The sequence below is a fragment of the Rudaea sp. genome (assembly GCF_036560865.1).
Taxonomy (GTDB): Bacteria; Pseudomonadota; Gammaproteobacteria; order Xanthomonadales; family Rhodanobacteraceae; genus Rudaea.
Genome location: NZ_DATBQK010000049.1, coordinates 1 through 46,913, shown reverse-complemented (window position 1 = coordinate 46,913; position 46,913 = coordinate 1). Strand labels below are relative to the sequence as shown.

General features: G+C 63.6%; 39 protein-coding genes. 25 read left to right on the top strand and 14 right to left on the bottom strand.

Annotated elements, in window-relative coordinates:
- Positions 1-934 (top strand): mitochondrial fission ELM1 family protein (locus VIE67_RS05820; RefSeq protein ID WP_332024194.1); only part of this gene is annotated, 934 nt, incomplete at its 5' end.
- On the opposite strand, the gene glnE is transcribed toward VIE67_RS05820, so the two are convergent.
- The 4 genes from glnE to groES all read right to left on the bottom strand — a co-directional run bounded on the left by glnE (position 906) and on the right by groES (position 7,891).
- Positions 906-3,764 carry a bifunctional [glutamate--ammonia ligase]-adenylyl-L-tyrosine phosphorylase/[glutamate--ammonia-ligase] adenylyltransferase gene (glnE, locus tag VIE67_RS05815; protein ID WP_332024192.1) on the bottom strand — a complete coding sequence of 953 codons (2,859 nt, stop codon included), beginning with the start codon at positions 3,762-3,764 and terminating at the stop codon, positions 906-908. The genes VIE67_RS05820 and glnE overlap by 29 nt on opposite strands.
- A gap of 161 nt (positions 3,765-3,925) precedes the next feature.
- Positions 3,926-5,404, bottom strand: a complete 1,479-nt coding sequence (locus VIE67_RS05810) for a S53 family peptidase (protein ID WP_332024190.1) — start codon at positions 5,402-5,404, stop codon at positions 3,926-3,928.
- Positions 5,405-5,786: 382 nt separating this feature from the next.
- Positions 5,787-7,436: a chaperonin GroEL gene (gene groL / locus VIE67_RS05805; RefSeq protein ID WP_332024188.1), complete on the bottom strand. Its 1,650-nt coding sequence runs from the start codon at positions 7,434-7,436 to the stop codon at positions 5,787-5,789.
- A gap of 164 nt (positions 7,437-7,600) precedes the next feature.
- Entirely contained in the window at positions 7,601-7,891 is a 291-nt protein-coding gene (groES, locus tag VIE67_RS05800) for a co-chaperone GroES (protein WP_332024186.1), read from the bottom strand.
- A gap of 233 nt (positions 7,892-8,124) precedes the next feature.
- Between groES and cutA the strand changes: the two genes are divergently transcribed.
- The 16 genes from cutA to purD all read left to right on the top strand — a co-directional run bounded on the left by cutA (position 8,125) and on the right by purD (position 25,037).
- A complete protein-coding gene (gene cutA, locus VIE67_RS05795; RefSeq protein WP_332024184.1) occupies positions 8,125-8,451 on the top strand; it encodes a divalent-cation tolerance protein CutA in 327 nt (108 codons plus the stop codon).
- A gap of 105 nt (positions 8,452-8,556) precedes the next feature.
- Positions 8,557-10,848, top strand: a complete 2,292-nt coding sequence (locus tag VIE67_RS05790) for a protein-disulfide reductase DsbD (protein ID WP_332024182.1) — start codon at positions 8,557-8,559, stop codon at positions 10,846-10,848.
- A 75-nt stretch (positions 10,849-10,923) separates the two neighbouring features.
- Complete coding sequence (locus VIE67_RS05785) at positions 10,924-11,682, top strand: helix-turn-helix domain-containing protein (protein ID WP_332024180.1); 759 nt, start codon at positions 10,924-10,926, stop codon at positions 11,680-11,682.
- A gap of 148 nt (positions 11,683-11,830) precedes the next feature.
- Entirely contained in the window at positions 11,831-13,087 is a 1,257-nt protein-coding gene (locus tag VIE67_RS05780) for an NnrS family protein (protein WP_414707295.1), read from the top strand.
- A gap of 122 nt (positions 13,088-13,209) precedes the next feature.
- Positions 13,210-14,712, top strand: a complete 1,503-nt coding sequence (gene nirK, locus VIE67_RS05775) for a copper-containing nitrite reductase (RefSeq protein ID WP_332024179.1) — start codon at positions 13,210-13,212, stop codon at positions 14,710-14,712.
- Positions 14,713-14,730: 18 nt separating this feature from the next.
- Positions 14,731-15,495: a formylglycine-generating enzyme family protein gene (locus VIE67_RS05770; protein WP_332024177.1), complete on the top strand. Its 765-nt coding sequence runs from the start codon at positions 14,731-14,733 to the stop codon at positions 15,493-15,495.
- A gap of 9 nt (positions 15,496-15,504) precedes the next feature.
- Complete coding sequence (locus tag VIE67_RS05765; protein WP_332024175.1) at positions 15,505-16,113, top strand: SCO family protein; 609 nt, start codon at positions 15,505-15,507, stop codon at positions 16,111-16,113.
- Positions 16,114-16,229: 116 nt separating this feature from the next.
- The gene (locus VIE67_RS05760) at positions 16,230-16,772 is read left to right on the top strand and encodes a TlpA family protein disulfide reductase (protein WP_332024173.1); all 543 of its coding nucleotides are present in this window, start codon (positions 16,230-16,232) and stop codon (positions 16,770-16,772) included.
- 137 nt (positions 16,773-16,909) lie between these two features.
- On the top strand, positions 16,910-17,392 hold the full coding sequence (gene aroQ / locus VIE67_RS05755; RefSeq protein WP_332024171.1) for a type II 3-dehydroquinate dehydratase: 483 nt from the start codon (positions 16,910-16,912) through the stop codon (positions 17,390-17,392).
- Positions 17,393-17,440: 48 nt separating this feature from the next.
- Positions 17,441-17,908 carry an acetyl-CoA carboxylase biotin carboxyl carrier protein gene (accB, locus tag VIE67_RS05750; protein ID WP_332024169.1) on the top strand — a complete coding sequence of 156 codons (468 nt, stop codon included), beginning with the start codon at positions 17,441-17,443 and terminating at the stop codon, positions 17,906-17,908.
- 12 nt (positions 17,909-17,920) lie between these two features.
- Positions 17,921-19,288, top strand: coding sequence for an acetyl-CoA carboxylase biotin carboxylase subunit (gene accC / locus VIE67_RS05745; protein WP_332024167.1), 1,368 nt, complete (start codon positions 17,921-17,923; stop codon positions 19,286-19,288).
- Positions 19,289-19,521: 233 nt separating this feature from the next.
- Positions 19,522-20,532, top strand: a complete 1,011-nt coding sequence (locus tag VIE67_RS05740; protein ID WP_332024165.1) for a ribosomal protein L11 methyltransferase — start codon at positions 19,522-19,524, stop codon at positions 20,530-20,532.
- Positions 20,533-20,622: 90 nt separating this feature from the next.
- Positions 20,623-21,411 (top strand): zinc-ribbon and DUF3426 domain-containing protein, encoded by a 789-nt coding sequence (locus VIE67_RS05735; protein ID WP_332024163.1) that lies wholly within the window; start codon positions 20,623-20,625, stop codon positions 21,409-21,411.
- 227 nt (positions 21,412-21,638) lie between these two features.
- The gene (locus VIE67_RS05730; protein WP_332024161.1) at positions 21,639-21,929 is read left to right on the top strand and encodes a helix-turn-helix domain-containing protein; all 291 of its coding nucleotides are present in this window, start codon (positions 21,639-21,641) and stop codon (positions 21,927-21,929) included.
- Positions 21,930-22,041: 112 nt separating this feature from the next.
- Complete coding sequence (purH, locus tag VIE67_RS05725; RefSeq protein WP_332024159.1) at positions 22,042-23,619, top strand: bifunctional phosphoribosylaminoimidazolecarboxamide formyltransferase/IMP cyclohydrolase; 1,578 nt, start codon at positions 22,042-22,044, stop codon at positions 23,617-23,619.
- Positions 23,620-23,744: 125 nt separating this feature from the next.
- Positions 23,745-25,037 (top strand): phosphoribosylamine--glycine ligase, encoded by a 1,293-nt coding sequence (gene purD / locus VIE67_RS05720; protein ID WP_332024157.1) that lies wholly within the window; start codon positions 23,745-23,747, stop codon positions 25,035-25,037.
- A 25-nt stretch (positions 25,038-25,062) separates the two neighbouring features.
- Here purD and VIE67_RS05715 read toward each other — a convergent pair whose 3' ends face one another.
- On the bottom strand, positions 25,063-25,509 hold the full coding sequence (locus VIE67_RS05715) for an ATP-binding protein (protein WP_332024156.1): 447 nt from the start codon (positions 25,507-25,509) through the stop codon (positions 25,063-25,065).
- Between the two features lie 91 nt (positions 25,510-25,600).
- Positions 25,601-27,268, bottom strand: coding sequence for a tetratricopeptide repeat protein (locus VIE67_RS05710; protein ID WP_332024154.1), 1,668 nt, complete (start codon positions 27,266-27,268; stop codon positions 25,601-25,603).
- A gap of 196 nt (positions 27,269-27,464) precedes the next feature.
- Here VIE67_RS05710 and VIE67_RS05705 point away from each other — a divergent pair, with 196 nt between their 5' ends.
- A complete protein-coding gene (locus tag VIE67_RS05705) occupies positions 27,465-29,381 on the top strand; it encodes an MFS transporter (RefSeq protein WP_332024151.1) in 1,917 nt (638 codons plus the stop codon).
- A gap of 218 nt (positions 29,382-29,599) precedes the next feature.
- Here VIE67_RS05705 and VIE67_RS05700 read toward each other — a convergent pair whose 3' ends face one another.
- Both VIE67_RS05700 and VIE67_RS05695 read right to left on the bottom strand, forming a co-directional pair.
- Positions 29,600-30,646: an efflux RND transporter periplasmic adaptor subunit gene (locus VIE67_RS05700; RefSeq protein WP_332024149.1), complete on the bottom strand. Its 1,047-nt coding sequence runs from the start codon at positions 30,644-30,646 to the stop codon at positions 29,600-29,602.
- Positions 30,647-30,709: 63 nt separating this feature from the next.
- Complete coding sequence (locus tag VIE67_RS05695; protein WP_332024147.1) at positions 30,710-33,823, bottom strand: efflux RND transporter permease subunit; 3,114 nt, start codon at positions 33,821-33,823, stop codon at positions 30,710-30,712.
- A gap of 886 nt (positions 33,824-34,709) precedes the next feature.
- Between VIE67_RS05695 and VIE67_RS05690 the strand changes: the two genes are divergently transcribed.
- Together VIE67_RS05690 and VIE67_RS05685 are read left to right on the top strand one after the other, a co-directional pair.
- On the top strand, positions 34,710-35,135 hold the full coding sequence (locus VIE67_RS05690; RefSeq protein ID WP_332024145.1) for a hypothetical protein: 426 nt from the start codon (positions 34,710-34,712) through the stop codon (positions 35,133-35,135).
- Between the two features lie 93 nt (positions 35,136-35,228).
- The gene (locus tag VIE67_RS05685; RefSeq protein WP_332024143.1) at positions 35,229-35,663 is read left to right on the top strand and encodes a hypothetical protein; all 435 of its coding nucleotides are present in this window, start codon (positions 35,229-35,231) and stop codon (positions 35,661-35,663) included.
- A 148-nt stretch (positions 35,664-35,811) separates the two neighbouring features.
- On the opposite strand, the gene VIE67_RS05680 is transcribed toward VIE67_RS05685, so the two are convergent.
- The 6 genes from VIE67_RS05680 to VIE67_RS05655 form a co-directional block, all read right to left on the bottom strand.
- Positions 35,812-36,675 (bottom strand): 2OG-Fe(II) oxygenase, encoded by an 864-nt coding sequence (locus VIE67_RS05680; protein ID WP_332024141.1) that lies wholly within the window; start codon positions 36,673-36,675, stop codon positions 35,812-35,814.
- Between the two features lie 41 nt (positions 36,676-36,716).
- Positions 36,717-37,835 (bottom strand): rod shape-determining protein RodA, encoded by a 1,119-nt coding sequence (rodA, locus tag VIE67_RS05675; protein WP_332024139.1) that lies wholly within the window; start codon positions 37,833-37,835, stop codon positions 36,717-36,719.
- Entirely contained in the window at positions 37,832-39,709 is a 1,878-nt protein-coding gene (gene mrdA / locus VIE67_RS05670) for a penicillin-binding protein 2 (RefSeq protein WP_332024138.1), read from the bottom strand. The genes rodA and mrdA overlap by 4 nt, the downstream gene beginning before the upstream one ends.
- A 10-nt stretch (positions 39,710-39,719) precedes the next feature.
- On the bottom strand, positions 39,720-40,211 hold the full coding sequence (gene mreD / locus VIE67_RS05665; RefSeq protein ID WP_332024136.1) for a rod shape-determining protein MreD: 492 nt from the start codon (positions 40,209-40,211) through the stop codon (positions 39,720-39,722).
- Positions 40,208-41,152, bottom strand: a complete 945-nt coding sequence (mreC, locus tag VIE67_RS05660) for a rod shape-determining protein MreC (RefSeq protein ID WP_332024134.1) — start codon at positions 41,150-41,152, stop codon at positions 40,208-40,210. Before mreC ends, mreD begins: the two co-directional genes overlap by 4 nt.
- A gap of 139 nt (positions 41,153-41,291) precedes the next feature.
- Positions 41,292-42,338, bottom strand: a complete 1,047-nt coding sequence (locus tag VIE67_RS05655; RefSeq protein WP_332024132.1) for a rod shape-determining protein — start codon at positions 42,336-42,338, stop codon at positions 41,292-41,294.
- Between the two features lie 232 nt (positions 42,339-42,570).
- Here VIE67_RS05655 and gatC point away from each other — a divergent pair, with 232 nt between their 5' ends.
- The 5 genes from gatC to VIE67_RS05630 all read left to right on the top strand — a co-directional run.
- On the top strand, positions 42,571-42,858 hold the full coding sequence (gene gatC, locus VIE67_RS05650; RefSeq protein WP_332024130.1) for an Asp-tRNA(Asn)/Glu-tRNA(Gln) amidotransferase subunit GatC: 288 nt from the start codon (positions 42,571-42,573) through the stop codon (positions 42,856-42,858).
- 2 nt (positions 42,859-42,860) lie between these two features.
- Entirely contained in the window at positions 42,861-44,315 is a 1,455-nt protein-coding gene (gene gatA / locus VIE67_RS05645) for an Asp-tRNA(Asn)/Glu-tRNA(Gln) amidotransferase subunit GatA (protein ID WP_332024128.1), read from the top strand.
- On the top strand, positions 44,312-45,823 hold the full coding sequence (gene gatB, locus VIE67_RS05640) for an Asp-tRNA(Asn)/Glu-tRNA(Gln) amidotransferase subunit GatB (protein ID WP_332024126.1): 1,512 nt from the start codon (positions 44,312-44,314) through the stop codon (positions 45,821-45,823). Before gatA ends, gatB begins: the two co-directional genes overlap by 4 nt.
- A gap of 58 nt (positions 45,824-45,881) precedes the next feature.
- A complete protein-coding gene (locus VIE67_RS05635) occupies positions 45,882-46,265 on the top strand; it encodes an endonuclease domain-containing protein (RefSeq protein WP_332024125.1) in 384 nt (127 codons plus the stop codon).
- 30 nt (positions 46,266-46,295) lie between these two features.
- Positions 46,296-46,913: carbohydrate kinase family protein (locus VIE67_RS05630; protein WP_332024123.1), on the top strand; the 618-nt coding region annotated here is incomplete at its 3' end.

Sequence of the window (46,913 nt, the reverse complement as noted above, 5' to 3'; positions counted from 1 at the left end):
TCTGACGCCGGCGGTGCATCGAATCCGCTTGCGCCCGCCATGGCGCTGGTTTGCGCCAAGTCTCGCCGCAGGCGCGCAACTGGCGCTGTCCGGCCGGCAACGGCGTACGCTGACTCAGCCTTGGCCGGCACTCGCGATCGGTTGCGGCCGTCATGCGGCGCTGGTCACGCGCGCACTGCGCCGCTGGAGCGGCGGCGCCACGTACACCGTGCAGATTCTCGATCCGCGCATCGACCCGGGTCACTTCGATCTGGTCGTCGCGCCGCGCCACGATGGACTGCAAGCGGCAAACGTGATCCAGACGCTCGGCGCGCTCAATCCGATCGACGACGCCTGGCTCGATCGCGCCGCGGAACAATTCGCCACCCTGTGCCAGTTGCCGCGACCGCGCACCGCGCTGCTGGTCGGCGGACCACGCCGCGGCCTCGCGCTCGATGACGCCTGGTTCAATGCGCTGATCGGCGAGATCGAGCGTCAGCGCGAACGCGATGGCGGCAGTCTCCTGATCACCGCGTCGCGGCGCACGCCGCAGGCATGGCGTACGCGTCTGCGCGCGGCGTTCCGCAACGGCTGTACCTGCGTCTGGGACGGCAGCGAGGATGGCACCAACCCGTATGCCGGCTATCTCGCCGTCGCCGACCGCATCGTGGTCACGCCCGATTCGGTGAACATGCTCAGCGAAGCCTGCGCGACCGGCGTACCGGTGTTCACTTCGCTGCCGCCGGCCGCACCGGCCAAACTCGCGGCGTTCCACGCCGAGCTCGTCGATCAGGGCTGGCTGCACGATATACATGTGGCCGATGTCGATATGAATCGGTCCACATTGCATCAGGTACCGCCGCTGCGCGAGATCGCCGCGGTCGCGAGCAAGGTCTGGCACCGCATCGAGGCGACGCGGCCTGACGTCAGCGTCGCGCTGGATCCGCCAGATTGAGGCCGAGCGACGCGGCGACATCGAGTACCGCTTGCGTGTGCTGCAGCAGCTGCGCATCGCGCTCGACCAGGCGTGGGCGCGCGTCGAGTGTGCAGGCGAGCCCGCGCGCGAGCAGCAGCGCGTGTGCATCGACCAAGTTGCGTGCCTGAGGCGCGTCGAGCACGCCGGCGCGCCGCGCTGCCGCGATCAGGCTCACGCTGTTGCCGCTGGCGAGCAGACCCGGATGCGCATGCGCATGGATCAGCACCAGCGCCTGCAGCAGGAACTCGATATCCAGCAGCGCGCCCTGGCCCTGCTTCAAATCCAGCAGCAGCGCGGTTGAGCGGTCGCGCTCGGCGCGCCAGCGCGCGCGCATTGCGCCAACCTGTTCGAACACCTCCGACGCGGCGCGTGGCTGTGCCAGTGTGGCGGCGCGCAGCGCGTTGAAGCGCGCCAGCGTGGCCGCATCGCCGGCGATCGGCCGCGCGCGCACCAGCGCCTGCTGCTCCCACACCCAGGCGCGCGCGCGCTGATACTCGGCGAACGCCTTCATGCTGACCACGAGCAGACCCTTGCCGCCGTCGGGACGCAGGCGCACGTCGACCTCGTACAAGCGCCCGGCCTGGGTCTGCGCACCGAGCCAGTGCACCACGCGCTGCGCGATGCGCGCGTAGTAGCGCATGCCGTCGAGCGGGCGTGCGCCGTCGCTCTCGTGCTGGGTGTATGCCTCATTGTATACAAATACCAGATCGAGGTCGGAAGCGAAGCCGAGTTCGGCACCGCCGAGGCTGCCGTAACCGATCACCGCCAGACCGGCATCGGCCGCATCGCCGGCGAGCTTGCCGTGCTGGCGCTGCGCGTCGCGCGCTGCGAGCGTGAGGATTGCCGCGACGATGAAGTCGGCGCAGACGCTGAGGCCGCGCGCCGTCGTCGTCGCATCGAGATGGCCGCTGCGATAGGCCAGGCCGACACGGAACGCGACGCTATTCTTCTCCTCCTGCAACACCACCAGGTGCGCTTCGGCATCGTCCGCAGGCGCGTTGGCCAGCCGCCGCCGCGTCTGCGCGAGCAGGGCCGCGCGATCGGGGGCGTCGGTATCCAGGCGCGCATCGAGCAGATCGTCGAGCAGCAGCGGATGCGCGATCACGCGCTCGGCGAGCAGGGCGCTGTCGGCGAACAGTGCGACCAAGCGCGCGCGTGCGGCGGGCTGCTCCTCGAGCAAGGCCAGGTAGGCCGAGCGCCGCACGACACTGTGGATCAGGCGCAGCAGGCGATCCAGGCACAGATCCGGCGCCGCGCTGCGCGCGGCTTCGTCGAGCAACGCGGGCAGCAGCGCATCGAGGCGCGCGCGGCCGCGTGCCGACATCGCGCGCACACCGGCGCTGCCGAGCAGGCCCACAACCTTGGCGTGCAAACCCGCCACGTCGGTATAACCCAACGCACCGAGCGTTTGCGCATCGCCACCGCCCGCGGCGACGCGCTGACAATACTCGACGGCCGCGCGCGTATCGCCGCGATCGGCCGACTGCAGCGGCGCCATGACCTCGGCGAAAATCGCGCTGACCTCGTCACGCGCGTGCGCGATGCCGGCTTCCAGCGCCGACGTGTCGGCATAGTCCAGGGTCGCCGCGAGGCGCGCGCGCGACAAGGCATCATCGGGTAATTCGTGCGTCTGTTCGTCGCGCAACATCTGCAGACGATTTTCCACGCGGCGCAGCAGACGGTAGGCCGCGCGCAGGCGCTTCGCATTCGCCGCGCCGATCACGCCCAATTGTTCGCACGCGGCCAGCGAAGGCAACAGGCCGAGCGCACGCAACGACGGCTCGCGGCCGCCGCGAATCAGTTGCAGCAACTGCACGATGAATTCGATTTCGCGGATGCCGCCGGCGCCGAGTTTCAAATTCTGCGCCAGATCCTTGCGTGCGACTTCGGCATCGATCAGCGTCTTCATCTCGCGCAGTCCGGCAAACGCGGTGTAATCGAGATAGCGCCGGTAGACAAACGGACGCAGCGCTTCGATCAGGCGTTTGCCGGCCACGAGATCGCCGGCAACCGGGCGCGCCTTGATCAAGGCATAGCGCTCCCAGTCGCGGCCCTCGCGCTGGTAGTACTGCTCCATTGCCGCGAACGACAACGCCACGCGCCCGGCGCTGCCAAATGGCCGCAGGCGCAGGTCGACGCGGTAGACATAACCGTCGGCGGTGATCTCGGCGAGCAGCTTGACCAGCAACTGGCCGAGGCGCGCAAAAAACGTTTCATTGGCGAGTGAACGCGCGCCGTCGCTCGCACCATTTTCCGGATAGGCGAAAATCAAGTCGATATCCGAGGAAAAATTGAGATCCGCGCCACCGAGCTTGCCCATGCCAAGCACGACCAAGCGCTGGGCGGCGCCCTCCGGCGCGCGCGGGGTGCCGAAGCGCTGCACCAGCAGTCGTTCGCCGAAATCCAGCGCGGCGACGAGACAGGATTCGGCCAGTGCGGTCGAACCGGCGAGCGTCTGCTCGACTGTGTCGAGACCGTTGACGTCGCGCCAGATCAGACGCACCGCTTCGCGCCGGCGATAGACGCGCAGCGCGCGCAATGCCGCGCCTTCGTCGGCGTTGAATCCAAGCACGAGTGCGCGGGCATCGGCATGCTGCGGATTGGCCATCAGGACCAGCCCTGCGGGAGCCAGAAGCTCGGGCTCGCGCTGGAAACTGTCCCAAGCGAAATCGCTGGCAAGCAGCACGCGCTGCACGTGCTCGGCGACACCCGCGTCGTCGTGCAAGGCGACACCCGCTTCGCGGCAGCGCTCGATCAGACGCGCGTAGCGGGCTGAGTCGAATCCAGTAAGGGCGGACGATGCAGGCATGCCGCATTTAACGACGAAACCGCGGGATAAAGGAATCTTTCCGCTTTCAACCGGGTTCGATACGGTAACGCGCAGCGGTTGATAGAAATGCACGTTCCGGAAAAAAATGAACCCCGCGCGAGGCGGGGTTCAGGTGTTGCGATGAACTACTGACTATCGACTTAGTGGGCCTGCTTGGTACCGGCAAATCCCTTCTTGCCGTTACCGTGCGGCTGGGAGGTCGCGATCGCCGACACGCCGTCGCCCGGCGAGGTGAGCGCGATCAGGCGACCGACGATGCCATCGACCTTGGGCGAACCCAGGCCCGTGGTTGCATCCCAGCCCAAGCCGGCGGCATAGCCGTCCACTTCAACGTCGGTGTTGGACGCATCGACTTCGAGCACCGAATTGTTGCCGCTGGTGATGTCGTGGAACGACGGCGCGTAGTTCGGCGGGGTTTGCCCGATCTGATAGAAGGCCTTGTTCAGATAACCTAGGCGATGACCCGCGACCTGATCGGCAATGGCCGTGATCGCGGCCCACTGCGGCGATCCGGCGCTGGTGCCGCCGAACAGATTCCACTGGCCCTGAAAGCGCGTGAGCACACCGTGGTAGATGGCGGCGTTATAGGCCACATCGGGAACTGCGCGCCCCTTGGTCTTCTTCACTTGGCTCTTCTGAAACGGCGGCGCATCGAATACGACGCTGAAACCACCGCCAGTCGATTCGCTCTCGACCAGATCGCAGGCGGCATCGGCACACAGCAGCTCGTTCCAGGCAATTTCATCCGAATAGGTTCCAGCGGCGGGGCTGGTGGCTGGATTGCAACCCAACGATGCAAGGCAGTAGTGAGCCGCGTGCAACTCCGTGCCACCGACGCCCGAAACCAGCGGATCGCTCGCCGGGTGCGAAGGTGCCAGCGTCCAGGAATTGCCGTCACAGGTTTGCTGCGAGGCGCCTTGATCGCCCGACGAGGCGAACAGGGTCATGCCCTTCTGCGTCGCCTGCGCGAACACGTTGTGCCAGGCGGTTACCGTAGCGGGGTCGAGGCAGCCCTCGTTCTCGCCGAAGCTCATCGAGATCACATCGCCGAGATTGTTGTCCACCGCATACTGAATTGCGCTGAGGATGTCGTTATCGGAACTGGACTTCGCCAGCACCAGCGCGACCTTGGCGCCCGGCGCGATGGCGTGCGCCCATTCGACATCGAGCGTGATCTCGCCCGCCCAGCCGCTATTCTGCGGCGGCACGCCGTCCGGCGTGTACTGGGTTAGGAACGCAGAGCTGGGAGGCAAACCGTAGAAATTCGAAAAATAATCGACCTGGGTGGTCAGCGCCGCATAGCGAAATGCGTCGATGATCACGATTGTCTGCCCGGTGCCGTCATAACCGGCGCTGATCAGATTGTCGACGCCATACGCGTGACGCATCTGATAGGGGTCGTAGCAAGCCTCGTCCGGCTCGAACAAGCCGACGTTGCACTGAAACAGACCGTAGGCCGGGGAGCCCGCGGCCATCGGCACCGCCTGCGGACCGATCAGGATCTGCGGGGAGACTCCGTGTGCTGGCGCGGCAGGCGTAGTGTTCCAGTTGACCGCCAGCGCACCGAGCGCGACGAGACCGACACAAGACGAAATTTTTGCGACCTTTCGTAGAAGCATATCGATAGTTCCCTGTTGAAGTTTGATGAGGTTGCTGAGCTCGGGAAGCGGAGCGCACACCGGAGTACGCCGCGAACCGTGTGGTTCACCGCTGGCCGTTTACAAAAACTTACCCACTTTCCAATTAAAAAACCCGTCGCGATTGCTCGCGACGGGCTACCCTCCCCCACAAGCCCTAGGGCTGTGTGGCGCGCATTAAATTACAACCACCGGATATTCGCACGTCGCGCCGCAGCAATTCATCGGCGTATGCCACAAAAAAGCCCCGCCGAAGCGGGGCTTTTTTTGATCTCACTCGGCAGAGGCCGGGGCGGCCTCCGCCTTCGCGTAGCCTGGGTTGAGCGGCGGCCGCGAAACCCAGGTTGATCGATCAGAAGATCGATCAAAAATCCATACCGCCGCCCATGCCGCCCATGCCACCGCCGCCGCCGCCGTGGTTGTGGCCGTCATCTTTCTTCGGCGCTTCGGCAACCATCGCTTCGGTCGTGATCATCAGGCCGGCGATCGACGCGGCGTTCTGCAGCGCGGTACGCGTGACCTTGGTCGGATCCAGAATGCCGAGCTCGACCATGTCGCCGTACTCACCGGTCTGCGCGTTGTAGCCATAATTGCCCTTGCCAGCGGCAACCTTGTTCAACACCACGCTGGGCTCTTCGCCCGCGTTGGCGACGATTTCGCGCAGCGGCGCTTCCATCGCGCGCTTGGCGATCAGGATGCCGTGGTTCTGGTCTTCGTTGTCGCCCTTGAGCTTCTTGATCGCCTCAAGCGCGCGCACGAGCGCAACACCGCCGCCCGGGACCACGCCTTCTTCCACCGCCGCACGCGTGGCGTGCAGGGCGTCTTCGACGCGCGCCTTCTTTTCCTTCATCTCGATCTCGGTCGATGCGCCGACCTTGATCACCGCAACGCCGCCGGCCAGCTTGGCCACGCGTTCCTGCAGTTTCTCGCGGTCGTAGTCGGACGAGGTTTCCTCGATCTGCGCCTTGACCTGGGCGATGCGCGATTCGATGTTCTTCGATTCGCCGGCGCCGTCGATGATGGTCGAATTTTCCTTGGTGATGACGATCTTCTTCGCACGGCCCAGATCCTTGATCGTGGCCTTCTCGAGCGACAGACCGACTTCCTCGGAAATCACCTGACCGCCGGTGAGAATCGCCATGTCTTCGAGCATCGCCTTGCGCCGATCGCCGAAGCCCGGCGCCTTGACCGCGCACACTTTGACGATGCCGCGGATCGTGTTGACGACGAGGGTCGCCAGCGCTTCGCCTTCGACTTCCTCGGCGACGAGGAGCAATGGCTTGCCAGCCTTGGCCACGGCTTCGAGTACAGGCAGCAACTCGCGTACGTTGGAGATTTTCTTGTCGTGCAGCAGGATGTACGGGTCTTCGAGTTCGACCTGCTGGCTCTGCTGGTTGTTGATGAAGTACGGCGACAGATAGCCGCGGTCGAACTGCATGCCTTCGACGACATCGAGCTCGTTGTCCAGACCCGAACCTTCCTCGACCGTGATCACGCCTTCCTTGCCGACCTTGTTCATCGCTTCGGCAATGATGTCGCCGATGTTGGCGTCGCCATTGGCGGAGATCGTGCCGACCTGGGCGATCGACTTGTTGTCGGCCGACGGCTTGGACAGGTTCTTCAGCTCGGCCACCGCGCCGATCACGGCCTTGTCGATGCCGCGCTTCAGATCCATCGGGTTCATGCCGGCCGCAACGGCCTTCATGCCTTCTCGGATCAGCGCCTGCGCGAGGACCGTGGCGGTGGTGGTGCCGTCGCCGGCGACGTCGGAGGTCTTGGAAGCGACTTCCTTGACCATCTGCGCGCCCATGTTCTCAAACTTGTCGGCCAGTTCGATCTCCTTGGCGACGGACACGCCGTCCTTGGTGATCGTCGGCGCGCCGAAGCTCTTTTCGAGCACGACATTGCGGCCTTTCGGACCCAGCGTCGCCTTGACGGCGTTCGCCAGCACATTCACGCCACGCAACATGCGTGCGCGCGCGTCTTCGGAAAAACGAATCTCTTTAGCTGCCATGATCTTGATTCCTCGAATTCTGTGTTTTGCTTTTTGATCGTCATCCCGGCGAAGGCCGGGATCCATTTTGACTTTGAGAGCCGAAGACCAAGATGGATTCCGGCTTGACCCGCTTCGCTGTTGAGAAGCGCTTCGCCGGTATGACGCCCGTATGGTTTGTTCAATTAGCCGTCGATAATCGCGACGAGGTCCTCTTCGCGCATGACGAGCAATTCCTCGCCATCGACCTTGACCTCGGTGCCGGAATACTTGCCGAACAGCACCTTGTCGCCGGCCTTGACTGCCAGCGCGCGTACGTTGCCGTTCTCGAGAATCTTGCCGGCGCCGACGGCGACGACTTCGCCCTTGATCGGCTTTTCGGTTGCGGTGTCGGGGATGACGATGCCGCCGGCCGACTTGGTTTCGGCCTCCAGGCGCTTGATGATCACGCGATCATGTAAGGGACGAAGCTTCATAGCGAATCCTCAAGTGATTGAAAAATAGGTAATTATCCGGATTGTTAGCACTCCGGTATGCTGAGTGCCAAGTTTAGCGACGAAACAAACCCAATGCAAAGGGCAGCGCCGACTGCGTTCTAGATGGGCGCGCCAACCCGGCTTTCAAGACAGATCACTCCTGGACTCACCGCAGCATTGCGCAAGATCGCTACAGCCAACTACGCTTGGGCGATTGCACGAGCGAGAACGTCGTGACCGTCCTGATCGTACTGTGCACCTGCCCCGACGACACTGTTGGTGAACGAATCGCCACGGCCTTGGTCGAAGAGCGTCTGGCTGCGTGCGTGAATCGTTTGCCCGGCGTGGCATCGACCTATCGCTGGCAAGGCAAGGTCTGCCGAGATAGCGAGCAACTGCTGCTGATCAAGACGACGTGCGAGCGCTTCGATGCGCTGCGCGAGCGCATCGTCGAGCTGCATCCCTACGAGTTGCCCGAGGTGATCGCGCTCGATATCACGACGGGGCTCGACCGTTATCTGGCCTGGGTAGTAGCGGAAACGCGACCGACGCCGGATTGAACCAATGATCGCGCTTTGCGAATCAACAACGCTGTGCCGGTAAGCAAACGCGGCCAGCGCCGGTCTTGATGCCACGGTCCCACCCAACTCTGCGACAATTCATCCATGAAATTTTTCTCCACCATCGCGCTCGCCCTGGCTGCCGGCTTTGCCTGCAACGTCGCCCACGCTGCCGAAGCGGATGATCTGCTCGCGGTAGACAAGGCCTTCGTCGTCGAAGCCCAGGCCGTGGATCGCAGCACCATCCGGCTCGACTGGAAGCTCGCCGAGCACTACTACCTGTATCGTGACCGCATCAAGGTGACGACGACCGATGCCGGTGTCACCCTCGCCGCGCACGATCTGCCCGCAGGCGAAAAGAAGCACGACGAGTATCTGGGCGATGTCGAGGTCTACCACAAGGATTTCTCCTCGACGCAGGCATTGACGGCACCGGCCGATCTTGCGCAGATCAATCTCGCCGTGCGCTTTCAGGGCTGCCATGAGGTCGATCCGAAGATCTGTTTCCCGCCGCATACGACGAAACTGACCGTTGCGCTGGGTGGCGCGGCAGCGACGGCGAAAACCGATGACAATCCCGTCGCGCAGGCACTCGCTGGGGGTGCTTCGACCTCGATCGCGGCCGCAGGCAATTCCGAGCCGCTGCCCGTCGAAAAGGCCTTTGTGTACGAGGCGATCGCGACGGGCCCGAACGAAATCCTCGCGCGCTTCACGATGCCGAAGGGTTATTACCTGTATCGCGACAAGACCCGGTTCAGCGCGACCGATGCGACGCTCGGCACGCCGCGCTGGCCGCCCGGCACGCTGCACAAGGACGAAAATTTCGGCGCCACGACAGTGTATTTCGATCAGGTCGAAATTCCGATTCCGGTCATGCGCAAAAACACGGCGGCGCAAACGCTGAGCCTCACCGCACATTTCCAGGGCTGCCTCGAGGGCAGCGTGTGCTATCCGTTGACGACGCGCGCGCTCGATGTGGCGCTGCCAGCGGGCGGCACGATCGACAGCGGTACGGCGAACGCCGCGCCGAGCGTGGGCGCAACATCGAATACTGCCGCGACGACCACCACCGCGAGCGCCGCATCCGAATCCGACGACAGCCAGTTCGCGCGCGCGCTCAACGGCTCGTTGTGGTTCACCTTCACCGTGTTCTTCCTCGCCGGCGTCGGTCTTGCGTTTACGCCCTGCGTGTTTCCGATGATTCCGATTCTTTCCGGCATCATCGCCGGCGCGGGCGAAAACCTCTCTACCCGGCGCGCAATCGTGCTTTCGCTCGTCTATGTGCTCGCGAGCGCGGTGATTTTCACCCTCGCCGGCGTCGTTGCGGGGCTGGCCGGCAAGAATCTGCAGGCCGCCTTTCAGACGCCATGGGTGCTGTGGTGTTTCGCCGGGCTGTTCGTGCTGCTCGCGCTGTCGATGTTCGGCTTCTATGAACTGCAATTGCCCAGTTCCTGGCAGAACAAACTCGCCGGCGTAAGCAACAAGCAGGCGAGCGGATCGCTGACCGGCGTTGCGGTGATGGGCGCGCTGTCGGCCTTGATTGTCGGGCCTTGCGTGACACCGCCGCTCGCCGTCGCGGTGCTCTATATCGCTCAGAAACACGATGCACTGCTCGGCGGCTTCGCACTGTTCACGCTCGCGCTCGGCATGGGTGCGCCGCTGGTTGTGTTCGGCGCCTCGGCCGGCCGCTTCCTGCCGCGCGCCGGCGCCTGGATGGATGCTGTCAAGGCCGTGTTCGGCGTGACCTTTCTCGGGCTCGCGATCTGGATGCTCTCGCGTATCCTCGACAGCGTCTGGATCATGCTGATGGTCGGCGCGCTCGCCGTCGCCAGTGCGGTGTATCTGGGTGCGCTGGAGCGACTGCCCGACGGATCGAGCGGCTGGCGCAAGCTGGCGAAGGCGCTCGGCGTCCTGCTGCTGATTCTCGGCGCGGCCGAACTGATCGGCACGGTTGCGGGATCGAACGATGTACTGCAGCCGCTGCGCGGCTTCGGCGCCGGCGTGGGGACGACGGCCGGCGCGCAGGCTCCGGCGCTGCCTTTTCGCCGGGTCAAATCGATCGCCGATGTCGAGCGCGAGGTCGCGGCGGCAAAAGCCGCGAACAAGCCGGCGATGTTCGACTTCTACGCCGACTGGTGCGTGTCGTGCAAGGAAATGGAGAAGTACACTTTTTCCAAAACCGAGGTGCACCACGCCCTCGCCGATTTCGTCCTGCTGCAGGCGGACGTGACTGCCAACGACGATGTCGATCAGGCGCTGATGCAGCACTACAACATCGTCGCGCCGCCGGATACCCTGTTCTTCGGCACGGATGGCAGCGAAAGACGCGCGCTGCGTCTGACCGGCCAGGAAGATGCGGACAAATTCCTGCGCCGCATTGCCACGGCCGTGAAATAGTTCAGGAGTTCGGCAATCGCGGTTGATCTTCGCATCAAGACAAACCCGCCGCTCCGCGTCGGGCGGAGCAAGACGATGAACGAGCCCGTGTTTTTCGGCAAGCTGCCGTCTGCAAACCCGATCGCCGACGACGGTGACGATTTGCATTTCTGCTCCACTTGCGCGTTCGCCCCGGTGTGTCTGCCGGAGGGGGTCGACAAGCATGCATTGCGCGAGTTGCACATGCTGGTGGAGCATGTCGGGCCATTCCGCACTGGCGAGGCGATTTTCCGCACCGGAGATCGGTTCGCGGCGATTTACGCCGTGCGCGGCGGAACGGTGCAGACGCGCCTCGTCGATGACGCAGGACGTGAGCAAGTGCTCGGATTTCACCTGCCGGGTGAGGTAATCGGTCTGAACGCGATACATCCGGAAATATATCCCTGCGATGCGATCGCAATCGAATCGACCTATGTCTGCCGTTTTTCGTTTCCGGCGCTGGCTATCCTCGCAGCGAAGGTTCCGCGCGTTCAACAACAATTGTTCAGGCTGCTCAGCGCGGATATCGGCAAAGCCACGCAATTGGCTGGCGATCATTCGGCGGACGAACGTCTGGCAGCCTTTCTGCTTGATCTCGCCGACCGCTATGCCGCACGCGGTTTCTCCGACCGGCGTTTCCACCTGACAATGACCCGCGTCGACATCGCAAATTACCTGCGTTTCGCGGCTGAAACCGTCAGCCGCGTGTTGCGCCGCTTTCAGGATCGGCAACTGGTGCTGATCACGGGCCGCGAGGTGGAACTCCTCGACTTGTCTGCGCTGCGCCGACTCGCGCGCAACATTTCGCGGCGGTAAGCGCTGCTGCTCACTTGACCTGGGTCAGGGCGCAAACCGCTCACCTCCGCTACCATCCGACCATCCGAAGGCTGGGAGTGGATTATGTGCGGGTTCGTATTGTTGCGGGGACCGCGAGGCGGTGCCGATGCAGAGGGGGCGCCGGTTAGTGGCTGAGTATGTGATTCCGGCACCGCGAATCGCAGACAAGCCGGGTTTGGCGGATTTGCCGAAAATCCTCGCGGCTGCGCCGCACCGCATGATGTTCTTCGCCGGCGCATCGGCCGTCTTGCTATCGATGTTGTGGTGGGCATGCTTTCTCGGCGCCGGCTATTTCGGCCACGCGTTTCCCGCTGCACCGGTGCCGGCGGGCTGGGCGCACGCGGTGCTGACCCAGTACGGCATGTTGCCGTTGTTTATTTTTGGATTTCTGCTCACCGTGTTTCCGCGCTGGATGGGTCAGCCGGCGTTGACGAAACGTCATTATGTCCCCGTGTTCGCCGGCATGTTCGGTGGCTATCTGCTGGCACATATCGGCCTGCTCGATTTGAAACCGCTGCTGATCGTCGGGCTTGCAATGATGTGCGCCGGCTGGATTTACGCATTGACCGCACTCGGCGGAATACTGCTGCGCAATGGCGCGAAGGATCGGCATGCATTGTCGTGCTATGTCGCGTTGTTGCTTGGCGTCTGCGGCCTCGCCGCGTTTCTCGCCTTCGTGCTCGGCGCGCCGCCGCAACTGGCGACCGTTGCGATCAAGCTCGGCACGTTCGGGCTGCTCTTGCCGGTCTACTTCACCGTCGGCCATCGCATGATTCCTTTTTTCAGCGCAAGCGTCCTCGGCGCGGGCTATCGCCCGTTCAAACCCAGTTGGAGCCTGCCCCTGCTGTGGGCGCTGCTGCTCGGCCATCTGGTTCTGGAATTGACGCACAACCTGGATTGGCTGTGGCTCACCGATACGTCGCTGGCCCTGCTGTTCCTGCGCCACTGGCTGGCTTGGCAGCCGTGGAAATGCATGCGGCCGGGCCTGCTGGCGGCCTTGTACCTCGCGTTCGCGTGGCTGCCGGTCGCATTCGCACTGTTCGCGGTGCAAAGTTTGATTCTGCATTTCAGCGGCGAATTCGTCCTCGGCCGCGCGCCGGTGCATGCGCTCACGATCGGTTTCTTCGGCTCGATGCTCGTGGCAATGGTCACGCGCGTGACCCAGGGCCACTCCGGCCGACCGCTGCAGATGGGCGCCATCCCATGGTTGACGTTCGCGTTGCTGCAACTCGTCGCGCTGACGCGCATTTACTCCGAGGTCGCGACCAACATGGCGTTGTGGCAGGTCATTGCCGCCTTCGGCTGGCTGATCGCGTTCACCCCGTGGGTACTGCGCTCGCTCTGGATCTACCTCACGCCGCGTATTGACAGGCAGCCGGGCTAGGTGTCGCCACTGGCAAGGCTGGTTCGCGATGCTCAAGTTCTTGATCTGGATCATTGCGAGCGTCATTTGATTATTCGAGAATCATTGCTCTGTCATCGAATCAAGCCGCTCGAGGAAGTGCCATGAACCGACTGCTGCTTGCGCTAACCGTCCTCGTGTTGGCAAGCATGGATTGTCCCAATGCGAGCGCTGCCGGCACATCGGCGGCCTCCATGGAGAAAAACAATTACGTCCATGGCGACTTCGGCCGCCCACGCGGCGAAACGATCCACGCGGTGCTGACGAGCCCACCGAACGTACCGCCACCAACCCATCGCAACTATCCGGCCAAGGTCATCATGGAACTGGAAGTGATCGAGAAGGAACTGCCGATCTCCGAAGGCGTTACGTATACATTCTGGACGTTCGGAGGTACGGTGCCCGGAAAATTCATCCGCGTGCGCCAAGGCGACACGGTGGAGGTGCACCTCAGAAACAACCCGCACAACAAGATGCCGCATAACATCGATATGCATGGCGTCACGGGTCCCGGAGGCGGCGCGGCATCGAGCTTCACCGCGCCGGGCCATGAGTCGCAGTTCACCTTCAAGGCCCTGAATGAGGGCATCTACGTCTACCACTGCGCAACCGCGCCGGTCGGCATGCACATCGCAAATGGCATGTATGGACTGATGCTCGTCGAACCACCGGCGGGACTGCCGCAAGTCGATCGCGAGTACTACGTGATGCAGGGCGATTTTTACACGACGGGGAAATACCGCGAGAAGGGTCTGCAACCGTTCGACATGGAAAAAGCGATCGACGAGCGTCCGACCTACGTACTGTTCAACGGCGCCGAAGGCGCATTGACAGGCGACAAGGCACTGGCCGCCAAGGTCGGAGAGATCGTGCGTATCTACGTCGGCAACGGCGGACCAAATCTGGTATCGAGTTTCCATATCATCGGAGAAATCTTCGACCGCGTGCAGCAGGAAGGCGGCACGCATCCGCAGGAAAATGTGCAGACCACCCTGATTCCCGCGGGCGGGGCTGCGATCGTGCAATTCCATACCGAAGTACCGGGCAGCTATGTCATGGTCGACCACTCGATCTTCCGCGCCTTCAACAAAGGCGCATTGGCGATCCTGAAAGTCGATGGGCCGGAAAAAAAGACGATCTATTCCGGCAAGGAAATCGACTCGGTGTATCTGGGCGATCGCTCGGAGGCGAATCTGGCCGCGGTGACGCACGCAACGAACGCCGCCACCGCCGGCAATCTGAGCAAGGAAGACCAGATCAAGGCTGGCCAGCAATTGTTCACCGGCACCTGCTCGGTCTGTCATCAGACCACCGGCGAGGGTCTGCCTGGAGTATTTCCGCCACTGGCCAAGTCCAGCGTTATCGCCGCGGACCCGAAACGGGCGATCCAGATCCTGCTGCACGGACTCACCGGCAAAATCGTTGTCAACGACAAGGAATACAACTCGGTCATGCCGCCGATGGCCCAGCTCAACGATGACGAGATTGCCAACATCATCACTTTCGTACTCAATAGTTGGGGCAACCCCGGTGGTCGCGTGTCGACAGATGAGGTAAGCAAAGCGCGCGCCGCGCCAGTTCCATCGCCCACGCCTGCAGAACATTGAACTTGCGGCAGTAGATACATGTTGCGTTTTCTCATCGCGCATGCCTTCGCCGCGGCCGCCGCATCGGCGTTCGCAGCCGACTACGTCGCGCTGCCCGGTGGTTCGTTCGCCAGTGTGCTGCCGGCCGACGCCAAGGACGCGGATGTCGTCGTCGCGCCGTTCCGCTTGCGTCGCGAACCGGTGACCAATGCGGAGTTTCTTGCCTTCACAACGACACATCCCGATTGGCGCCGCGACGGGATCGCACGCGTTTTTGCCGAGCCGCGTTATCTTTCGCAGTGGCAATCCGCCGATACGCCGGGCGCAAACGCGCCACCCAGCCAGCCGGTCACCCAGGTGAGTTGGTTCGCCGCCCAGGCATTCTGCGAGAGTGAGAGCGCGCGCCTGCCGACGTGGAGCGAATGGGAGTTTGCCGCAGCCGCCGATGCGACACGCGCCGACGCACGCAACGATCCGGCCTGGCGCGAATCCATTCTGTCGTGGTACGCGCGGCCGTCCAACGGCGCCCTGGGGAATATCGGCGGCGCAGCGAATGTCTACGGCGTCCGCGATCTGCACGGCCTGGTCTGGGAATGGGTCGACGACTTCAACGCCCTTATGGTGGCCAGCGACAGTCGCGATCAGAACGATCCGGACCGGCTCAAATTCTGTGGTGCGGGTGCCTTGAATCTGCGTGATCGGGACAACTACGCGGTCCTGATGCGGGTAGCAATGCTCAGCTCGCTCAAGGCCGCCGACACGACCATCAATCTGGGCTTCCGCTGTGCCAAGCCCGCCGACTGAGGAAGCATAGTGAACCCATTGTTCAAATGTGCGCGTGGGTTGCTGCCTGCACTGCTGTTGATCCTGCCAGCCGCGATATCGGCGAGGGCGGCCGAACTGCCTGGCGAATCGATCTATCGATTGCCGGTCACACTGGTGGATCAGGATGGCCGCGAATTCCGGCTCGGTGATCGCCGCGGCGGCCCGCAACTCGTGAGCATGTTCTACACGTCTTGCCAGTACGCATGCCCGCTAATCATCGAGACGTTGAAGAAGACCCAGCGCGCGTTGAGGTCAACCAACAGCTCGCCGCCTCAGGTATTGCTCGTCAGCCTGGATCCGGAGCGCGATACGCCTGCGCGATTAAAGCAGGTGTATGCCGAACGCAAGCTTGATTCCTCCAGTTGGACCCTCGCCCGCACGGACCCAGCAAATGTGCGCAAACTGGCGGCGGTGCTCGACATTCAATATCGCGTGCTCGCCAACCACGACATCAATCACTCCACCGCCCTGGTGCTGCTCGATGCCGACGGGCGCATGGTTGCGCGCACGGATAAAATTGGCGACGTCGACCCCGGCTTTGTGGCAGCCGTGCGCCAGGTACTGGTGTCGCGGACGATTCAAAAAGGATCACGTTAACGCGCGAAATTGGTCGAGGAAGTTTGCCGTGCGCGCATAGCCCGGCTGCGCGTTGGAAAAATAGCGGTGTTTGGCCACTTTTTTGACAGCAAAGCCTTGAGGCCTAAACTAGCCTCATGTTCACCCGCAGCAACCTTCTGATCGTGCTGGTCGCCATCGTCGGCGCCATGCTCGGTCTTCTCGCCTCGAGCCGCATGGACAACTTCGCCGTACCCGTGCCACCCGGCGTCGAGGTGCTCAAGCTCGGCGACACGCGCCTCGATCTCGAACTCACCGACGTCAGCGGCAAACCGCGGCACCTGAGTGAATTTGACGGCAAACTCGTGCTGGTGAATTTCTGGGCGAGCTGGTGCGGTCCCTGCCGCGAGGAGATGCCCCTGCTCGACGCGACGCGCGCGAAACTGGCCGGCAAGGACCTCGAAGTCGTCGGCATCGCGATCGACGACACCCGCGCCGTGCAGGATTTTCTCAAGGACAGCCCGGTGCACTACCCGATCCTGATCAGCAATGAAGACGACGATGCGTCGCTGCGCTTCGGCGACACGCGCAGCGTGCTGCCTTACAGCGTGCTGATCGGCCGCGACGGCAAACTGCTCGCCCAACGCGCCGGCAATTTCAGCCAAAGCAGTCTGGCGCGCTGGCTTGAGCCGTATTTGTAGCGGATTCTGGCAAACATCGGCCAACTCCGGCGATTGTGCAAATAACTCTCCAGATAGCGCCGGGCTGGACAAAGCCACGCTGCACGCGCAAACTTCCGCGCCTTGACCGGGCTTGATGCCCGCTTGGCCTTCGTTCCGTGGCGAAAATCCTTGTCCTGCATGGCCCGAATCTGAACCTGCTCGGCACGCGCGAGCCGGAGATCTACGGCACGGCGACTCTGCCCGGCATCGAAGCGGAGCTGGTCAAGCTCGCAATAGCCGCCGGGCACGAGCTGAGTGGATTCCAGTCCAACGCCGAACATGCGCTGATCGATCGCGTCCACAAGGCGCGCGACGACGGTACGGCCTTCATCCTGATCAATCCCGGTGCGTTCACGCACACCAGCATCGCGCTGCGCGACGCGCTGGCTGCGGTCAAGATTTCGTTCATCGAACTGCACCTGTCGAACGTGCATGCACGCGAACCGTTCCGCCGTCATTCGTATCTTTCCGATATCGCGGTCGGCGTGATTGCGGGGTTCGGCCCGGCCAGCTATCGCCTTGCGCTGACCGCGGCGATCGAACGCCTCGGTCGCGGCGCAAGTGCCGTGCGCTCCAAAGCCAAGCAGCGCACGCGCTGATACCGATTTTGCATTGCGATCCGGCGACTTGCCGGGCGAAGGAAAGTTATGGACTTGCGCAAAATAAAAAAACTGATCGATATCCTCGAAGAATCCAATCTCGCCGAGCTTGAAATCAAGGAAGGCGAGGAATCGGTGCGCTTGAGCCGTATCCCGAAAGGTCTGGCCAGCCCTGCTGCTGCGCCTGCGCCGACGACGCATGTCCAGGTTCCGGCGCACGCGGCGCACGCCGCTGCGTTGACCAGCGCGCCCGCGCCCGCAGCCGGCAAGGAGCAGCCCCCGGGGCATGTTCTGCGCTCACCGATGGTGGGCACGTTCTACGCCTCCTCGACTCCGGAAAATCCGCCGTTCGTGAAAGTGGGTCAGAGCGTCAAGGTCGGCGATACGCTCGGCATCATCGAAGCGATGAAGATGTTCAACCAGATCGAAGCCGACGTCGCCGGCACCATCGTCGCCGTGCTCGCCACCAGCGGTCAACCGGTCGAGTTCGACGAACCGCTGTTCGTGATCGGCTGACGCTGCGTGCCGATGCTCGATAAAGTCGTCATCGCCAACCGCGGCGAAATCGCATTGCGCGTGCTGCGTGCTTGCCACACGCTCGGCATCAAGACCGTCGCCGTGCACTCCACCGTCGACCGCAACCTCAAGCATGTCGGCATGGCCGATGAATCGGTGTGCATCGGCCCGGCGGCGGCGGCGGAAAGTTATCTGTCGACGCCGGCGATCATCGCTGCGGCCGAGGTCACCGACGCGCAGGCGATTCATCCCGGTTACGGCTTTCTCTCGGAGAACGCGGATTTCGCCGAGCGTGTCGAGCAATCCGGTTTCATCTTCATCGGCCCGACCCCGAGCGTGATTCGCCTGATGGGCGACAAGGTCGAGGCGATCAAGGCGATGAAAGCCGCGGGCGTGCCCTGCGTGCCGGGTTCGGGCGGTCCCTTGCGCGACGATCCGGTCGAGAACGGCCGCATTGCACGCGAGATCGGCTACCCCGTCATCATCAAAGCCTCCGGCGGCGGTGGTGGGCGCGGCATGCGCGTGGTGCACACCGAGGCGCATCTGGCCAACGCGGTGACGATGACCCGCTCCGAAGCCAAGGCCGCGTTCAACAACGATCAGGTGTACATGGAGAAGTACCTAGAAAATCCGCGCCACGTGGAAATCCAGGTGCTGGCCGACGGCCAAGGCAGCGCGATCCATCTGGGCGAACGCGATTGCTCGATGCAGCGCCGCCATCAGAAAGTCGTCGAGGAAGCGCCCGCTCCAGGCATCACCGACGAACAGCGCGCACAGATCGGCGCCGTGTGCGTCGAGGCTTGCCTGCGCATCGGCTATCGCGGCGCGGGCACGTTCGAGTTCCTCTACGAGAACGGCAAGTTCTACTTCATCGAAATGAATACGCGCATCCAGGTCGAACATCCGGTGACCGAGATGATCACCGGCGTCGATCTGGTGCGCGAGCAGCTGCTGATCGCCGGCGGCGAAAAGCTTTCGATCCGCCAGGAGGACGTGAAGATCTCGGGACATGCGATCGAATGCCGCATCAATGCCGAGGATCCGGACACGTTCATGCCCTCGCCCGGTACGGTCAAACGTTTTCTCGCGGCGGGCGGTCCCGGCGTGCGCGTGGACACGCATATCTACGACGGCTACCGCATTCCGCCGAACTACGATTCGATGATCGGCAAACTCATCGTGCACGGCCGCGACCGCGACACCGCGATCGCGCGCATGCGCATCGCGCTCGGCGAACTGGTGATCGACGGCGTGAAGACGAATATCCCGCTGCAGCAGCGCATCCTCGCCGACGGCGGCTTCCATCTTGGCGGGCAGAATATTCATTATCTGGAAAAGCGCATCGCCGAGACGAAGGACAAGGCAATCGGGCTGGCTTAAGAAACGGGCAGACGGGGAGACGGACAGACGAGCAGACGGAGACGCAGGCTATTCTTCAGTTCGCATGCCCATTACGCAGCCCGGCCCTTCTGACTTGACCTCCCGTCTTTCGTCTTCCCGTCTTCCCGTCTTCCCGTCTTCCCGTCTTCCCGTCTTCCCGTCTTCCCGTCTTCCCGTCTTCCCGTCTTCCCGTCTATCCGTCTCCCCGTCTCCCCGTCTTCCCATCTCCCATCATGTCCTGGCTAGAACTCTCGCTGACCCTGCACGCCGGACAGCAGGCGCTCGTCGAATCCGCGCTCGAAGACTTGGGTGCGCTGTCGATCACCTTGCGCGATGCCGATGCGGACACGCCCGACGAGCGTGCGATCTTCGAGCCCGGCGTCGGCGAACTGCCGCTGTGGAACGAGATCGTCGTGCAGGCGCTGTTCGCGAGCGACGCCGACCGCGCTGGCCTCGTGCATGCGCTGCACGATTTCGTGCCCGAACTCGCGCCTGAGCGTATCGCCTTCCGCGAAGTCGAGGATCAGGACTGGACGCGGGTCTGGATGGATCAGTTCCGGCCGATGCGCTTCGGCGAACGTCTGTGGATCTATCCGAGCAGCGCATGGACGCCATCAAATGATGCGGTCGCGCGCGACGATCACTCTCCCTCCTCTGCGCCAGCGGGGGAGGGCAAGGGCTGGGGGCAGGCGGATGATGTCGGCGACACAGACAAGATCATCGTGCGCCTCGATCCCGGTCTCGCGTTCGGCACCGGCACGCATCCGACAACGGCACTTTGTCTTGAATGGCTCGACGCGATTTCCCGCTTCGACAAGGCTGCATTCGCCCGCCAGACGGTAATCGACTTCGGCTGCGGCTCGGGTGTGCTCGCGATCGCCGCGTTGAAGCTGGGCGCCGCGCGTGCGATCGGCGTGGACAACGACGCGCAGGCGCTCGACGCGAGCCGGGTCAATGCCGAGCGCAACGGCGTAAGCGAAAAAGTGGATTTGTATCTTCCCGAGCACTTTCCGCCGATGCAGGAAGACATCCTGATTGCGAATATTCTGGCCGGCCCACTTGCCGATCTCGCCGCGCTATTCGCCGGGTGCGTGCGCGGCGGCGGCTCGCTTGCGCTATCGGGCATCCTGCAAGGCCAGGAAACCGAACTGCTTGCATGCTACGCGCAATGGTTTGACGATCTGCGAGTTGCCGTGCGCGACGGTTGGGTGCGCGTCACGGGAAAAAGAAGGGCTGAGGGCTGAGGGCCAGGAGCAAGGCGCGATGCTGCAGAGACACCGCTGTTGATCCTCGGCCCTCAGCCCTCAGCCCTCGCTCTTAAGTACAATTGCCGCATGTACACCCAATGCCCCGAGTGTCTGACGATCTACAAGATCTCGCCGCAGGTGCTCGCGCACGGGCGCGGCAGCGTGGCCTGCGGTCACTGCACGGCCGTGTTCGACGCGCTGCGCACCTTGACCGGACACCAGCCGCACGAAGCCACGGAGCAACTCGCCGTACAGTCCGCCAGCGCCGAGCTGCCGCTGCTGTCAACGCCGATATTGCGTCCGCAGATGCAAGGCGATTTGCTGGGCGATGACGCGTCCGTAATGGCGCTTGCGCCGCGCGCAGTGCCCGCGCCGGAATTTGCGCGCGCGCGCAAGATCGCACCGGGATCGCGAACCTGGCCGTGGCTGACCGCGATCGCCGCACTGGTCACCCTGCTGCTCGCGCAGATCGCTTACGCCGAGCGCCACGAACTGCTGCGCAGCGCATCCGTGCGGCCGTGGCTGGAACGCGTCTGCGCCGGTCTCGGCTGCACCCTGCCGCTGGCGCACGATACCGAAGCGCTGTCGTTGCTTTCGCGCGACGTGCGCCAGCATCCGTCGGTACCCAACGCGCTGATCATCTCGGCGATGCTGCGCAACGACGCCCGCGTTACGCAGGCGTTTCCGGTCGTCGAGATCACCCTGGCCGATGTGGACGAACGGCGCATTGCGATGCGCCGTTTCGTGCCGACCGAATATGTCGGCGACACGCGCACGATCGCCGGCGGTCTGCCACCGGGTGCGACCACCGCCCTGGTGTTCGAAGTCGCCGACCCGGGCAAGAACGCGGTGGCGTTCGAATTCAAATTCCTCTGAGCGTTGGACAACGCCTACGCCTGCATCACAGTCACGCGCTGATCGGCAGTTTTCGTGCCAAGCGTCGATGCCGCGCGTGCAATTTCCGCCGGCGTGCGTTGCATTGTCGAATCATGCAAAAAAAATACTTATCAAGCGCGGCGCGCAGCGCTAGACTACAAGGCCGCTTTGTCGTTGCCAGAGCCGCGGGCTCACAGGGAAGCAATATCCAAGGGGTCGTCCGCATCATGAACGCCGCACTCGCCGCGCGCGCCATCGAATCATCCGAATCTGCCATGCAGCCCGCGGTGCGCGAGTGCGTCGCGCGGGCGGTACGCCGCTATCTGCACGACATGAACGGCGAGACGCCAGAAGGCCTGTACGATCTGGTGCTGCAGGAAGTCGAAGCGCCGCTGTTGCGCGAAGTGCTGCACTGGGCGGGCGGCAACCAGAGCAAGGCCGCAGTCGCGCTCGGCATCAATCGAGCGACCTTGCGCAAGAAGCTCGCCGCGCATCCGCAGCTTTGCGATCATCCCTGATCGCGAGAGTCAAAAAGCGGCCGTCCTTGGCCGCACTTCTCAATTTTTTGCAAGCGACGCCTCACTTCGCACCAAGCCGATATAATTCCGGCCTGCATCCGCGGGAATTTCCATGTCCGATCCATCCCTCGTACCGATCCGGCGCGCGCTGCTCAGCGTCTCCGACAAGACCGGTTTGATCGAGCTGGCGCGCGCCTTGCGCGCGCGCGGCGCCGAGCTGATTTCCACCGGCGGCACGGCGAAGGCGTTGCGCGACGCGGGTCTCGATGTGACCGAGGTGAGCCAGATCACCGGCTTTCCGGAAATCATGGACGGCCGCGTCAAGACTTTGCATCCGAAAATCCACGGCGGCCTGCTCGGCCGCGCGGGCGTCGATGCAGCGGTGATGGCCCAACATGACATCGCGCCGATCGATCTACTGGTGATCAATCTGTATCCGTTTGAGAAAGTCATCGCGGATGCGCGGCATACGTTGAGCGAAGCGATCGAGAATATCGATATCGGCGGCCCGGCGATGCTGCGTTCGGCGGCAAAGAATTATGCGCGCGTCGCGGTGCTGACCGATCCGGCGCAATACGCAGCCGCACTCGCCGAGTTTGAAGCGCATGCAGGCGCCTTGTCGGCGGCAACGCGTTTCGCGCTGGCCGTCGCCGCGTTCAATCGCGTCGCGCAATACGCTGCATGTATCAGCAATTATCTGTCGTCCGTCCAGGCCGACGGCACCCACGCCGCGTTCCCCGCGCAGCAGAACAGCAACTTCATCAAGGTGATGGATCTACGCTACGGCGAAAACCCGCATCAGCAGGCCGCGTTCTATCGCGACCTGTGGCCCGTGCCGGGTACGCTGGCGACATTCACGCAATTGCAGGGCAAGGAACTGTCGTACAACAATCTTGCCGATGCCGACGCCGCCTGGGAATGCGTGCGCCAGTTCGGCGACAGCGCGGCCTGCGTAATCGTCAAACACGCCAATCCCTGCGGCGTGGCGGTCGCCGCCGATATCCACGCGGCTTACGAGGCCGCTTACGCGACCGACCCGACATCGGCCTTCGGCGGCATCATCGCCTTCAACCGGGCGCTCGATGCGACCACAGCAAAAAGCATACTCGAACGCCAGTTCGTCGAAGTGCTGATCGCGCCGGACTTCGCCGGCGATGCGCTTGCGGCGTGCGCGAAAAAAGCGAACGTGCGCGTGCTGAAAATTCCGCATGGCGATGGGCGCAACAATATCGATGTCAAGCGCGTCGGCTCGGGCCTGCTGATGCAAACCGCCGATATGCGCGAGGTGACGCGTGAGGAATTGAAGGTTGTCAGCAAGCGCGAGCCGGGCGGCGCCGAACTCGACGACCTGCTGTTCGCCTGGCGCGTGGCCAAGTTCGTCAAATCCAATGCGATCGTTTACGCGAAGGATAAGCGCACGCTCGGCATCGGTGCCGGTCAGATGAGCCGTGTGATCAGCGCGCGGATCGCCGCGCTCAAAGCCGAGGAGGCAAAACTCGTCGTGCGCGACAGCGTGATGGCGTCGGATGCGTTTTTCCCGTTCCGCGACGGTATCGATGCGGCCGTCGCGGTGGGCATTCGCGCGGTGATCCAGCCGGGTGGTTCGATGCGCGACAGCGAGGTGATAGCGGCTGCGGACGAGCATGATATCGCGATGGTGTTTACCGGCATCCGGCATTTTCGTCATTGAGGTATGAAGATCAGGGCTGAGGGCCCAGGGCTGAGGGCTGAAGATCAAGAGCGATGCTGTGACAGCGTCGCCGCTCTTTCTCTCAGCCCTCAGCCCTCAGCCCTGTTGCCCAAGGCGCGACATCCATGAAAATCCTGGTTATCGGTTCAGGCGGTCGCGAGCACGCACTCGCCTGGAAGCTCAAGCAGTCGCCGCGCGTCAGCGAGGTGATTGTTGCGTCGGGCAACGCGGGTACGGCGCTGGAACTTGGCGTGCGCAATGCCACGGTCGCCGCGACCGACATCGACGGCCTGCTGAATCTGGCAAAAGTGGAAAATGTTGCATTGACCGTGGTCGGTCCGGAGGCGCCGCTGGTCGCGGGACTGGTCGACTGCTTTGCCGCAGCGGGATTGCGCTGCTTCGGGCCAAGCGCCAAGGCGGCGCAGCTGGAAGGCTCGAAGGCGTTCGCCAAGGCGTTTCTCGCCCGCCACCGCATTCCGACCGCGCACTACGCGGTGTTCACCGAACTCGAACCCGCGTTGGCGCATGTGCGCGCGCATGCGGCAGGCAATGCGGACCAACGCATCGTGATCAAGGCCGATGGCTTGGCCGCCGGCAAGGGCGTCGTCGTCGCCACGACGCTGGCCGAGGCGGAGCAGGCGCTGCACGCGATGCTCGGTGCGCAATCGCTGGGCGCGGCCGGCGCACGCGTCGTGATCGAGGAATTTCTCGACGGCGAGGAAGCCAGCTACATCGTGATCGCCGACGGCAGGCAGGCGCTGCCGATGGCCACGAGTCAGGATCACAAGCGCGTCGGCGACGGCGACACCGGTCCGAACACCGGCGGCATGGGCGCGTACTCGCCCGCGCCCGTGGTCACGCCCGCCGTCGAGCGGCGCATTCTCGCCGAGGTGATCGAACCGACGCTGGCCGGCATGGTCGCCGACGGCATGCCGTTCACCGGCTTTCTGTATGCCGGCCTGATGATCGATCGCGACGGCGCGCCCAAGGTGATTGAGTTCAACGTGCGCTTCGGCGATCCGGAAACGCAGCCGATCCTGTTGCGCCTCGAATCGGACCTGGTCGAATTGATCGAGGCCGCACTCGACGGCAAGCTGGACACGATGCGCACGCGCTGGGATGCGCGCCCGGCGATCGGCGTCGTGCTCGCCGCACACGGCTATCCGGGCACGGTGCGCAGCGGCGATGCGATCGACGGCCACGCGACGGATTTCGGCACAGACGTAAAGACCTTCCATTCCGGTACAAAAATAGAGAATGGGAAAACCATAACGTCCGGCGGACGCGTGTTGACGGTCTGTGCGCGCGGCGACGATCTGCAGGCGGCGCGGCGGCGTGCCTATGCGGCGGCGGAACGGATTCGTTTCGACGGCATGTTCTATCGCAGCGATATCGGGTTTCGAGGGCTGAGGGGCTAAAGCTGAGGCTGGAGCCGCGTGCTTCTCAACACCGCTTGACCAGAATCAGCACATTGCGCCCATCGACGTATTCGTAACGGAATTCGTCGAGCAACGTGCGTACAAGCTTGATGCCGAGACCACCGATGCGCGAGCCCGCGATTGTCGCTCCGACCGCCGGCGCACGCCAAGTCGTCGGGTCGAACTCGACGGCGAGGTAGCTGACCCTGGCCTGGACCGCGCGCATGTCGTAGCGCAGCTCGACCTCGATCGGCCCCGCAGCCTGCTCGGCATGCATGACGACGTTGGTCATCAGTTCGTCGAGCGCGACCAGCATGTCGTGCACGACCTTCTCCGGCATTTCAGTCTGCAGTCTGCGCTGCACTTCGTCGTTGAAGCGGCCGATCGCGCTGCGCTCGCGCTCGACGCGCAACTGCCAGACCGTTGCCGGCCGGCGCCACCAGAATCGCCATCGGTCAATGAGGCTCCCCATTGGGGGAATGGTGGCCAAAACACCGCCGCTTGGCAACGCCGGTGGCGAGCGCCGGGATTGCCCGCGCCAGCAGCCGCCGGCGCCCGACGCGTCAGGACTTCGGCGCTGGCGCGGGTACGGCGGCCGCCGGCGCAGCCCGCGCGGGGCTCAGCAATGGCGCGGTGAAATACGCATGCTGTGCCGGCCAGGGTCGATCCGGCACCTGCTTCTTGTCGAAGAACTGCTGGTTCGTCGTCTTGTACAGCGCCGCGGAGGCCATGTCGCCGGCGCGCACCGCGTCGAAGATCGCCTCGGCCTGGTACTCCTGCGCTTCCTTGAATTTGCCGTGCGCGGCCATGGCCAGCGCCAGCGCCGAGGAATTGCCCGCCCCGGAGGACTGCTTGTACAGCACCTGCCCATAGTCCAGCGCAACGTCGCGTTCCTGCGGGCTCGCCGCCGGGCAGGTGCTGGCCAGACGCACGAAGATCTGCATCAGATCGCCATCCTTCGCGCGCCTGGTGAGCGCGCCATTGATCGACTGCAGCGCATCCGCGCATTTGCCCTGCGCGACCTGCGCCGCGACCAGGTGCGCATAGGCAATCGCGTTGTCCGGCTGCAGTACGGTGAACTGACGGTATTGCTCGACTGCTTGCGCGTAGTGGCTGCGCCGCATCTCGGCGTTGCCGAGCAATAGATACGAATCGGCGTACTTCGCATCCAGACGCTGCGCGCGCCGGTAGGCGTCGTAGGCTTTTGCGTCGTCGCCCATGTGCTCGGCGACGATGCCGCTGGAAATATTCACGATCGCACTGTCCGGCTTGGCCTTCAACGCGGTTTCGATTTCCGACTGCGCGATCACGATATTGCCCATCGACGCCTCGATGCGTGCGCTGAGCGCAAGCGCATCGGCATCCTTGGGATTGGCTTTGAGAATGTCCGCGAGTTTCTCCCGCGCCGCGCCGATCCGCCCCTGACGCGCGAGCGTCTGCGCCTGCTCGATCGGCGTGCCGCTGACCTGCGGCGGCGCAACCGCGTACAGACCCGTGACCAGCGGGTCGTCCAGCGTCACCGTGACATCGCCGGCTTTAGCACGCGCTTCGTCGGCGGCCTTGGTGTTGCCTTGTCCGGCATAGGCGTCGGCGAGGTGCTTGTAGAGCTCGTTCGCTTTCGGGTCCAGCTTCAACGCGCTATTGAGGCTGTCGACCGCGTCGGCATAGCGCTTCTGGCGCAGCGCGAGCTGACCCAGCATCGCAAACGCCACGGGTTGTTGCGCATGCTCGCGTGCGGTGTCTTCGAGCAGCTTGCGTGCGCCGGCGACATCGCCCAGATCGATCAGCGTGTTGGCCAGGCGGTAACGGATCGGCAAGTATACTTTGTCGCGATCCAGCGCCGCCTGGAAATCCGCGCGCGCCTCGTCGTTGCGCTTGAGCTCGCGCGCAATCACGCCACGCAGATAGAACCAGCGTCCGTCGTTCGGACTGACTTGCGAGGCATCGTAGAGCGCAACCGCGGCCGCCTCGCTGAAACCATTGCGCACATACAGCGCGCCGAGGTCGGCATAGATGCGTGCGAGTGGCGGTCCGACGATGCCAGCCCTGAGCTTTTCGAACTCGGCACGCTCCGTGGCTAGCTGCTTGGCCGCGTCGGGTGCGAGTTTTGAAGTATCCGGCGTCGGCACGGTTTGCAGCAGGCTGTCGGCGTGCGCATCGAACACCACGGCCAGTGCCAAGAGGCCAAACAGAGGTGCGGAAAAAGACTTGAATATCTTGCGAGTCGACATGAAAAGGTTCCGATGGCGCCGCGCAAATCGCGCCGGCGATGAGTGTAGGGTCGATGTGGGCGGCATGACGCGACGCGGGAATCACGCATTTTAGCAGGCTGCCGCGCCAACGTTCGCATAGCCTGCCTGACCGGGGCTGAACGATTGGTTCGGTGTTTTGCTACGCTGCGCGCAACAATCAGGACTGGCAACGACAATGCCCGAGCAAACTGCGTCGAATCCGACCGCTGGCGAGCACAGCCAGTTCCGCTTGCTGAGCGAGCGCCGCTTCCTGCCGTTTTTCCTCACCCAGGCGCTCGGCGCGTTCAACGACAACGTGTTCCGCAACGCGACCCTGCTCCTGATCGGTTTCCAGATGGGCCTGAGCACCGAGCAGATCACCACGTATTCCAATATCGCGCCGGCACTGTTCATCCTGCCGTTTTTCCTGTTCTCGGCTTCGGCCGGGCAGATCGCGGAAAAGTTCGAGAAGACGCGCGTGATCCGCTTCGTCAAATTGTTCGAGATCGCAGCCATGTCGATCGCCGCGTGGGGCTTCATCACGCGCAGTGCCGCCATTCTGCTCAGCGTGCTGTTCCTGATGGGCCTGCATTCGACCCTGTTTGGACCGATCAAGTATGCGATCCTGCCGCAGGCGCTGAAGGACAAGGAACTCGTCGGCGGCAACGCCCTCGTCGAAACCGGCACCTCGCTCGCGATCCTGATCGGCATGATGCTCGGCGGTACGCTGATCGCCGCGGCCGGGCCGAATGGACCGCTGTACGCATCGATCGCCGTCATCGCGATCGCCGTGACCGGTTACGTCGTCTGCCGCGCGATTCCGCCCGCGCCTGCGACCGCGCCCGAGTTGCGCTTCAACTGGAATTTCCTGACCGAGACCTGGCGCGCGGTCGGTTTCGTCAGGCAGGACCGCACCGTGTTCAACGCGGTACTCGGCATTTCCTGGTTCTGGTTTTTCGGCCTCGTCTTCACCGCGCAGTTGCCCAACTACACCACGCTGTATCTGGGCGGCACGGAAGGCGTGTCGATACTCGTGCTCACCCTGTTCTCGGTCGGCACCGGCATCGGTTCGCTGCTGTGCGAGCGCCTGTCCGGACACAAGGTCGAAATCGGTCTGGTGCCGTTCGGTTCGATCGGCCTCACTGCGTTCGGCATCGATCTGTATTTCGCGCGACCGGACCTTGCCCATGTCACCGGCCTCGGCCCGCTCGCCTTTCTCGCCGCGCCGGGCAACTGGCGCGTCGCGCTCGACCTCGCCCTGATCGGCCTGTTCGCGGGTTTCTATATCGTGCCGTTGTTCGCGCTGGTGCAGAGCCGCGCCGAACGCAGCCAGCTCTCGCGCATCATCGCCGGCAACAATATCTTGAATGCGCTGTTCATGGTGGTCGCCTCGATCGTCTCGGGCCTGCTGCTGAACGCAGCGCATTTCAGCATTCCGGCGCTGCTGCTCGCGACCGCGCTGATGAACGCGGTCGTCGCGGTATACATCTACACTCTGGTGCCGGAATTCCTGCTGCGCTTCGTCGACTGGATCCTGATCAACGCGCTTTACCGCATCCACAGGCACGGCTTGGAAAACATTCCCGAGAAAGGCGCGGCCTTGCTGGTGTGCAATCACGTCAGCTTCATGGATCCGCTGATCATTCTCGGCAACGTGCGCCGGCCGGTGCGCTTCGTCATGTACTACAAGATCTTCAACACGCCGTTGCGTCCGCTGTTCCGCGCAGCCAAGGCGATCCCGATCGCCGGTGCGAAGGAGGATCCGGCCCTGTTGCAGCGCGCGTTCGACGAGGTCGACAAGGAGCTCGCCGCGGGCCATCTCGTGTGCATCTTCCCCGAAGGTGGCATCACGCGCGACGGCACGCTGCAGCCGTTTCGCCCCGGCATCGAACGCATCCTCGCCGCGCGCCCGGTGCCGGTGGTTCCGCTGGCGCTGCGCGGACTGTGGGGCAGCATTTTCAGCCGCCGCGATTCGATGCTCGGTCGCTCGCGCCTGCCGCGCCGATTCTGGTCGGCGATCGAACTCGTCGCCGGTGCGCCCGTGCCGCCGGAGCAGGCGACTGCGGCGCTGCTGCAGGAAAAAGTCGCCGCGCTGCGTGGCGACCTTGCATAACCAGCGTCTAGTGTCGCGTTTCATTTGTAGCTTGCCATTGTCACACCTCTCCCGCTGGCGGGAGAGGTCGGCGCGCATAGCGCGCCGGGTGAGGGTGGCGCAACATGGAGCGGTGTGCGCTGCACCTGCGCCACCCTCATCCGCCTTCGGCACCTTCTCCCGCCAGCGGGAGAAGGGAATGAGAGCGTCGCATGTAATGTTATTTGCAGAACGGCACACTAGCCGTCCGATTGCACCTTGACCGCCTGGCCCGAACTCAGGCGTTCCGCGCCGCGCACGACCAGCCGGTCGCCGGCATTGAGCGCGCCGCGGACTTCGACCAGATCGCCATTGCTCGCGCCCGTCGTCACCACCACTTGCTCGGCCTTGTTCTCGGCGGACACGCGCATCACATAGGTGCGATCCGCGCGCAGCACCAGCGCATCGCGCGGCACGGTCAGACCGGCGTCGGCGCGCGTTTCGGGTAGCGCGACTTCGACCGCGCTGCCGACCAGGGCCAGCGCCGGTTCGATCGTCACACGCAACTCGAACTGACGCGCACGCTCGTCGCCGACCGGCACCACGGCGCGCACGCTCGCAGGTTTTTCCTGGCCGGCATAGCGCACATTGACCTGCATGCCGGCGCGGATCTTGTCGGCCATCGCCAGCGGCGCCTGCACACGCGCTTCGATGCGCTCGGTGTCGACCAGATGCACGATGCTCGCGCCCACCTGCAGATATTCGCCGCGCTGCGCGAAGCGCTCGCTGACCACGCCGGCAAATGGCGCGCGCACGTCGGCCTGATCGATATCGTGTTCGATCTGGTGCAACTGCGCGCGGGCGTGCGCCAAGGTCTGCACATTGGTTTCCAGCGTCGCGCGGCCTTCGTCGATCTGCGTCTTGGCGATGCTGTTGCTCGATTCGAGTTTCTGCAAACGCTGCAATTGCGTATCCGACAACGCACGCTGCGCCTCGGCGCGGCGCACGTCGGCGACGATTTCCTCGTGGCGCAGGCGCAGCGCCTGATCGTCGAGCTTGGCGACGCGCTCGCCGGCCTTCACCCGTGTGCCGACTTCGGCGACGAATTCGAGGCGCCCGGCTTCGGCGCTTGCGATCTTCGCATCGTCACGGCTGACTACGCTGCCCGGCACCCAGCGCTGCGGCGCGAGTTTCGACTCGGTCGCCTTGGCGATTTCGACGATTGCGGGCGGCGCGCCCGCGTTCTGCGCCAACGCGCTCGCGTCGAGTACGAGTATACAAATTGCCAATGTACAAAAGCGTTTCATAAGCCACCTTGTTTTGCGCGTCATTCCGGCAGGGACCGCCGGAACGACGTTGATGAGATTGCCCTACGCCGCTTCTTCGGCCTCAACCAACCACGGCCGGCGGCCGCGCGTCGGTGCCACCACGGTTGTTTTCGCTGCGCGTGCGAACGACAGCCGCATCAGGCTGGGCAACAGCAGCAGCGAGAACACCAGGCTGATGACGACACCGCCGACGTTGACCGCGGCCAGGCCGCGATAGATCACGCTGCCCGGACCCGGATTGACCGCCATCGGCAATGCGCCGAGCGCGCCGGTCAAGGTGCTGGCGAGAATCGCGCGCAGGCGCTGGTTGAGCGACATGCGGATCGCGTCGTCGAGACTGGCGCCATTTTCCTGCGCCGTGCGCGTGAGATCGACCAGCAGGATCGCGTGGTTGACCACGACGCCGACCATCATGATGAAGCCGATCATCGACAGCAGATCGAGCGGCTGGAACGCGAACAGACCGAGCACGCGCAGGCCGAGCATGCCGCCGATCAGCGCGAGCGGCACGGTGAGCACGACCACGAGCGCATGGCGCAGCGATTTGAACATCGCCGCCATCAGCAAGCCCAGCACGAGCAGCGCGAGCAGGAAATTCTTGCCGATCGTGCCGACGATCTGGTCGAGGCGATCGGCGCTGCCGGCCAGACGAATCGTGCCATCGGGCAACTGCCGGCGCAGTTCGGGCACCACTTGTTTTTCGATCGTCTGCAACGCGTCCTCGAGCGCGAGCGTCGCCGGCGGATCCATGGTCAGGGTCACCGTGCGGCGGTGATCGAGGCGACGGATCTGGGTCGGGCCCAGTGCGGTTTCGAACTTGACCAGGTCGCCGATCGGCATGACCTTGCCACTTGGCGTGACCACCGGGGTCTGTGCAATTTCCTCAGGTGTCGTGCCCGCGCTCGTGCGCAGGATCACCGGCACACGCTGCTCGCCATCGAAGTATTCGCCCAGCCAGGAGCCGTCGCCGAGCGTGCGCACGATGTCGCCCAGAGTTGCGCGATCCCAGCCGGCTTCGGCAATGCGCCGATCATCGGGCACGGCGTGCAGTTCGAGCTGCGCAGCATCGGTCGCCGGAAACGCCTGCACATTCGCGCCGGGGAATTTCGCTTCGAGCAACTGGCGACCGGCTTCGGCGACTTTGTACAACTTTGCACTGTCGTCGCCCTGCAGATGGATCGACACCGAGCGCGCCGAACCGCCGAAGCCGCCGAACAGGTTGCCTTCCTCGGTGAACACGCGCGTGTCGGGAAAGCCGACAGTGATCTCGTCGCGCACGATGCGCTCCAAGTCTCCAATGCGCGCCTCGTCGACCACGCGCGCGCCGATCGTGCCACCACCCGGCCACAGCAGCACATACCAGTTCTTCAGCTGCGGCTGCTTCTTGCCGTCCATGTACGGCTTCATGCGCGCGAGGATAAGTGGAACCATCTCGCGATCGACCACATCCGGCGCCATGCCAGGCGGGAAATTGAAATAGGCGTCGATGGCCGCGCGCTTGACCGGCGGCAGATAGTCGAGACGTGGCTTGAAGGCGAAGGTCGCGATCATCGGCAGCACGAGCAAGGCCATGATCCAGCCCAGTTGCTTGGGCCGCGTGTCGGTCCACGCCATGATGCGATCGGTCAGCGCCGGCCAGCCGTCGCCGTAGCCGGATTTCAGCTTCTTCGCCTTGAGCCAGCCCGAAGCCGCGGGCAGAACCGTGATCGCGACCACCACGGAAATCGCCACCGCAATCGAAATCGTCAGCGCGAGATCGGCGAAAATCTGACCCTCGACATCGCGCAGGAATACCACCGGCAGGAATACCGCGACCGTCGTAATGGTCGAAGCGATCAGCGCGCCGACCACTTGGTGCGTGCCTTTGAGCGCCGCCTCGCGCGGCGTCATGCCGCCTTCCTTGAGACGCAGGATATTGCCCGAGACCACGATCGCGCCCTCGACCACCATGCCGACCGCGAAGGCGAGACCGGCGAGCGAAATCACGTTGAGGCTGTGGCCGGTCACGTGCAGCGCGGTGAAGGTCGCCAGCAGACAGATCGGGATCGCGCTGGCGATCAGGATCGTCGCGCGCCAGTCACGCATGAACCACCACACGCACAACAGAGAGAGCAGTGCGCCGATGATCAGGTTTTCGCTGAGCAGACTTACCGCGCGATTGATGAACAGCGACGAGTCGAACGACTGCTCGATGCCGAGGCCTTTCGCCTTGAGCATGCCGTCGCGCATCTCGGCGATGACTTTCTTCACGCCGTTGAGGGTTTCCAGCACATTCGCACCGCTGGCGCGATGCACGTCCAGGCCGATCGCCGGATTGCCGTTCTGGTAGGCGAAGAACTGGCGCTGTGGCGGGCGCACCTCGATCGTCGCCAGATCGCCCAGACGGATCGGTTTGCCGTCGCGCCAGGACAGCACCAGAGCGCCGAGGTCCTCGGGCTTGTAGCGGCCGGTGAAGCGCAGTTCGTATTGCTGGCGGCCGACCTCGATCTGTCCGCCGGAAATATCCGCCGCGCTGGCAGCGCGCGCGGAAATGTCGGGAATCGATATGCCAAGCGCAGCGGCCTTGGCCATGTCCACGGTGATGCGCACTTCATCGGGCGGCCCGGCGTTGACGATGACTTGCGACACGCCCGGTACCGCTTCGATGCGCGGCTTGACCGTGTTTTCGATGAAATGCCGGTACTGATCCACCGGCCCGGGCGTGCCGGGCAACAGCTGCACGAAGAACCAGCTCAGGCTCTCGTTCGCCCCACCGCCGCCGTTGCCGCCGACCTGCACGACCGGGCGGTCGGCGTCCTTGGGAATCGAGCGCACGCGATTGATCCGCCCGATCACCTCGACCAGCGCGTTCTTCATGTCGGTGCCGATCGCGAAGGTCAGGTTGATATTGCTGCCGCCGGAGCCCGCATTGCCGTCGAGTTCCTCCAAGCCGGGCAGGCCCTGCAACACCTGTTCCTGCGGCTCGAGCAACTCGGATTCGACTTCCTCGGGCGAAGCCGCACGCCAGTTGGTCTGGATCGAGATCTGCGGTCGGTCGATATCCGGGAACAACTGCAGCGGCAGCTCGCGCAGACTCAGGAAGCCGAACACCGCGACCAGCACCACGACCATGCCCACCGCGATGGGATTCTTGAGCGAGGCCTCGATGATTTTCATGCGTGGGACTCCCGGGACGTGCGCGGAAGATTGATCCGCACGTCGGGGGATTGGATGTGGCACAAGTCATTAAGGTTGCGTCGCTTGCGACGAAACGTTGCTTTCGTGCGATGAGTTGTGACTTTCGGAAACTTTCTTTCGCCTGCGCGAGCTTTGCTCAGCTTGTCATCCCGCGTGCAGCGGGCGTAGCCCTCCCCTTCAAGGGGAGGGTTGGGTGGGGATGGTGTTGCGCGTCCTCTGTTCGTCATTCCCGCGCAGGCGGGAATCCAGTTCTTTCTTTTTCTTTTTCTTGAAGAACAAAGCTTTCACTCGCCTGCGGCGAGCGAGTTACTTTTGCCATTGCGCAAAAGTAACCAAAAGGCTAGGCGCCCGACGCGGTGTTGTGCTGCGCGTCAGCGCAGCACAATGCCCTGCGCTTCTCGGCTGCGGCGGGGTTCGCTTGATATACGTCCGTGTACATTCGCTCACGCGCGCGCCTCGTGCGCGCGCCCCTGCGGGCAACTCCGCCGCAACCTGCGATGCTCGGCACCGCGAAGGCCGCCGCTTTTTCCACGAATCCGTCCATCCATGGACTACGCTTCGAAAACTTGGGTAGGGCGGGAGAAGCGCAGCGAATCCCGCCGATCGAGCAGGTGCCGCATCTTGCCGTTGCTGGCAGGCCCTTTCCTGTGCTTGCTACTCCATCCACCTCGTGGGATGCTTTCGCCGATGTCCCGCCCGTAAAGAAACGTCGCAAGACTAGGCCGAGGGATAGGCTGCGTAATGGCGAAATACGGATGATTTTTGTAGGAATTTGTCGCTATCGAAAAGCCGCCGCCCCGATCTAGGCTGCGGAACTAGACGGCGTTCTTCAACCCAATAGTAGTTAGCCGTCAAAGGCACAAGCATGGATCTCGTCGCAAAGTTCAAGCAATCACTCACCGCACAACTAGCGCCCCATGGTGTGGCGTTGTCTATATGGCGCGGTGGTACGCGCAGCTCCAACCACCTTCTTGAGCTTGCAACAAGTCCAACGTCTACCGTCTTATACGTAAAGTACAGCGCAAAAGTACCCGGCTTCTGGGGCCTGACGGCAAATCAGCTCGACCACATCGTGTCTGCCAATGTCCGCTGGTTCTGCGTTTTTCTTCATCAAAGCTCTTCGTCTGGATATGTGCTTCCAGGTATTCAAGTTCAGGCGTGCATAAATGATGGCTCATTCGAGCTTGCGGAAGCCGGCGACTACAAAGTTCATGAACAATCCGATTTTTCGGCGTCACAGCATTTCGACAACATTGAAGCCGTCACTTCGCGGATTCTACGAGGCGGCTAACAAGTCGCTCAAGGCGGACAGCTTCGCCGCCGCTTAACTCCAGCGTTAGGCCCCGCAAGATTAACCAGCGAACAGAGCGAAAGTGTGAACGTTATGAGAAGCATCGCAATCATTGTTGCATTGGTAGCAATCTCCGGCTGCGCGACGCAGGCCAAGTTCCAAGCGAAGATGGATCGCTTCGTCGGTCAACCAGAGGCTGCAGTCGTTGGAACTTACGGCCCGCCCCAGAACAGCTACATTTTGAATGACGGTACTAAAGTCTTGCAATACACGCGTGGCGGCACCATGGTTATCCCAGGGGCAACAACATATCAACCGGTCACAACGAACACTGCAGGCAACGTGACGCTCAATCAAGGTATGCGCACAACAACAGGCACATATAACCAGACCTCCACAACTTACCTTCGGCAGCAGGGACCGGCCATCCCCATCAATTTGTCTTGCACGGTGAATTTTACAGTGGACAAAGAAGGCGTCGTACGCCGCTGGAGCGCAGAGGGCAATCACTGCGTGTCCAAGGGCTGAGAAATTGGAATCAAACGGGTCAGACTCGATTGATCTGTCTTGCGAATACGAATAGAACATTGTATAAATTGTTGCAATCTACCCTAGCTCGGCCTCTTGCAGAGCTTAGGTCTGTGAGCACCCTTGCGAGCACGCACGGACCGATCGACTAAGCAAACACGCGCTCACGCAGCCATTTCGTGGCGATCCATTTTTCGCCGGCGAGTACGGGCGCGCCGCCGTGCAGGGTCTGCGTCGACGGGTCCGGGCGCGCGTAGCTGAAGAATACGGCGTTGCCCTGCTGCGGCATCACGTCGACGCCGACATCGGGAAAGATGGTTGCGCCGCCACGCTCGGGCGTGTTCAGATAGATGATCAGGCTGGCGACGCGGTGGCCGCCGTGTTTGAGCACCGCAGGCGTGCCGGCATCGTCCAGATCGAAATAGTCGTAGTGCGGCACGTATTCGGCGCCGGGTTCGTAATGCAGGATCTGCAGGCCTTCGCCGTTTTCCGCGGGCCAGTTGAGCAGTTTCGCGATGCGTTGTTCGACGCGCGCAATCAGTTCGCTTTCGCCGCGCTGGAAGAACATGCCGCGGCTGGTGCGCGCCGGATCGATCTGCACGCCGCCGGTTTTGCGGTCCAGGGTTTCAGAACGCTTGATGCGGTCGCCCGCTTGCTCGATCAGGTCCGCGCATTCGGCCGCGTCGAGCAGATCGCCGAACACCACGAGGCGCGGCTTGCGCATGGCTGCGAGCACGCGCACCTGGCGATCGCCCGCATCGACGAACAGCGGCGAGTTGAGCAGATTCGGCTCGGGTACCGGCTTGTCGGACAGCGGCATCGCCGGTTGCGGCTTGGCCCCTGCTCCGGTCTTCGCGCTATAGCTGAGCGCGAGCTTGAGCGCTTCGATCGCGGTCTTGCGTTGCCAGCCGGCCGCGATCAGCTCGGCGATCAATTCTTCCGCGCCGGCGCCGGCCAGCGTGCGGTTGACGATCCACTGGCGTGCTTCGGCGCTGAGTACGAATGGCGGCATGTCGCTTACCCGTTATTGGAATCGTTGCGTTACGCGCGCGCTCAGCGCGAGTGGAATGTGCGATGGCGATGGATCGACATCAACACGCCGAAGCCGGCGAGCAGGGACACCACCGACGTGCCGCCGTAGCTGACCAGCGGCAACGGTACGCCGACCACGGGCAGGATGCCGGAAATCATGCCGCCGTTCACCATCACGTAGACGAAGAAGGACATGCTGATCGAACCGGCAAGCAGGCGCGAATAGGTGTCGCGCGCGTTTGCCGCGATCCACAATCCGCGTCCGACGATAAAAATATACAACGCGATCAGTGCGATCACGCCGATCAGGCCCCACTCCTCGGAGAACACGGCGAAGATGAAATCGGTCGTGTGCTCGGGCAGGAACTGCAGACTGGATTGGGTGCCGTGATGCCAGCCCTTGCCGAACACGCCGCCGGAGCCGACCGCGATTTCGGACTGGATGATATGCCAGCCATTGCCGAGCGGATCGGATTCCGGATCGAGGAACATGCGCAGGCGATTCTTCTGGTATTCGTGCATGAAATGCCAGGCCAGCGGCGCCACTCCCGCGGCCGCGCCGAGCACGAGCCCGATGCGCCACCAGGCCATGCCGGCGAGGAAGATCGCAAACACGCCGCTGGCGACGACCAGCAGCGCGGTGCCGAGATCGGGCTGCCTGGCGATCAGCCAGGCCGGCAGCGCAATCAGCATGCCGACGATCGCGAGCGAGGCGAAGCGCGGCGGCAGCTCGCGCCGGCTCAGCGCCCACGCGACCATCATCGGCAAGGTCAGCTTGACCAGTTCGGACGGCTGGAAGCGCAGTACTTTTAGATCGAGCCAGCGATGCGCGCCGCGGCCTTCGCCGAGTACGGCGACGACGAGCAGCAGGGCGACGCTGCCGGCGTACAGCCACGGCGTCCACTTGCGCAACGCCTGCGGCGGCACGCGCGCAATCAGCAGCATCAGCACCGCACCGAGAACGAAGCGCGCGCCCTGATTGACAACGGTGTGCGTGTCCAGATCGCTCGCGCTGTACAGCGTGGTAAGTCCGATCGCGGCGAGCAGCACAAGGCCGCAGGCCAGCGGCAGGTCGACGCTCGGCCGGCGCAGTAGCGAGAACAACAGCGAGCGAGCGCGCAAGGTGAGGGTTTCGCTCACGGCTTGGCGCCTGCGACGCGGCGCGCATCGTCGTCGAACGCGAGCCAGGCATCGAGAATCTTGCGCGCGATCGGTGCGGCATCGCTCGCGCCACTGTGCCCGGCCTCGAGCGCAACCACGACCGCGACGCGCGCATTGTCGGCCGGCGTGAAGCATTCGAACAAGACCTGGTGGCGCTCGGCCGACGAGGTCGCAATGCTGGTCCAGGTCTCGTCGGTGCGCGAGTAGCGCTCCGCGGTGCCGGTCTTGCCCGCGATCACATACGGAAAACCGTCGCCAAGTCCATGTGCGGTGCCGTTGGGAGAATTAACGACGCCGACCATGCCTTGTTCGACGGTAGGCCATGTAACCGGATTGTGGAAGATGCTGCCGCGCGACAGCGGTGCGGGTGCGGGTTCTGGCGGCGTGTTGAGTCCCGCCTGCACCGCGCGCAACAAATGCGGCGGCAGGCGTTCGCCCTTGGACGCAATCGTCGACAAGGCCGTGACGAGCTGGATCGGCGTGACCACCCAGGCGCCTTGGCCGATGCCTGCGATCACGGTTTCGCCGGGATACCAGGTCTGGTTCTGCGTCGCGCGTTTCCATGCGCGCGAGGGCAGCACGCCGACGCCTTCGCCGGCGAGGTCGATGCCGGTCTTCTCGCCGAAACCGAAGCGGCCGAGAAAATCGCTGAAGCGATCGATGCCCATTTCGAGAGCGAGCGTATAAAAATAGGTGTTGACCGATTCGGTGATCGCGGTGGCCATGTCGACGCGGCCGGCCGGAAAATCGTCGCGATAGCCGCGCGCCTGACCCGGTATATGAAACTCTCCGGTCGAGATCACGGTATCCGACGGCTTGCGCAGACCGAGTTCGAGCCCGGCGACCGCGACATAGGGTTTCATCGTCGAACCCGGCAGGAAGCTGCCGGCGATCGCGCGATTGAGCAGGGGTTTGGCCGGATCGCTCATCAGGCGCGAGTAGTCGATCTGGCTGATACCGTTGACGAACAGATTGCCGTCGAAACTCGGCACGCTGACCATCGCCAGCACTTCGCCATTGCGCGGATCGATCGCGACCGCCGCGCCGGAACGGCCGTTGAACGCGTCCTCGGCCACACGCTGCAGACGCGCATCGATCGACAGATACAGATTCTTGCCCGGCGTCGGCGCGACGCGTTCGATCTGGCGCTGCACGCGCTTGTCCGCGTTGACCTCGACTTTTTCGTAGCCGGGCATGCCGTGCAGTTCGTCCTCGTAATAGCGCTCGATGCCGGTCTTGCCGATATGCGTGGTGCCGACATACAGGTCCGCATCGAGGCGCGCCGCTTCATTGACGTCGATGCGGCTGACATAGCCGACCACAGGCGTGAACGCCGCGCCCAGCGGGTAGGTACGCGAAAGATAGGGCACCACGTCCACCGCCGGGAAGCGCCAGCGGTCGACGGAAAAGCGTGCGATCTCGTCTTCGCTGAGCTTCAGCCGCAGCGGCACGCTGTCGAACGGTTTCTTGTTGCGCCGCGCGCTGTTGAAACGCGCAATGTCGTCGTCGCTGATCGCGATCACTGAGCCCAGATCGGCGAGCATCGCGTTCATGTCCTTGACCTGCTCGGGCACGACTTCCAAGCGGAACGCCGCTGCATTGTCGGCGAGCAGCACGCCGTTGCGGTCGTAAATCAGGCCGCGGCTCGGCGCGATGCCGCGCACGGAAATGCGGTTGGCATCCGAGCGCGCGGCGAAATCCTTGTCGTGCAGCACCTGCAGAAACACGAAGCGCGCCACGAGCAGGCCGAGGCAGGCGACGATGCCGAGGAAACCGATCAGCGCGCGTCGGCTGAACAGACCGGCTTCATGACGGGCATCCTTGATGCGCGCTGACGGGATCGGCGTGTTCATCGCGCGAAGGTCAGCCTTCGTGCGTGCGCAGGCGTGCGCGCACGTCGTCGAGCAGCAGGAACAACCACGGCCACACGACCATGCCGGCCACCGGCGCGAGCCAGAATTCGGGGGCAGGCAGCGGATCGCCGGCGAATGTGTGCACCATCAGATAGACGATGCGGTCGTTGAGCAGCAGCGCGAACACGGCGAGCGTCTGCTGCCACATCGGAAAGAAGCGCAGGCGCGAGCGAAAGCGCAGCACGATGAAACAAAGTATACAAAGGCGCAAGGCCTGCTCGCCGAGCAATTCGCCGCCGATCAGATCGCCGCCGACGCCGAGCAGGAAGACGAAGCCAAGCGGCATGCGCTCGGGCAGTTCGAGCGCCCAGTAGATCAGCACGAGCGCGAGCCAGAACGGCTTGAACGGCAGCAAGGCGGCCGGCAGCGGCAGCAACTGCGCCAGATAGCAGGCCGCGATGCTGCCCCAGAACAACCCGCCGATCACGCGTTCGCGGGTCACGGTTGCACCGGTTTCGGCGCGGGCGGCGTCGGCAGCGGCATCGCCAGCGATTTCGGCGGCCCGATTTCCTCGGCCGGCGCCGGCGGTCCGACCGGATCGACGAGCTCATGCAGCACCAGGACCTCGAAGCTGCGATCGAGCGCGGCATCCGGCGTGGCGGTCGCCGCGGCAAACATGCCGCTCGCATCGTTGGCGATCGAGCGGATCACGCCGACCGGAAAATCCGCGGGGAAGCGTCCACCGAGCCCCGAGGTGACGATGTGGTCACCGACTTTCACGTCGGCGCTGACCGGAATGTTCGGCAGTTCCAGCGTATCCAGCGTGCCGCCGCCATGCGCGATCGTGCGCAGGCCGGTGCGTTCGATCTTGACCGGAATCGCATGCGCCGCGTCGGTGATCAGCATGACGCTGCAGCTGTGCGGGTGCACCTCGATCACCTGCCCCATCACGCCGTGCGCATCGATCACCGCCTGGCCGACCTGCACGTCGTTGGCGCTGCCGACGTCGAGCATGATGCGATCGCGGCGGAATGCACCAAAATCCACATTGATAACTTTTGCCAATTGTACACTCAAGGCCAGGCTGCGCTGCACCGCGAGCAGTTCCTGCAGGCGCTGGTTCTGTTCCTGCAGCGCGTCGTAGCGGCGCAGGCGTGTCTGCGCGAGCATGAGCTGGCGGCTGAGTTCGGCGTTGGTCTCCGACAGTTGGCCGCGATCGGCCATTGCCAGACGCGCGCCGCGCGCGAGTTCGGCCGGCAGCGCGGCGATGCGGTAAACCGGCTCCATGAGTACGCCGGCGCCCTGACGCAGATGGTCGAGATAGTCGCCGCGGCGGTCGGCCACCATCAGCGCGATCGCGCCCGCGAGATACAGCACCAGGCGCAGCGTGCTCGATGCGCCTTCGCCGAACAAGGGGGCGGTGCTGTTGGGAGCGATGGCCACGTGCGTGACGGGGGACCGAAAACGTTGGTGGTCTTATTGTAGGGGCTGAGGGCTGAGGGCTGAGGGCTGAAAGATCAAAAGCGGAAGGGCTGCCGGCTTTTCAGCCCTTGACCCTCAGCCCTCAGCCCTGCTCTTACACTCACTCCGAGGCGAAAAAGTCGCTGCCGTGCTGGTCGACCAGTTCGAGCGCCCTACCGCCGCCGCGCGCGACGCAGGTGAGCGGATCGTCGGCGACGTTCACATGCAGACCGGTTTCGTCGGCGATCAAACGGTCGATATCGCGCAGCAGCGCGCCGCCGCCGGTCAGCACGATGCCGCGTTCGGCCACGTCCGAGCAAAGCTCTGGCGGCGTCTGCTCGAGCGCCGAGCGCACCGCCGCGACGATGCCGGCGAGGGGTTCGTGCAAGGCTTCGAGCACTTCGTTGGAGTTGATCTTGAACATGCGCGGCACGCCTTCGGCCAGATTGCGGCCGGAGACTTCGATTTCCTTGACCTCGGACTGGCGCGAGGCGCAGCCGATCTCCATCTTGATGCGCTCGGCCGTGGATTCGCCGATCAGGGTGCCGTGATTGCGCCGCACGTAATTGATGATCGCCTCGTCGAAACGGTCGCCGCCGATGCGCACCGACTGCGAATAGACGATGCCGTTAAGCGAGATGACCGCCACTTCCGAGGTGCCGCCGCCGATATCGAGCACCATCGAACCGCGCGCCTCGTGCACCGGAATGCCGGCGCCGATCGCCGCGGCCATTGGTTCCTCGATCAGATACACGTCGCGCGCGCCGGCGCTCTCGGCCGATTCCTTGATCGCACGGCGCTCGACCTGGGTCGAACCGCAGGGCACGCAGACGAGCACGCGTGGACTCGGCCGAAACATGCGCGCGCGGTGTACCTTCTTGATGAATTGCTTGAGCATTTCCTCGGTCATGGTGAAGTCGGCGATGACGCCGTCCTTCATCGGCCGGATCGTGACGATATTGCCCGGCGTGCGCCCGAGCATGCGTTTGGCATCGGCGCCGACCGCGGCGACCGAGCGCGGCCCGCCGGGCCCGCGATCCTGACGAATCGCCACCACCGAGGGTTCGTTGAGCACAATGCCCTGGCCGCGCACATAGATCAGTGTGTTGGCGGTGCCAAGGTCAATCGATAGATCGTTGGAAAAAAGTCCGCGTAAACCTTTGAACATTAGGGATTCCGGTACTGCCTGTAGCGAGTGATGCCGCGTCTTGAGGAAAAGCGCGACAGTGTAGTGAGCGCTCCAAGGCGAAGCAAGGAAAAAAGCCGTTAAGCGCGCGGGTTGGGACGCGCAAAACGAACAGCCGATGCCGTCCGCGCCGGCCCTTGCTGCCTGCGCCTGCGCTGCCTGCCCTTTGCTTCAATATGCTATCGTCGCGATTCGAATTCCAGCGTCTTTGCGCATGTCCATCGACAGCACCACCGTGCGCCATATAGCGCGTCTAGCGCGCATTGCGATCAGTGATGACGAGCTCGCGCCCGTCGCGGTCGAACTTGGCCGCGTGCTCGAACTCGCCGACCAGCTCGGCGCGGCGCAGATCGACGGCGTGGCGCCGCTGGCGCATCCGCACGAGCAGGTCCTGAGCTGGCGCGCGGACGCGGTGAGCGAACCCGATCGCGCGGATGCGTTTCTTGCGCTCGCTCCAGAAGCGCGTGGCGGCCTTTACCTCGTCCCGAAAGTCATCGAATAGCCGTGAGCCAGTTCAAAGGAATAGCGTCTCTGGCGCAATCACTGCGTGCGCGCGAAACGTCTGCCGTCGAGCTGGCGCGGCAGGCTCTGATCGCGGCGCAGACACATGCCGATCTGAACGCGCTGATTACCGTCGACGCGGCCGGCGCTTTGGCCGCGGCCGAGCGAGCGGATGTCGCGCTGGCGACCGGCGATGCTTCGCCATTGAGCGGAATTCCCTTTGTACACAAGGATATTTTCTGTACAAATGGGCTGCGTACGACGTGCGCCTCGCGCATGCTGGAAAATTTCGTCCCGCCGTATGACGCCTGCGTCGTCGAAAAACTCGGCGCGGCACGCGCGGTAACGATCGGCAAGTCGAACATGGACGAGTTCGCGATGGGCTCGTCGAACGAGAATTCGCACTTCGGCCCGGTGCGTAATCCCTGGGATCGCACGCGTGTACCGGGTGGTTCGTCCGGCGGTTCGGCCGCCCTGGTCGCGGCCGGTGTCGTGCCGTTCGCGACCGGCACCGACACCGGCGGCTCGATCCGCCAACCGGCTGCGTTCTGTGGCATCACCGGTCTGAAACCCACTTACGGCCGCGTCTCGCGCTGGGGCATGATCGCGTTCGCATCGAGCCTCGACACCGCCAGCGTGCTCGCGCGCAGTGCCGCGGATTGCGCGCTCGTACTCGATGCGATCGCCGGCCACGACGCGCGCGACGCCACCAGCGTCGATCGTCCGCTAGACGACTATATGGGCGCATTGTGCAAACCGCTGGCCGGTCTGCGCATCGGCGTCGCGCGCGAATATTTCGGCGCGGGCATCGATGCGGGTGTGGGCGCGGTAGTGCAGAGCGCACTCAAAGAATATGAAAAACTTGGCGCGATTCTGGTGGATATTTCCCTGCCGAACGCGCATCTGGCGATTCCCGCCTATTATGTGATCGCGCCTGCGGAAGCGTCGAGCAATCTGGCGCGCTTCGACGGCGTGCGCTACGGCCATCGCTGCGCCGAGCCGCGCTCGCTCGAAGATTTATATACGCGCACCCGTGCCGAGGGTTTCGGCGCCGAAGTCAAACGCCGCATCCTGGTCGGTACTTACGCATTATCGGCCGGGTACTTCGATGCGTATTACCTGCGCGCACAGCGCGTGCGTCGCCTGATTGCCAACGATTTCGCCGCAGCGTTCGAGTCGGTGGACCTGATCGCCGGCCCGACCACGCCGACGGTTGCGTTCAAGCTCGGCGAGAAATCCGCCGATCCGCTGGCGATGTACGCGGCCGACGTGAATACCGTTGCGGTGAATCTCGCCGGACTGCCTGCGATCTCCGTGCCTACCGGCCTCAGCGAGGGTCTGCCGGTCGGTCTGCAATTGATAGCACCCGCGTTTGCCGAAGCGCGTCTGCTCAATGCCGCACATCAATTGCAGCAAGTCACCGACTGGCACAACCGCGAACCCGGAGCGCGCTCATGACTTCCGAGTCCCGAGTCCCGAGTCCCGAGTCCCGCAGTTGGCAACCCGTTATCGGCCTGGAAATCCACGCCCAACTGTCGACGCATAGCAAGCTGTTTTCCGGCGCATCCACCGCGTACGGCGCCGAGCCGAACACGCAGGCCGGTGCGGTCGATGTCGCCCTGCCCGGCACCTTGCCCGTGCCCAACCGCGCGGCCCTTGACCGGGCGGTCCGCTTCGGCCTAGCGATCGATGCGAAGATTGCGCGACAAAGTATATTTGCGCGCAAAAATTACTTTTATCCTGATCTGCCCAAAGGCTACCAGATCAGCCAATACGAGTTACCGGTGGTCGGCGAAGGCAAGCTGCCGGTAAGGCTCGACGATGGCCGCGTAATCGAGGTGCGCATCGAGCGCGCACATCTCGAGGAAGACGCGGGCAAATCGCTACACGACGCGTTTCATGCCGCGACCGGAATCGATCTCAACCGCGCCGGCACGCCGCTGCTCGAAATCGTTTCCGCGCCGGTGATGCATTCGGCCGCCGAGGCGGTCGCGTATATGCGCACCGTGCATACGCTGGTGCGCTGGCTCGGCATCTGCGACGGCAATATGCAGGAGGGTTCGTTCCGCTGCGACGCGAACGTGTCGGTGCGCCCGGCGGGCACAAGCAAGCTCGGCACGCGCACCGAGATCAAGAACGTCAACTCGTTCCGTTTTGTCGAAAAAGCGATCGAATACGAGATCGAACGCCAGATTCGCGCGCTGGAAAACGGCGAGCAGATCGTGCAGGAGACGCGGCTGTACGATCCGACGCGCCATCAGACGCGGCCGATGCGCAGCAAGGAATCCGCCGACGACTACCGCTACTTCCCCGACCCCGACCTGCCGCCGCTCGCGGTGACGGCTGCCGATATCGCGGCGGCGAGAGCGACCCTGCCCGAGTTGCCCGAAGCGCGGCGCACGCGTTACATCGATGCGCTGGCGTTGCCCGAAGCGGACGCAACGCAGCTGTGCGCGGACAAGGCGACGGCGGACTACTTTGAATCGGTGTGCGCGGGTCTCGGGACTCGGGACTCGGGACTCGGGCGCCAGACCGATGCAAAGCTCGCTGCAAATTGGGTGCTCGGTGAAGTTGCCGCAATGTTGAACGAAGCGGCGCTGCATACCGAACAGTCGCGTGTCTCCGCGCCCGCGCTCGCCCACCTGCTCGCGCGCGTGCGCGAGGGTGTGATTTCCGGCAAGATCGCCAAGGACGTGTTCGCGGCGATGTGGGCCGGCGAAGGCGATGCGGACCAGGTGATCGAGAAACGTGGCCTGAAACAGATTTCCGACTCGGGCGCACTCGCCGCGGCGATCGACGAGGTGCTGGCGCAATATCCGACTCAGCTCGCCGATTACCGCGGCGGCAACGACAAACTACTGCAGTTCTTCGTCGGCCAGGTGATGAAGCGCACGCGCGGTCAGGCCAATCCGCAGCAACTGAACGCGCTGCTGCGCGAGAAGCTAGAGCTGAGGGCTGAGGGCTGATTTTCACCTCTCCCGCCGGCGGGAGAGGTCGCGCCGCAGGCGCGGGTGAGGGTGGCGCATGGAGTCACGACAAGGCACACAACCGGCTCGACGCCTGCGCACTGCTTCCACCGATGCGGAAGCGATGTTATGGCGCCATCTTCGCAACCGCCTGTTGCTTGGTTACAAATTTCGGCGCCAGTTTCCGATCTTCGGCTACACGGTTGATTTCGTCTGTATCGAAGCGGGACTCGTCATCGAAGTGGATGGTGGTCAACATGGCGATCGTGTCGAGTATGATCGGCATCGCACCGAAATATTGATCAAGAACGGTTTCCATGTGCTGCGCTTCTGGAACAACGACGTGCTGCAAAGAACGGACGATGTGCTGACTGAAATTCTTCGACACCTTCAGACGCCACCCTCACCCCAACCCCTCTCCCGCCAGCGGGAGAGGGGTTAGCGGGGACACTTCACAGGAGATTGGAAATCCATGTCAGCATTGATCTGCGGTTCGCTCGCCTACGACACCATCATGGTGTTCCAGGATCAATTCAAGAATCACATCCTGCCGGACAAGGTGCACATCCTCAATGTCGCCTTCCTCGTGCCGCGCATGCGCAAGGAGTTCGGCGGCTGCGCCGGCAATATCAGCTACAACCTCAAGTTGCTCGGCGGACATCCCGTGCCGATGGGCACGGTCGGCCAGGATTTCGGCCCGTATCGCGCGCATTTCGAGAAATGCGGCATCGACCTGAGCCAGGTCAAGACGATCGAGGATTTGTATACCGCGCAGGCGTTCATCACCACCGACCTCGACGACAACCAGATTACCGCGTTCCACCCGGGCGCGATGATGCGCTCCTACGAAAATCACGTGCGCGATGCGCCCGGCGTCGAATTCGGCATCGTCGGTCCGGACGGGCGCGAGGCGATGCTGCAGCACTCGGCGGAGTTCGCCGAACGCGGTCTGCCCTTCATCTTCGATCCGGGTCAGGCGATGCCGCTGTTCAACGGCGAGGAATTCCGCGCGTTCATCGAGCAGGCGCAATACGTCACCGTGAACGACTACGAATCCAACCTGCTGCAACGGAACACCGGCTGGGACGAA

Excerpts from the sequence above, each read along its gene's own strand:
- glnE (WP_332024192.1), bottom strand. The coding sequence starts at position 3,764 with ATGCCTGCATCGTCCGCCCTTACTGGATTCGACTCAGCCCGCTACGCG.
- VIE67_RS05810 (WP_332024190.1), bottom strand. The coding sequence starts at position 5,404 with ATGCTTCTACGAAAGGTCGCAAAAATTTCGTCTTGTGTCGGTCTCGTC.
- groL (WP_332024188.1), bottom strand. The coding sequence starts at position 7,436 with ATGGCAGCTAAAGAGATTCGTTTTTCCGAAGACGCGCGCGCACGCATG.
- groES (WP_332024186.1), bottom strand. The coding sequence starts at position 7,891 with ATGAAGCTTCGTCCCTTACATGATCGCGTGATCATCAAGCGCCTGGAG.
- VIE67_RS05790 (WP_332024182.1), top strand. The coding sequence starts at position 8,557 with ATGAAATTTTTCTCCACCATCGCGCTCGCCCTGGCTGCCGGCTTTGCC.
- VIE67_RS05785 (WP_332024180.1), top strand. The coding sequence starts at position 10,924 with ATGAACGAGCCCGTGTTTTTCGGCAAGCTGCCGTCTGCAAACCCGATC.
- nirK (WP_332024179.1), top strand. The coding sequence starts at position 13,210 with ATGAACCGACTGCTGCTTGCGCTAACCGTCCTCGTGTTGGCAAGCATG.
- VIE67_RS05770 (WP_332024177.1), top strand. The coding sequence starts at position 14,731 with ATGTTGCGTTTTCTCATCGCGCATGCCTTCGCCGCGGCCGCCGCATCG.
- VIE67_RS05760 (WP_332024173.1), top strand. The coding sequence starts at position 16,230 with ATGTTCACCCGCAGCAACCTTCTGATCGTGCTGGTCGCCATCGTCGGC.
- accB (WP_332024169.1), top strand. The coding sequence starts at position 17,441 with ATGGACTTGCGCAAAATAAAAAAACTGATCGATATCCTCGAAGAATCC.
- accC (WP_332024167.1), top strand. The coding sequence starts at position 17,921 with ATGCTCGATAAAGTCGTCATCGCCAACCGCGGCGAAATCGCATTGCGC.
- VIE67_RS05740 (WP_332024165.1), top strand. The coding sequence starts at position 19,522 with ATGTCCTGGCTAGAACTCTCGCTGACCCTGCACGCCGGACAGCAGGCG.
- VIE67_RS05735 (WP_332024163.1), top strand. The coding sequence starts at position 20,623 with ATGTACACCCAATGCCCCGAGTGTCTGACGATCTACAAGATCTCGCCG.
- VIE67_RS05730 (WP_332024161.1), top strand. The coding sequence starts at position 21,639 with ATGAACGCCGCACTCGCCGCGCGCGCCATCGAATCATCCGAATCTGCC.
- purH (WP_332024159.1), top strand. The coding sequence starts at position 22,042 with ATGTCCGATCCATCCCTCGTACCGATCCGGCGCGCGCTGCTCAGCGTC.
- purD (WP_332024157.1), top strand. The coding sequence starts at position 23,745 with ATGAAAATCCTGGTTATCGGTTCAGGCGGTCGCGAGCACGCACTCGCC.
- VIE67_RS05715 (WP_332024156.1), bottom strand. The coding sequence starts at position 25,509 with ATGGGGAGCCTCATTGACCGATGGCGATTCTGGTGGCGCCGGCCGGCA.
- VIE67_RS05710 (WP_332024154.1), bottom strand. The coding sequence starts at position 27,268 with ATGTCGACTCGCAAGATATTCAAGTCTTTTTCCGCACCTCTGTTTGGC.
- VIE67_RS05705 (WP_332024151.1), top strand. The coding sequence starts at position 27,465 with ATGCCCGAGCAAACTGCGTCGAATCCGACCGCTGGCGAGCACAGCCAG.
- VIE67_RS05700 (WP_332024149.1), bottom strand. The coding sequence starts at position 30,646 with ATGAAACGCTTTTGTACATTGGCAATTTGTATACTCGTACTCGACGCG.
- VIE67_RS05695 (WP_332024147.1), bottom strand. The coding sequence starts at position 33,823 with ATGAAAATCATCGAGGCCTCGCTCAAGAATCCCATCGCGGTGGGCATG.
- VIE67_RS05690 (WP_332024145.1), top strand. The coding sequence starts at position 34,710 with ATGGATCTCGTCGCAAAGTTCAAGCAATCACTCACCGCACAACTAGCG.
- VIE67_RS05685 (WP_332024143.1), top strand. The coding sequence starts at position 35,229 with ATGAGAAGCATCGCAATCATTGTTGCATTGGTAGCAATCTCCGGCTGC.
- VIE67_RS05680 (WP_332024141.1), bottom strand. The coding sequence starts at position 36,675 with ATGCCGCCATTCGTACTCAGCGCCGAAGCACGCCAGTGGATCGTCAAC.
- mrdA (WP_332024138.1), bottom strand. The coding sequence starts at position 39,709 with ATGAACACGCCGATCCCGTCAGCGCGCATCAAGGATGCCCGTCATGAA.
- VIE67_RS05655 (WP_332024132.1), bottom strand. The coding sequence starts at position 42,338 with ATGTTCAAAGGTTTACGCGGACTTTTTTCCAACGATCTATCGATTGAC.
- gatC (WP_332024130.1), top strand. The coding sequence starts at position 42,571 with ATGTCCATCGACAGCACCACCGTGCGCCATATAGCGCGTCTAGCGCGC.
- gatB (WP_332024126.1), top strand. The coding sequence starts at position 44,312 with ATGACTTCCGAGTCCCGAGTCCCGAGTCCCGAGTCCCGCAGTTGGCAA.
- VIE67_RS05635 (WP_332024125.1), top strand. The coding sequence starts at position 45,882 with ATGGAGTCACGACAAGGCACACAACCGGCTCGACGCCTGCGCACTGCT.